This window comes from Pseudomonas sp. St386, assembly GCF_018325865.1.
GTDB lineage: Bacteria > Pseudomonadota > Gammaproteobacteria > Pseudomonadales > Pseudomonadaceae > Aquipseudomonas > Aquipseudomonas brassicacearum.
Window position 1 is genome coordinate 6146291 of sequence record NZ_AP021900.1, and the last position, 57671, is coordinate 6203961.

48 protein-coding genes, 6 tRNA genes and 3 rRNA genes (2 of these 57 running past the window's edge) are annotated in these 57671 nt (G+C 58.3%); 15 read left to right on the plus strand and 42 right to left on the minus strand.

The window, feature by feature from the left end; translation table 11 throughout:
• From rpoC to tyrS, 22 genes are all read right to left on the minus strand, one after another.
• On the minus strand, nt 1–1539 hold the beginning of the coding sequence (rpoC, locus tag KI235_RS27280; RefSeq protein ID WP_003206095.1) for a DNA-directed RNA polymerase subunit beta'. Its footprint begins 2661 nt before the window's first position; the window shows 1539 of its 4200 coding nt (coding positions 1–1539); it begins with the start codon at nt 1537–1539; the stop codon falls past the left edge of the window.
• A gap of 64 nt (nt 1540–1603) precedes the next feature.
• Complete coding sequence (rpoB, locus tag KI235_RS27285; RefSeq protein ID WP_013694338.1) at nt 1604–5677, minus strand: DNA-directed RNA polymerase subunit beta; 4074 nt, start codon at nt 5675–5677, stop codon at nt 1604–1606.
• Nucleotides 5678–5897: 220 nt separating this feature from the next.
• A complete protein-coding gene (rplL, locus tag KI235_RS27290; protein WP_003206098.1) occupies nt 5898–6263 on the minus strand; it encodes a 50S ribosomal protein L7/L12 in 366 nt (121 codons plus the stop codon).
• A gap of 78 nt (nt 6264–6341) precedes the next feature.
• Nucleotides 6342–6842, minus strand: coding sequence for a 50S ribosomal protein L10 (gene rplJ / locus KI235_RS27295; protein ID WP_003206099.1), 501 nt, complete (start codon nt 6840–6842; stop codon nt 6342–6344).
• A gap of 198 nt (nt 6843–7040) precedes the next feature.
• Nucleotides 7041–7736 (minus strand): 50S ribosomal protein L1, encoded by a 696-nt coding sequence (rplA, locus tag KI235_RS27300; RefSeq protein WP_003186095.1) that lies wholly within the window; start codon nt 7734–7736, stop codon nt 7041–7043.
• Nucleotides 7736–8167, minus strand: coding sequence for a 50S ribosomal protein L11 (rplK, locus tag KI235_RS27305; RefSeq protein WP_003176435.1), 432 nt, complete (start codon nt 8165–8167; stop codon nt 7736–7738). Before rplK ends, rplA begins: the two co-directional genes overlap by 1 nt.
• A gap of 117 nt (nt 8168–8284) precedes the next feature.
• A complete protein-coding gene (gene nusG / locus KI235_RS27310) occupies nt 8285–8818 on the minus strand; it encodes a transcription termination/antitermination protein NusG (protein WP_003186097.1) in 534 nt (177 codons plus the stop codon).
• A 9-nt stretch (nt 8819–8827) separates the two neighbouring features.
• Nucleotides 8828–9196, minus strand: a complete 369-nt coding sequence (gene secE, locus KI235_RS27315) for a preprotein translocase subunit SecE (RefSeq protein ID WP_003206102.1) — start codon at nt 9194–9196, stop codon at nt 8828–8830.
• A 45-nt stretch (nt 9197–9241) separates the two neighbouring features.
• Nucleotides 9242–9317 (minus strand) — tRNA-Trp (locus KI235_RS27320).
• Nucleotides 9318–9370: 53 nt separating this feature from the next.
• Nucleotides 9371–10564: an elongation factor Tu gene (gene tuf / locus KI235_RS27325; protein WP_003186103.1), complete on the minus strand. Its 1194-nt coding sequence runs from the start codon at nt 10562–10564 to the stop codon at nt 9371–9373.
• Between the two features lie 84 nt (nt 10565–10648).
• Nucleotides 10649–10724 (minus strand) — tRNA-Thr (locus tag KI235_RS27330).
• Nucleotides 10725–10750: 26 nt separating this feature from the next.
• Nucleotides 10751–10824, minus strand: a tRNA-Gly gene (locus KI235_RS27335).
• 24 nt (nt 10825–10848) lie between these two features.
• A tRNA-Tyr gene (locus KI235_RS27340) sits at nt 10849–10933 on the minus strand.
• A gap of 142 nt (nt 10934–11075) precedes the next feature.
• Complete coding sequence (locus KI235_RS27345) at nt 11076–11531, minus strand: hypothetical protein (RefSeq protein WP_027912244.1); 456 nt, start codon at nt 11529–11531, stop codon at nt 11076–11078.
• Nucleotides 11532–11538: 7 nt separating this feature from the next.
• On the minus strand, nt 11539–12288 hold the full coding sequence (locus KI235_RS27350; protein WP_003206105.1) for a pantothenate kinase: 750 nt from the start codon (nt 12286–12288) through the stop codon (nt 11539–11541).
• Complete coding sequence (gene birA / locus KI235_RS27355) at nt 12278–13234, minus strand: bifunctional biotin--[acetyl-CoA-carboxylase] ligase/biotin operon repressor BirA (protein WP_003206107.1); 957 nt, start codon at nt 13232–13234, stop codon at nt 12278–12280. The genes KI235_RS27350 and birA overlap by 11 nt, the downstream gene beginning before the upstream one ends.
• 133 nt (nt 13235–13367) lie before the next feature.
• Nucleotides 13368–13483 (minus strand): 5S ribosomal RNA (gene rrf, locus KI235_RS27360).
• A 168-nt stretch (nt 13484–13651) separates the two neighbouring features.
• Nucleotides 13652–16543, minus strand: a 23S ribosomal RNA gene (locus KI235_RS27365).
• Between the two features lie 241 nt (nt 16544–16784).
• Nucleotides 16785–16860: transfer RNA gene (locus KI235_RS27370), tRNA-Ala, on the minus strand.
• Nucleotides 16861–16870: 10 nt separating this feature from the next.
• Nucleotides 16871–16947: transfer RNA gene (locus KI235_RS27375), tRNA-Ile, on the minus strand.
• 123 nt (nt 16948–17070) lie between these two features.
• A 16S ribosomal RNA gene (locus KI235_RS27380) occupies nt 17071–18607 on the minus strand.
• Together the 16S, 23S and 5S rRNA genes with 2 tRNA genes alongside form the textbook arrangement of a ribosomal RNA operon.
• Before the next feature lie 550 nt (nt 18608–19157).
• Entirely contained in the window at nt 19158–20357 is a 1200-nt protein-coding gene (gene tyrS, locus KI235_RS27385) for a tyrosine--tRNA ligase (RefSeq protein ID WP_003206110.1), read from the minus strand.
• A 212-nt stretch (nt 20358–20569) separates the two neighbouring features.
• Between tyrS and KI235_RS27390 the strand changes: the two genes are divergently transcribed.
• On the plus strand, nt 20570–21988 hold the full coding sequence (locus KI235_RS27390) for a peptidoglycan DD-metalloendopeptidase family protein (protein WP_003206111.1): 1419 nt from the start codon (nt 20570–20572) through the stop codon (nt 21986–21988).
• Between the two features lie 2 nt (nt 21989–21990).
• A complete protein-coding gene (locus KI235_RS27395; RefSeq protein WP_013694343.1) occupies nt 21991–23082 on the plus strand; it encodes an anhydro-N-acetylmuramic acid kinase in 1092 nt (363 codons plus the stop codon).
• Between the two features lie 66 nt (nt 23083–23148).
• Here KI235_RS27395 and erpA read toward each other — a convergent pair whose 3' ends face one another.
• The gene (erpA, locus tag KI235_RS27400; protein ID WP_003206114.1) at nt 23149–23499 is read right to left on the minus strand and encodes an iron-sulfur cluster insertion protein ErpA; all 351 of its coding nucleotides are present in this window, start codon (nt 23497–23499) and stop codon (nt 23149–23151) included.
• A gap of 148 nt (nt 23500–23647) precedes the next feature.
• Nucleotides 23648–24682, minus strand: a complete 1035-nt coding sequence (gene argC / locus KI235_RS27405) for an N-acetyl-gamma-glutamyl-phosphate reductase (protein WP_003206116.1) — start codon at nt 24680–24682, stop codon at nt 23648–23650.
• A gap of 135 nt (nt 24683–24817) precedes the next feature.
• On the opposite strand from argC, the gene hemJ reads away from it, so the two are divergent.
• The 6 genes from hemJ (at nt 24818) to coq7 (ending at nt 29269) form a co-directional block, all read left to right on the plus strand.
• On the plus strand, nt 24818–25249 hold the full coding sequence (gene hemJ, locus KI235_RS27410) for a protoporphyrinogen oxidase HemJ (RefSeq protein ID WP_003206117.1): 432 nt from the start codon (nt 24818–24820) through the stop codon (nt 25247–25249).
• A 36-nt stretch (nt 25250–25285) separates the two neighbouring features.
• The gene (locus KI235_RS27415; RefSeq protein WP_003206119.1) at nt 25286–26254 is read left to right on the plus strand and encodes a nitronate monooxygenase family protein; all 969 of its coding nucleotides are present in this window, start codon (nt 25286–25288) and stop codon (nt 26252–26254) included.
• Between the two features lie 51 nt (nt 26255–26305).
• Nucleotides 26306–27274: a DUF805 domain-containing protein gene (locus KI235_RS27420; RefSeq protein ID WP_212795380.1), complete on the plus strand. Its 969-nt coding sequence runs from the start codon at nt 26306–26308 to the stop codon at nt 27272–27274.
• A gap of 62 nt (nt 27275–27336) precedes the next feature.
• Nucleotides 27337–28125, plus strand: coding sequence for an SDR family oxidoreductase (locus KI235_RS27425; RefSeq protein ID WP_003206122.1), 789 nt, complete (start codon nt 27337–27339; stop codon nt 28123–28125).
• A gap of 82 nt (nt 28126–28207) precedes the next feature.
• A complete protein-coding gene (locus KI235_RS27430) occupies nt 28208–28546 on the plus strand; it encodes a histidine triad nucleotide-binding protein (protein ID WP_003206124.1) in 339 nt (112 codons plus the stop codon).
• A 75-nt stretch (nt 28547–28621) separates the two neighbouring features.
• Nucleotides 28622–29269: a 2-polyprenyl-3-methyl-6-methoxy-1,4-benzoquinone monooxygenase gene (coq7, locus tag KI235_RS27435; RefSeq protein WP_003206125.1), complete on the plus strand. Its 648-nt coding sequence runs from the start codon at nt 28622–28624 to the stop codon at nt 29267–29269.
• 113 nt (nt 29270–29382) lie between these two features.
• On the opposite strand, the gene KI235_RS27440 is transcribed toward coq7, so the two are convergent.
• Complete coding sequence (locus tag KI235_RS27440; RefSeq protein ID WP_003206127.1) at nt 29383–29805, minus strand: OsmC family protein; 423 nt, start codon at nt 29803–29805, stop codon at nt 29383–29385.
• A gap of 240 nt (nt 29806–30045) precedes the next feature.
• Here KI235_RS27440 and crp point away from each other — a divergent pair, with 240 nt between their 5' ends.
• Nucleotides 30046–30690 carry a cAMP-activated global transcriptional regulator CRP gene (gene crp / locus KI235_RS27445; RefSeq protein ID WP_003206128.1) on the plus strand — a complete coding sequence of 215 codons (645 nt, stop codon included), beginning with the start codon at nt 30046–30048 and terminating at the stop codon, nt 30688–30690.
• Here the strand turns inward: crp and KI235_RS27450 are convergent.
• From KI235_RS27450 to KI235_RS27465, 4 genes are read right to left on the minus strand one after another with little or no spacing between them, the layout of a single operon-like run.
• Nucleotides 30687–31388 (minus strand): lipoate--protein ligase family protein, encoded by a 702-nt coding sequence (locus tag KI235_RS27450; protein ID WP_027912193.1) that lies wholly within the window; start codon nt 31386–31388, stop codon nt 30687–30689. The two genes, crp and KI235_RS27450, sit on opposite strands and share 4 nt — an antisense overlap.
• Nucleotides 31389–31391: 3 nt before the next feature.
• Nucleotides 31392–32228: an indole-3-glycerol phosphate synthase TrpC gene (gene trpC, locus KI235_RS27455; protein ID WP_212795381.1), complete on the minus strand. Its 837-nt coding sequence runs from the start codon at nt 32226–32228 to the stop codon at nt 31392–31394.
• Nucleotides 32225–33274: an anthranilate phosphoribosyltransferase gene (gene trpD, locus KI235_RS27460; protein WP_003206134.1), complete on the minus strand. Its 1050-nt coding sequence runs from the start codon at nt 33272–33274 to the stop codon at nt 32225–32227. Before trpD ends, trpC begins: the two co-directional genes overlap by 4 nt.
• 9 nt (nt 33275–33283) lie before the next feature.
• Nucleotides 33284–33877, minus strand: coding sequence for an aminodeoxychorismate/anthranilate synthase component II (locus tag KI235_RS27465; protein WP_003206137.1), 594 nt, complete (start codon nt 33875–33877; stop codon nt 33284–33286).
• A 411-nt stretch (nt 33878–34288) separates the two neighbouring features.
• Between KI235_RS27465 and estP the strand changes: the two genes are divergently transcribed.
• Entirely contained in the window at nt 34289–36196 is a 1908-nt protein-coding gene (estP, locus tag KI235_RS27470; RefSeq protein WP_027912192.1) for an esterase EstP, read from the plus strand.
• A 116-nt stretch (nt 36197–36312) separates the two neighbouring features.
• On the opposite strand, the gene trpE is transcribed toward estP, so the two are convergent.
• The 10 genes from trpE to KI235_RS27520 all read right to left on the minus strand — a co-directional run bounded on the left by trpE (nt 36313) and on the right by KI235_RS27520 (nt 48735).
• Entirely contained in the window at nt 36313–37794 is a 1482-nt protein-coding gene (gene trpE, locus KI235_RS27475; RefSeq protein ID WP_003206140.1) for an anthranilate synthase component I, read from the minus strand.
• A gap of 70 nt (nt 37795–37864) precedes the next feature.
• Nucleotides 37865–38683 carry a phosphoglycolate phosphatase gene (locus tag KI235_RS27480; RefSeq protein ID WP_003206141.1) on the minus strand — a complete coding sequence of 273 codons (819 nt, stop codon included), beginning with the start codon at nt 38681–38683 and terminating at the stop codon, nt 37865–37867.
• Nucleotides 38680–39354, minus strand: a complete 675-nt coding sequence (gene rpe / locus KI235_RS27485) for a ribulose-phosphate 3-epimerase (protein ID WP_003206143.1) — start codon at nt 39352–39354, stop codon at nt 38680–38682. Before rpe ends, KI235_RS27480 begins: the two co-directional genes overlap by 4 nt.
• A gap of 78 nt (nt 39355–39432) precedes the next feature.
• Nucleotides 39433–40581, minus strand: coding sequence for an iron-containing alcohol dehydrogenase (locus KI235_RS27490; protein ID WP_003206146.1), 1149 nt, complete (start codon nt 40579–40581; stop codon nt 39433–39435).
• 215 nt (nt 40582–40796) lie between these two features.
• A complete protein-coding gene (locus KI235_RS27495; protein ID WP_003206148.1) occupies nt 40797–41621 on the minus strand; it encodes an ABC transporter permease in 825 nt (274 codons plus the stop codon).
• Between the two features lie 13 nt (nt 41622–41634).
• Nucleotides 41635–42882: an ABC transporter permease gene (locus KI235_RS27500; RefSeq protein ID WP_003206151.1), complete on the minus strand. Its 1248-nt coding sequence runs from the start codon at nt 42880–42882 to the stop codon at nt 41635–41637.
• A 204-nt stretch (nt 42883–43086) separates the two neighbouring features.
• Nucleotides 43087–44130, minus strand: coding sequence for an ABC transporter substrate-binding protein (locus tag KI235_RS27505; RefSeq protein WP_003206153.1), 1044 nt, complete (start codon nt 44128–44130; stop codon nt 43087–43089).
• A 50-nt stretch (nt 44131–44180) separates the two neighbouring features.
• Nucleotides 44181–45305, minus strand: coding sequence for an ABC transporter ATP-binding protein (locus tag KI235_RS27510; RefSeq protein WP_212795382.1), 1125 nt, complete (start codon nt 45303–45305; stop codon nt 44181–44183).
• A gap of 281 nt (nt 45306–45586) precedes the next feature.
• Nucleotides 45587–46216 carry a response regulator transcription factor gene (locus KI235_RS27515; RefSeq protein ID WP_114731508.1) on the minus strand — a complete coding sequence of 210 codons (630 nt, stop codon included), beginning with the start codon at nt 46214–46216 and terminating at the stop codon, nt 45587–45589.
• 122 nt (nt 46217–46338) lie between these two features.
• A complete protein-coding gene (locus KI235_RS27520) occupies nt 46339–48735 on the minus strand; it encodes a sensor histidine kinase (RefSeq protein ID WP_212795383.1) in 2397 nt (798 codons plus the stop codon).
• Nucleotides 48736–48809: 74 nt separating this feature from the next.
• Between KI235_RS27520 and KI235_RS27525 the strand changes: the two genes are divergently transcribed.
• Nucleotides 48810–49802: an alpha/beta hydrolase family protein gene (locus tag KI235_RS27525; protein WP_003206158.1), complete on the plus strand. Its 993-nt coding sequence runs from the start codon at nt 48810–48812 to the stop codon at nt 49800–49802.
• Nucleotides 49803–49876: 74 nt separating this feature from the next.
• On the opposite strand, the gene KI235_RS27530 is transcribed toward KI235_RS27525, so the two are convergent.
• From KI235_RS27530 to KI235_RS27540, 3 genes are read right to left on the minus strand one after another with little or no spacing between them, the layout of a single operon-like run.
• A complete protein-coding gene (locus KI235_RS27530; RefSeq protein WP_003206161.1) occupies nt 49877–50644 on the minus strand; it encodes a TerB family tellurite resistance protein in 768 nt (255 codons plus the stop codon).
• A 1-nt stretch (nt 50645) separates the two neighbouring features.
• Nucleotides 50646–51317, minus strand: a complete 672-nt coding sequence (gene murU / locus KI235_RS27535) for an N-acetylmuramate alpha-1-phosphate uridylyltransferase MurU (RefSeq protein WP_038857685.1) — start codon at nt 51315–51317, stop codon at nt 50646–50648.
• On the minus strand, nt 51314–52339 hold the full coding sequence (locus KI235_RS27540; RefSeq protein WP_003206163.1) for a phosphotransferase: 1026 nt from the start codon (nt 52337–52339) through the stop codon (nt 51314–51316). Before KI235_RS27540 ends, murU begins: the two co-directional genes overlap by 4 nt.
• 130 nt (nt 52340–52469) lie before the next feature.
• Here KI235_RS27540 and KI235_RS27545 point away from each other — a divergent pair, with 130 nt between their 5' ends.
• The 4 genes in view from KI235_RS27545 to rsmA are tightly spaced (each overlapping or abutting the next) and all read left to right on the plus strand, a layout consistent with a single transcriptional unit that may run on beyond the window.
• A complete protein-coding gene (locus tag KI235_RS27545) occupies nt 52470–55268 on the plus strand; it encodes an LPS-assembly protein LptD (RefSeq protein WP_013694354.1) in 2799 nt (932 codons plus the stop codon).
• The gene (gene surA / locus KI235_RS27550; RefSeq protein ID WP_013694355.1) at nt 55249–56565 is read left to right on the plus strand and encodes a peptidylprolyl isomerase SurA; all 1317 of its coding nucleotides are present in this window, start codon (nt 55249–55251) and stop codon (nt 56563–56565) included. Before KI235_RS27545 ends, surA begins: the two co-directional genes overlap by 20 nt.
• Nucleotides 56562–57551 carry a 4-hydroxythreonine-4-phosphate dehydrogenase PdxA gene (gene pdxA / locus KI235_RS27555; RefSeq protein ID WP_003206168.1) on the plus strand — a complete coding sequence of 330 codons (990 nt, stop codon included), beginning with the start codon at nt 56562–56564 and terminating at the stop codon, nt 57549–57551. Before surA ends, pdxA begins: the two co-directional genes overlap by 4 nt.
• Nucleotides 57548–57671 carry the 5' portion of a 16S rRNA (adenine(1518)-N(6)/adenine(1519)-N(6))-dimethyltransferase RsmA gene (gene rsmA, locus KI235_RS27560; protein WP_013694356.1) on the plus strand. It continues 695 nt past the right edge of the window, so the window shows 124 of its 819 coding nt (coding positions 1–124); it begins with the start codon at nt 57548–57550; its stop codon lies beyond the right edge, outside the window. The genes pdxA and rsmA overlap by 4 nt, the downstream gene beginning before the upstream one ends.

Here is a 57671-nt window from a genome sequence, read left to right on the forward strand (position 1 = left end):
CATGTAGTACAGACCCAATACAACGTCCTGCGACGGAACGATGATTGGCTCACCGTTGGCTGGCGACAGGATGTTGTTGGTCGACATCATCAACGCACGCGCTTCCAACTGGGCTTCCAGTGTCAGCGGTACGTGCACGGCCATCTGGTCGCCGTCGAAGTCGGCGTTGTACGCAGCACAGACCAGCGGGTGCAGCTGGATAGCCTTACCTTCGATCAGTACCGGTTCAAACGCCTGGATGCCCAGACGGTGAAGGGTCGGTGCACGGTTGAGGAGAACCGGGTGTTCGCGAATCACTTCAGCGAGAACGTCCCAGACCTCTGGCAGCTCGCGCTCGACCATTTTCTTGGCCGCTTTGATGGTGGTCGCAAGACCACGCATTTCCAGCTTGCCAAAAATGAACGGCTTGAACAGCTCCAGGGCCATTTTCTTTGGCAGACCGCACTGGTGCAGACGCAGGGTCGGGCCTACGGTAATTACCGAACGACCGGAGTAGTCAACACGCTTACCGAGCAAGTTCTGACGGAAACGACCCTGCTTACCCTTGATCATGTCAGCCAGGGATTTCAGAGGACGCTTGTTGGAACCGGTGATAGCGCGGCCACGACGACCGTTGTCGAGCAGTGCGTCGACCGCTTCCTGCAACATACGCTTCTCGTTGCGCACGATGATGTCCGGAGCGGACAGATCGAGCAGACGCTTCAAGCGGTTGTTACGGTTGATCACTCGACGATACAGATCGTTGAGATCGGAAGTCGCGAAACGACCGCCATCGAGCGGAACCAGTGGACGCAGGTCTGGCGGCAGAACCGGCAGAACGGTCAGCACCATCCACTCTGGCAGGTTGCCGGAACCCTGGAAGGCTTCCATCAACTTCAGACGCTTGGACAGCTTCTTGATCTTGGTTTCGGAGTTGGTTTGCGGAATCTCTTCGCGCAGACGGCCAATCTCGTGTTCCAGGTCGATAGCGTGCAGCAGTTCGCGGACAGCTTCGGCACCCATGCGGGCATCGAAATCGTCGCCGAACTCTTCCAGCGCTTCGAAGTACTGCTCGTCGTTGAGCAGTTGACCCTTTTCAAGGGTGGTCATGCCTGGATCGATAACGACGTAGCTCTCGAAGTAGAGAACGCGTTCGATATCACGCAGGGTCATGTCCATCAGCAGGCCGATACGGGACGGCAGCGACTTCAGGAACCAGATGTGGGCAACTGGCGAGGCCAGTTCGATGTGCGCCATGCGCTCACGACGAACTTTTGCCAGCGCGACTTCAACGCCGCACTTCTCGCAGATCACACCACGGTGCTTCAAGCGCTTGTACTTACCGCACAGGCACTCGTAATCCTTGACCGGGCCAAAGATCTTGGCGCAGAACAGGCCGTCACGCTCAGGTTTGAACGTACGGTAGTTGATGGTTTCCGGCTTTTTAACTTCACCGAACGACCACGAACGGATCATCTCAGGCGATGCCAATCCAATACGGATGGCGTCGAACTCTTCGACTTGACCCTGGTTTTTCAGCAAATTCAGTAGGTCTTTCAAGGCCTTTCCTCCTGGCGGAGCAGAGAGCGGGCAAAACAGCCCCGCTCTCGATTCGCGTCACGTGTTATTCGGTTTCCAGATCGATATCGATGCCGAGGGAACGAATTTCCTTGATCAACACGTTGAAAGACTCGGGCATGCCCGGCTCCATACGGTGATCGCCGTCCACGATGTTTTTGTACATCTTGGTCCGGCCGTTCACATCGTCCGACTTCACTGTGAGCATTTCTTGCAGAGTGTATGCAGCACCGTACGCTTCCAGTGCCCAGACCTCCATCTCCCCGAAACGCTGACCACCGAACTGCGCCTTACCACCCAGCGGCTGCTGGGTAACCAGGCTGTAAGAACCGGTAGAACGAGCGTGCATCTTGTCGTCTACCAAGTGGTTCAGCTTCAGCATGTACATGTAGCCAACGGTAACCGGGCGCTCGAACTTGTTGCCGGTACGGCCGTCGAACAGCTGCATCTGGCCGCTTTCTGGCAGATCTGCCAGTTTCAGCATGGCCTTGATTTCGCTTTCCTTGGCACCGTCGAACACCGGAGTAGCCATTGGAACGCCGCCGCGCAGGTTCTTCGCCAGATCCAGGATTTCCTGGTCGGAGAAGGTGTCCAGCTCTTCGTTGCGACCGCCGATCTCGTTGTAGATCTCGTGCAGGAACTTACGCAGGTCAGCGACCTTGCGCTGCTCTTCGATCATACGGTTGATCTTCTCGCCCAAGCCCTTGGCCGCGAGGCCCAGGTGGGTTTCAAGGATCTGACCGACGTTCATACGCGAAGGTACGCCCAACGGGTTGAGGACCACATCGACCGGGGTGCCATTGGCATCGTGCGGCATGTCTTCAACCGGCATGATCACGGAGACCACACCTTTGTTACCGTGACGACCGGCCATCTTGTCGCCCGGTTGGATGCGACGACGGATTGCCAGGTAAACCTTGACGATTTTCAGCACGCCTGGAGCCAGGTCATCGCCCTGCTGCAGTTTGCGCTTCTTGTCTTCGAACTTGTCGTCCAGCAGACGGCGGCGATCAACGATATAGGCCTGGGCCTTCTCGAGCTGCTCGTTCAGAGCATCTTCAGCCATGCGCAGTTTGAACCACTGGCCATGCTCAAGACCGTCGAGAACTTCGTCGGTGATTTCCTGACCTTTCTTCAGGCCGGCGCCGCCTTCGGCTTTGTGGCCGACCAGAGCGGAGCGCAGACGCTCGAAAGTTGCGCCTTCGACGATACGGAACTCTTCGTTCAGGTCCTTGCGGATCTCGTCGAGTTGAGTCTTCTCGATCGACAGTGCACGAGCATCACGCTCAACGCCGTCGCGAGTGAAGACTTGTACGTCGATGACGGTACCCTTGGTGCCGGTAGGCACGCGCAGGGAGGTGTCTTTAACGTCGCTGGCTTTTTCACCGAAGATGGCACGCAGCAGTTTTTCTTCCGGAGTCAGCTGGGTCTCGCCTTTCGGAGTGACCTTGCCCACCAGGATGTCGCCTGCGCCTACTTCAGCACCTACGTAAACGATACCGGCTTCGTCCAGCTTGTTCAGTGCAGCTTCACCCACGTTCGGGATGTCCGCAGTGATTTCCTCTGGGCCAAGCTTGGTGTCACGGGCCACACAGGTCAGTTCCTGGATGTGGATCGTGGTGAAGCGGTCTTCCTGAACCACACGCTCGGACAGGCAGATGGAGTCTTCGAAGTTGAAGCCGTTCCATGCCATGAACGCGATGCGCATGTTCTGACCCAACGCCAGTTCACCCATATCGGTGGACGGACCGTCGGCCATGATGTCGCTGCGCTGAACCCGATCACCCTTGCTCACCAGCGGACGCTGGTTGATGCAGGTGTTCTGGTTGGAGCGGGTGTATTTGGTCAGGTTGTAGATGTCGACACCGGCTTCGCCAGTTTCAACTTCGTCATCGGCAACACGAACCACGATACGGCTGGCATCGACGGAGTCGATCACGCCACCACGACGAGCCACGACGCAAACGCCGGAGTCACGGGCAACGTTGCGCTCCATGCCGGTACCTACCAGCGGCTTGTCGGCACGCAGGGTGGGTACAGCTTGGCGCTGCATGTTCGAACCCATCAACGCACGGTTGGCGTCGTCGTGCTCGAGGAACGGGATCAGCGACGCTGCAACCGAAACTACCTGCTTCGGCGATACGTCCATCAAGGTGACGTCTTCCGGCGCCTTGACGGTGAACTCGTTCAAGTGACGAACAGCTACCAGCTCGTCGACCAGGACCTTCTTGTCGTTCATCGTGGCCGAAGCCTGGGCGATCACATGATCAGCTTCTTCGATGGCGGACAGGAACACGATCTCGTCGGTGACCAGAGCGTCTTTCACCACACGGTACGGGCTCTCGAGGAAGCCGTACTGGTTGGTGCGCGCATAGGCAGCCAGGGAGTTGATCAGACCGATGTTCGGACCTTCCGGCGTTTCGATCGGGCATACACGACCGTAGTGAGTCGGGTGTACGTCACGAACTTCGAAGCCCGCACGCTCACGGGTCAGACCGCCCGGGCCGAGTGCGGAGACACGACGCTTGTGGGTGATCTCGGACAGCGGGTTGTTCTGGTCCATGAACTGGGACAGCTGGCTCGAACCGAAGAACTCCTTCACCGCCGCAGCCACAGGCTTGGCGTTGATCAGGTCTTGCGGCATCAGGCCTTCGCTTTCAGCCATCGACAGACGTTCCTTGACCGCACGCTCTACGCGCACCAGGCCAACACGGAACTGGTTCTCGGCCATTTCGCCTACACAGCGAACACGACGGTTACCCAGGTGGTCGATGTCATCGACGATGCCCTTGCCGTTACGGATGTCGACCAAGGTCTTGAGGACGGCAACGATATCGTCCTTGTTCAATACACCCGAACCTTCGATTTCGGTACGACCGATACGACGGTTGAACTTCATCCGGCCGACCGCAGACAGGTCATAGCGCTCAGGGCTGAAGAACAGGTTGTTGAACAGCGTTTCGGCGGCATCCTTGGTTGGCGGCTCGCCAGGACGCATCATGCGATAGATCTCGACCAGGGCTTCCAGTTGGTTGCCGGTGGAGTCGATCTTCAGCGTGTCGGAGATGAACGGACCGCAGTCGATGTCGTTGGTGTACAGCGTCTCGATGCGAACGACCTGGGCCTTGGCGATTTTTGCCAGGATCTCGGTGTTCAGCTCGGTGTTGCACTCTGCCAGGATTTCGCCGGTGGCCGGATGCACGATGACCTTGGCCGTGGTGCGACCCAGGACGTAGTCCAGAGGCACCTGCAGCTCTTTGATCCCGGCTTTTTCCAGCTGGTTGATGTGGCGAGCGGTGATACGGCGACCCTGCTCGACAATAACCTTGCCTTTGTCATCCTGGATATCGAGGACAGCGATTTCACCGCGCAGGCGCTGAGGCACCAGTTCCAGGCTGAGGTTTTCACCCTGCACATGGAAAACGTTGGTGGTGTAGAACGCGTCCAGCACTTCTTCGGTGGTATAGCCGAGCGCGCGCAGCAGTACCGATGCAGGCAGCTTGCGACGACGGTCGATACGCACGAATACGCAGTCTTTCGGGTCGAACTCGAAGTCCAACCACGAACCGCGGTAAGGAATGATGCGCGCGGAGTAAAGCAGTTTGCCGGAGCTGTGCGTCTTGCCACGGTCGTGGTCGAAGAACACGCCCGGAGAACGGTGCAGCTGGGAAACGATTACACGCTCGGTACCGTTGATTACGAAGGTACCGTTCTCAGTCATCAGGGGGATTTCACCCATGTAGACTTCTTGCTCTTTGATGTCCTTGATCGCTTTGTTCGACGATTCTTTGTCGAAAATGATCAGGCGCACTTTTACCCGCAAAGGTACGGCGTAAGTAACACCGCGCAATACGCATTCTTTGACATCAAATGCCGGTTCGCCCAGGCGATAACCGACGTACTCCAGCGCAGCATTGCCGGAGTAGCTGATGATCGGGAAAACGGATTTGAAGGCCGCATGCAGGCCCACGTCGCGGAACTGATCTTTAGTCGCTCCCGCTTGCAAGAATTCACGATACGAATCCAGCTGGATGGCCAGGAGGTACGGCACATCCATGACGTCCGGCAACTTGCTAAAGTCCTTGCGGATACGTTTTTTCTCAGTATATGAGTAAGCCATCAGCGTTCCCCAGCTTGGTCACCTGCTTGTTTGGCCCCTCCCGACGGGAGCAGCCAGAAAATCGTGCAAACCCCATGGTTTGCGCCACCACATCGGGTGGTTACAGCTCGTGATCAGCACCGACCCAGTCGGCTGCCAATAACGGAAAAAGGCCGGTGGCAAGAGCCACCAGCCATCAGCCTGTCGCTTAACGCTCGGGCTGGAGACGCAAAGTCGATGCTTACTTCAGCTCGACTTTAGCGCCTGCTTCTTCCAGAACTGCTTTGGCTTTGTCAGCTGCGTCTTTGGCAACAGCTTCCAGAACCATGGCAGGAGCGCCGTCAACTACAGCCTTGGCTTCTTTCAGGCCCAGACCGGTCAGTTCACGTACTGCCTTGATCACGTTAACTTTCTTCTCGCCAGCTTCGGTCAGCATGACGTTGAATTCGGTTTGCTCTTCAGCAACGGCAGCAGCAACAGCTGGACCAGCGGAAGCAGCAGCAGCGGTAACACCGAATTTTTCTTCGAAAGCTTTGATCAGCTCAACAACTTCCATTACGGACATGTTGCCAACGGCTTCGAGGATATCGTTTTGAGAGATAGACATGACTCTAAATTCCTGGATTGGGGGACGGCCTACGCGACCATCGAAATAAACAAAAAACGCGAAAAGGAGTGTCGAGCCTTAGGCTGCGGCAGCTTCTTTCTGGTCGCGCAGTGCCGCCAGAGTACGAGCCAATTTGCTGGTTGCGCCTTGAATCACGCTCATCAGCTGGGAAATTGCTTCGTCACGGGTCGGCAGAGTTGCCAGTACGTCGATCTGGTTAGCTGCGAGGAACTTGCCCTCGAACGCAGCTGCCTTAATCTCGAACTTGTCCTGACCTTTGGCGAATTCCTTGAACAAACGGGCAGCAGCGCCAGGATGTTGGGTGGAGAACGCGATCAAGGTCGGGCCGGTGAACACGTCGTTGAGGACACTGTATTCAGTGTCAGCAACAGCGCGCTTGAGCAGAGTGTTACGTACAACACGTACGTAAACGCCAGCTTCACGAGCCTCTTTACGGAGTCCGGTCATAGCGCCTACTGTTACGCCACGGGCATCAGCCACGACAGCGGACAGAGCAGCTTTGGCAGCCTCGTTGACTTCAGCGACGATGGCCTTCTTGTCTTCGAGTTTAATTGCCACGGGTTTAACTCCTGCTTGTTACCGTTTCATCCGGTCGAAACCGAATGTCGTTTTGGTGTCTGATTCGGTAAGGAACCGGGAGCACCATCTGCGTAGGCTTGTGGTTTAAGACTTGCGTCGCCTACGGTCTTGGACAGCCCCCGCCAGGCAGGGACCCCAATTTTTCGATTGGCGCAATTACTTGCGCCAACCTGAGTCTTACGCGTCGAGCGAGCTCTGATCGATGACCAGACCTGGGCCCATAGTGGTGCTCAGGGTAACGCGCTTGACGTAGATACCTTTCGAAGAAGCTGGCTTGATACGCTTCAGATCAGCGATCAGGGCTTCAACGTTTTCCTTCAGCTTGACGGCGTCGAAGCCGATCTTGCCAACGGAAGTATGGATGATGCCGTTTTTGTCGGTGCGATAACGAACCTGACCAGCCTTGGCGTTTTTAACCGCGGTGGCTACGTCTGGCGTTACGGTGCCGACTTTAGGGTTAGGCATCAGACCACGTGGACCGAGGATCTGACCCAACTGACCTACAACGCGCATGGCATCCGGGGATGCGATCACTACGTCATAGTTCAGGTCGCCGCCCTTCATTTCAGCAGCCAGATCGTCCATGCCTACGCGATCAGCACCAGCAGCCAGAGCAGCTTCTGCTGCTGGGCCCTGGGTGAAGACAGCTACACGAACGGTCTTGCCAGTGCCGTGTGGCAGCACGGTAGCGCTACGAACGACCTGGTCGGATTTACGTGGGTCAACGCCCAGGTTTACAGCAACGTCGAACGACTCGCTGAACTTGACAGTCGACAGCTCAGCCAGCAGAGCGGCGGCATCTACAAAGTTGTAGGCCTTGCCTGCTTCGATTTTGCCGGCGATAGCCTTTTGACGCTTGGTCAGCTTAGCCATTACACACCCTCCACGTTAAGGCCCATGCTACGAGCAGAACCGGCGATAGTACGCACGGCTGCATCCATATCAGCTGCAGTCAGATCCGCGTTTTTGGTTTTCGCGATTTCTTCCAGCTGAGCACGGGTAACGGTGCCAACCTTAACGGTGTTTGGACGAGCGGAACCGCTGGTCAAACCTGCAGCCTTCTTCAGCAGAACCGAAGCTGGGGTGCTTTTTGTTTCGAAAGTGAAGCTACGGTCGCTGTAGACAGTGATGATCACTGGAGTCGGCAGACCTGGCTCAAGACCCTGAGTACGGGCGTTGAAAGCCTTGCAGAATTCCATGATGTTCACGCCGTGCTGACCCAGGGCAGGACCAACAGGTGGGCTTGGGTTAGCCTGAGCGGCCTTCACTTGCAGCTTGATGTAAGCGGTAATTTTCTTGGCCATGAGGCACTCCAATTACGGGTTCGAACGCCTCGAAAGGCTCCCCGGTTACTTGCGCGTTTATCCCAGTGACGACAAAACCCCACAGCCTTGGGCTGCGGGGTTGGGATGCCTGCTCAATCAGACCTTTTCGACCTGACTGAACTCTAGCTCTACCGGAGTAGAGCGACCGAAAATGAGCACTGCGACTTGGATCCGGCTCTTTTCGTAGTTAACTTCTTCAACCGTGCCGTTAAAATCAGCGAATGGACCGTCAGTGACGCGTACAACCTCACCTGGTTCAAACAGTGTCTTCGGCTTCGGCTTGTCGCTACCATCAGCGACGCGACGCAGAATCGCTTCTGCCTCTTTATCTGTGATCGGCGCAGGCTTGTCGGCGGTACCGCCAATGAAGCCCATCACCCGAGGGGTATCCTTGACCAAGTGCCAAGTCCCTTCGTTCATGTCCATCTGTACCAGCACGTAGCCCGGAAAGAACTTACGTTCACTTTTGCGCTTCTGGCCATTACGCATCTCAACCACTTCTTCAGTGGGGACCAGAATCTCGCCAAAGCCATCTTCCATGCCAGCCAGCTTTACGCGCTCTACCAGCGAGCGCATAACATGCTTCTCGTAACCCGAGTAAGCATGCACAACGTACCAACGCTTAGCCACGGGACACCCTTAGCCAACAATCAAGGAAACAAGCCAGCCGAGCAGGGAATCGAGCCCCCACAACAGCAACGCCATTACCAGAACAACAGCCACAACAATCAACGTGGTCTGCGTGGTTTCTTGGCGAGTCGGCCATACGACTTTACGAATCTCGGTGCGAGCTTCCTTAGCGAGTACAAAGAAAGACTTGCCCTTGGCTGTCTGCAGGCCTACAAAGGCAGCAACAGCAGCAATGGCAAGCAATGCAAGTACGCGGTACAGGATCGGCGAAGCAGAATAATACTGATTGCCAACAACGCCAATAACCACCAAAGCGACTACCACTAGCCACTTGAGCAGATCGAAGCGAGAGCCTTGAGCTTCAGCTTTAGGAGTCATCTATGAAGATCCTGTGAAAAGAAAGCCAGACACACTGAGTGAATCTGGCAGGTCAGGAGGGAATCGAACCCCCAACCTACGGTTTTGGAGACCGTCGCTCTGCCAATTGAGCTACTGACCTAAAACAAAATCAGGCCGACCATTATGCCGGCCCGAAAAAGACATTACAACTGTTTACTCGATGACTTTAGCTACGACGCCAGCGCCGACGGTACGACCGCCTTCACGGATAGCGAAACGCAGACCGTCTTCCATCGCGATGGTCTTGATCAAGGTAACAGTCATCTGAATGTTGTCACCTGGCATTACCATTTCAACGCCTTCTGGCAGCTCGCAGTTACCAGTCACGTCAGTTGTACGGAAGTAGAACTGTGGACGGTAGCCCTTGAAGAACGGAGTATGACGGCCGCCCTCTTCCTTGCTCAGAACGTAAACTTCTGCGGTGAACTTGGTGTGCGGCTTGACGGTACCTGGCTTGACCAGAACCTGGCCACGCTCAACATCGTCACGCTTGGTGCCGCGCAGCAGCACGCCGCAGTTCTCACCAGCACGACCTTCGTCGAGCAGCTTGCGGAACATTTCAACGCCGGTGCAGGTAGTTTTCTGAGTATCGCGCAGACCGACAATCTCAACTTCTTCCTGGATACGGACGATGCCACGCTCAACACGACCAGTCACAACAGTACCGCGACCGGAGATCGAGAACACGTCTTCGATCGGCATCAGGAACGGCTTATCGATAGCACGCTCTGGCTCTGGGATGTAGCTATCCAGAGTTTCCACCAGCTTCTTGACAGCAGTGGTGCCCATTTCGTTGTCGTCTTGGCCGTTCAGAGCCATCAGAGCCGAACCGATGATGATTGGAGTATCATCACCTGGGAAATCGTAAGTGCTCAGCAGATCGCGCACTTCCATCTCAACCAGTTCCAGCAGCTCAGCGTCGTCAACCATGTCAGCCTTGTTCAGGAAGACAACGATGTACGGAACGCCTACCTGACGGGACAGCAGGATGTGCTCACGGGTTTGCGGCATCGGACCATCAGCGGCCGAGCAAACCAGGATCGCGCCGTCCATCTGAGCAGCACCAGTGATCATGTTTTTTACGTAGTCGGCGTGACCTGGGCAGTCAACGTGTGCGTAGTGACGCACGGCCGAATCGTACTCAACGTGAGCGGTGTTGATGGTGATACCGCGAGCTTTCTCTTCCGGGGCGCTGTCGATCTTGTCGAAGTCAACCTTGGCCGAACCGAAAACTTCGGAGCAGACACGGGTCAGAGCAGCGGTCAGCGTGGTTTTACCGTGGTCAACGTGACCAATGGTACCAACGTTGACGTGCGGCTTATTACGTTCGAACTTTTCCTTAGCCATCGAAATCACCCCTAGGAGAAGAATTTAGCGAGTCACACAAGCCATTAAAACAAAGGCAGATATTTTCATATCTGCCTTGTTATATGGAGCTCTTGAGCGGATTTGAACCGCTGACCTCACCCTTACCAAGGGTGTGCTCTACCAACTGAGCTACAAGAGCGAAACACTTTGCACAACCTGCAAACTTGGAGCGGGTAGCGGGAATCGAACCCGCATCATCAGCTTGGAAGGCTGAGGTTCTACCACTAAACTATACCCGCGGAGCTTGCAGCTCACGCTAAAAATGGTGGAGGGGGAAGGATTCGAACCTTCGAAGTCGTAGACGTCAGATTTACAGTCTGATCCCTTTGGCCGCTCGGGAACCCCTCCTAAGCGAGCCGGCATTCTATATCATGCCAGCCTTCTGTCAAGCATTTTCTCATTAAAAACCTGAGGTTAGCTGCGTTGACGTCGCTTCGTATCGCTAACCTTTAAAGGTCTTCGCTGCGAAGCGGGCGCCATTCTATGCAAACTACCCAGCGGGTGCAACCCCTTCGCATGGCATTATTTTATGTTTTAACTCATTGAATTCTTTAGAAAGGTTTTGAAGCAACGTTTCATTCACCTTTCCCGCGCTTTCCTGGGAAACCTGAACCCAGAATCCCCCACCCTCAGGGAGATTTGGCGAGTTCGGCGCAGCAGAACGACCTACAACGCCCGAGGCAGCCAATCGCTGCTCCAGCTGCCTGGCCAGCTCCGGACGAACAAAACCACCCAAGTAAACACAGGTCTTTGGCGCTTCACCGGGTTTACCCAGGTCGCGCCTGACAAGTGCATCCGCCGTTTCGCTCAACAGGTGAATATCCTGCTGCGAACCGCGGTACAAACTGAGCGGAGTCACATCCTTGGCGCGAAGTGGGGCCTCCTGCTGATGCCAGATGTAGTAGAAGACATTCAAAACCAGCAACAACAGAAACAACCACCGCATAGAAACCTCAAGACAAAGGACAGGCCATCGCCAAACCGACAAATACCAGGTCGGGCACCACCCTGGCATCAGGAACAACCCCGGAAACCAGATTGGCGTCCCCACCCGTGAGAAACACCACGAAATCCTTTCCCCAATATTGCTGCGCCAATTCAAGCTGAGTCAGGACAAACCCTCTGAGCATCAGCATGCAACCGCGCTCGACCGCTTCGACAGTTGTCCGACCTGGAGCGAGACTCTCATGGGCTCGCTCAGCCGCCATATCGTCATATCGAATTCTTCGCGTGTGAGTACGCAATTGGTTACGCATCAAAGGCATGCCCGGACAAATGAATCCGCCGAGATGCTCACCGTCCGCCGCCACAAAATCAGCCGTAATGGCAGTACCAAAATCAAGGACCAGGCACGCGCCTGAAGCAAGATGGAACCCACCAAGCAGGGCCAGCCATCGATCAAGCCCCAACCGCTCGTAATCCTGATAGCCGTTTTTCACCCCCGCCATTTCTCGGGCAGGCATAGCACGGGTCACCGACACCCCATACGCATCAACCAGAGAGGCGACCAATGAATCTGTCTCCTCCGGAGTCCTCACACTAACAAGACGACATTTCTTGAGTTGGAACTTCTCGGCATTACTGAGGCTCACCAGCAAATCGCTGTCAGAGCTGACCACACCGCCGTCAACCGTCGTCACCCCGTCGGCACGAAGAACACGCCATTTGATAAAGCTATTGCCGCAGTCAAGCTCAAGAATCATCACGCAACCTCAGGCTGAGCTCACCACCGCTAAAGTTTTTTTCCACACCCTCTACCTTCAAACGCAGCGCACCCTGGTGATCAATGCCCAGCACAATACCGTCAATTTTATTAACACCAGCAATCAGGGAGACAGCCCTGCCCTGCCAAAGATGGTGTTGCTCCCACTCCGACTGTATTGCGGCAAACCCCGATGCACGATGAAGCTCCAGATAGTGCTGAAGCTTCGCCCCCAATCGTGCCACCAGCTCATTTCGATCAAAATTCCTTCCTGCCTCAAGGCACATGGATGTCCATTGCTGGTCGACCTCATCAGTCGATTGCATATTCACATTAATCCCCACGCCCAGGACAACATGGCAAACGTCCGCAGGATCTCCCACCAACTCAAGCAAAATGCCGGCGATCTTTTTCTCTCCCACCAAGACATCATTAGGCCATTTCAGACCCGCCTCGGCGATCCCCATATCACGCAGGGCATGCATGACAGCAAGCCCGACGACCAGGCTCAGCCCTTCGATCTGTCGCATGCCGCCGTCAATGCGTAGCACCAGGCTGTGGTAGAGATTTTCGGCAAACGGACTGACCCACTTACGGCCACGACGACCACGACCAGCGACCTGTCGCTCGGCCAAAACCATGAATGGCGCCGCCACCCCACGCTCGATCAAACGCAGCGCTTCGGCGTTGGTGGAGTCAATAGTGTCAAAGATATGGACAGGCCACTCATGAAGGCCTTTTGCGCAAATCTCTGCCGCATCCAAAAGCACCAGAGGTTTAGCCAACTGATACCCCCTACCTCGAACCTTATGAACAGACAGCCCTATTTCTGCTTCCAAGTGCTGTAATTGCTTCCATACAGCACTACGACTGATACCCAGCGCAGCACCCAGCGCCTGCCCTGAATGAAAGCGACCATCCTTCAGAAGTTTTAGCAACGTGAGCATGCGGACTGCGCCCTGATAATGAGGCCCGCATGATAGCCATGCGCAAGACAGTTGCATAGAAACACAAAATGACTTTCCCGCGGGCAAAACAAAACCCCTACCTGCATCAGCAGATAGGGGTTTCGGAATTTAATCTTGACGATGACCTACTCTCACATGGGGAAACCCCACACTACCATCGGCGATGCATCGTTTCACTGCTGAGTTCGGGATGGGATCAGGTGGTTCCAATGCTCTATGGTCGTCAAGAAATTCGGGTACTGAGTCGCGGCCAGTCGGCCTCGCTTCAGCAAATTGGGTATGTGATAGCTTTGGTGTTTTGTGAGATTCGAACTTTCGGTTCGTTTCGTCTTCACACACCGCAATCTGGTCTCGTTCGCTTTTCAGCTCGGAGGATACAAATTGCTTGGGTGTTATATGGTCAAGCCTCACGGGCAATTAGTACAGGTTAGCTCAACGCCTCACAGCGCTTACACACCCTGCCTATCAACGTCGTAGTCTTCGACGGCCCTTCAGGGGACTCAAGGTCCCAGTGAGATCTCATCTTGAGGCAAGTTTCCCGCTTAGATGCTTTCAGCGGTTATCTTTCCCGAACATAGCTACCCGGCAATGCCACTGGCGTGACAACCGGAACACCAGAGGTTCGTCCACTCCGGTCCTCTCGTACTAGGAGCAGCCCCTCTCAAATCTCAAACGTCCACGGCAGATAGGGACCGAACTGTCTCACGACGTTCTAAACCCAGCTCGCGTACCACTTTAAATGGCGAACAGCCATACCCTTGGGACCGGCTTCAGCCCCAGGATGTGATGAGCCGACATCGAGGTGCCAAACACCGCCGTCGATATGAACTCTTGGGCGGTATCAGCCTGTTATCCCCGGAGTACCTTTTATCCGTTGAGCGATGGCCCTTCCATACAGAACCACCGGATCACTAAGACCTACTTTCGTACCTGCTCGACGTGTCTGTCTCGCAGTCAAGCGCGCTTTTGCCTTTATACTCTACGACCGATTTCCGACCGGTCTGAGCGCACCTTCGTACTCCTCCGTTACTCTTTAGGAGGAGACCGCCCCAGTCAAACTACCCACCATACACTGTCCTCGATCCGGATAACGGACCTGAGTTAGAACCTCAAAGTTGCCAGGGTGGTATTTCAAGGATGGCTCCACGCGAACTGGCGTCCACGCTTCAAAGCCTCCCACCTATCCTACACAAGCAAATTCAAAGTCCAGTGCAAAGCTATAGTAAAGGTTCACGGGGTCTTTCCGTCTAGCCGCGGATACACTGCATCTTCACAGCGATTTCAATTTCACTGAGTCTCGGGTGGAGACAGCGCCGCCATCGTTACGCCATTCGTGCAGGTCGGAACTTACCCGACAAGGAATTTCGCTACCTTAGGACCGTTATAGTTACGGCCGCCGTTTACCGGGGCTTCGATCAAGAGCTTCGCGTTAGCTAACCCCATCAATTAACCTTCCGGCACCGGGCAGGCGTCACACCCTATACGTCCACTTTCGTGTTTGCAGAGTGCTGTGTTTTTAATAAACAGTCGCAGCGGCCTGGTATCTTCGACCGGCGTGGGCTTACGCAGCAAGTGCTTCACCCTCACCGGCGCACCTTCTCCCGAAGTTACGGTGCCATTTTGCCTAGTTCCTTCACCCGAGTTCTCTCAAGCGCCTTGGTATTCTCTACCCAACCACCTGTGTCGGTTTGGGGTACGGTTCCTGGTTACCTGAAGCTTAGAAGCTTTTCTTGGAAGCATGGCATCAACCACTTCGTCACCCAAAGGGTAACTCGTCATCAGCTCTCGGCCTTAGAATCCCGGATTTACCTAAGATTCCAGCCTACCACCTTAAACTTGGACAACCAACGCCAAGCTGGCCTAGCCTTCTCCGTCCCTCCATCGCAATAACCAGAAGTACAGGAATATTAACCTGTTTTCCATCGACTACGCTTTTCAGCCTCGCCTTAGGGACCGACTAACCCTGCGTCGATTAACGTTGCGCAGGAAACCTTGGTCTTTCGGCGTGGGTGTTTTTCACACCCATTGTCGTTACTCATGTCAGCATTCGCACTTCTGATACCTCCAGCAAGCTTCTCAACTCACCTTCACAGGCTTACAGAACGCTCCTCTACCGCATCACTTACGTGATACCCGTAGCTTCGGTGTATGGTTTGAGCCCCGTTACATCTTCCGCGCAGGCCGACTCGACTAGTGAGCTATTACGCTTTCTTTAAAGGGTGGCTGCTTCTAAGCCAACCTCCTAGCTGTCTAAGCCTTCCCACATCGTTTCCCACTTAACCATAACTTTGGGACCTTAGCTGACGGTCTGGGTTGTTTCCCTTTTCACGACGGACGTTAGCACCCGCCGTGTGTCTCCCATGCTCGGCACTTGTAGGTATTCGGAGTTTGCATCGGTTTGGTAAGTCGGGATGACCCCCTAGCCGAAACAGTGCTCTACCCCCTACAGTGATACATGAGGCGCTACCTAAATAGCTTTCGAGGAGAACCAGCTATCTCCGAGCTTGATTAGCCTTTCACTCCGATCCACAGGTCATCCGCTAACTTTTCAACGGTAGTCGGTTCGGTCCTCCAGTTAGTGTTACCCAACCTTCAACCTGCCCATGGATAGATCGCCCGGTTTCGGGTCTATTCCCAGCGACTAGACGCCCTATTAAGACTCGCTTTCGCTACGCCTCCCCTATTCGGTTAAGCTCGCCACTGAAAATAAGTCGCTGACCCATTATACAAAAGGTACGCAGTCACCCAACAAAGTGGGCTCCCACTGCTTGTACGCATACGGTTTCAGGATCTATTTCACTCCCCTCTCCGGGGTTCTTTTCGCCTTTCCCTCACGGTACTAGTTCACTATCGGTCAGTCAGTAGTATTTAGCCTTGGAGGATGGTCCCCCCATATTCAGACAAAGTTTCTCGTGCTCCGTCCTACTCGATTTCACTTCTAAGATCCTTTCGCGTACAGGGCTATCACCCACTATGGCCGCACTTTCCAGAGCGTTCCGCTAAAATCAAAGAAGCTTAAGGGCTAGTCCCCGTTCGCTCGCCACTACTAAGGGAATCTCGGTTGATTTCTTTTCCTCAGGGTACTTAGATGTTTCAGTTCCCCTGGTTCGCCTCTTGCACCTATGTATTCAGTACAAGATAACCATCTTATGATGGCTGGGTTCCCCCATTCAGACATCTCCGGATCAAAGTCTGTTTGCCGACTCCCCGAAGCTTTTCGCAGGCTACCACGTCTTTCATCGCCTCTGACTGCCAAGGCATCCACCGTATGCGCTTCTTCACTTGACCATATAACCCCAAGCAATCTGGTTATACTGTGAAGACGACATTCGCCGAAAATTCGATCTGGCTCTAAGAGCCACTCACAAATTTTACCTTAGCCTGATCCGTTACCAGTGAAAGTAACGTTCAGTCTATCTTTCTATCACATACCCAAATTTTTAAAGAACGATCTAATCAAAAGACTAGAAATCAACATTCACCATCACTTTGATGGAATGCTCATTTCTAAGCTTTCAGAAGCAGTTTATGGTGGAGCCAAGCGGGATCGAACCGCTGACCTCCTGCGTGCAAGGCAGGCGCTCTCCCAGCTGAGCTATGGCCCCATTACAAAATTGGTGGGTCTGGGCAGATTCGAACTGCCGACCTCACCCTTATCAGGGGTGCGCTCTAACCAACTGAGCTACAGACCCAATTTCGAGCTTGTAACTGTTAGCTATGAGCTATCAGCTTGGAGCTTAAAGCTGCTTCTATCGTCTTCTTCAATGAATCAAGCAATTCGTGTGGGAGCTCATGAAGCAGCTGCGGTCGTCGATTAAGGAGGTGATCCAGCCGCAGGTTCCCCTACGGCTACCTTGTTACGACTTCACCCCAGTCATGAATCACACCGTGGTAACCGTCCTCCCGAAGGTTAGACTAGCTACTTCTGGTGCAACCCACTCCCATGGTGTGACGGGCGGTGTGTACAAGGCCCGGGAACGTATTCACCGCGACATTCTGATTCGCGATTACTAGCGATTCCGACTTCACGCAGTCGAGTTGCAGACTGCGATCCGGACTACGATCGGTTTTGTGGGATTAGCTCCACCTCGCGGCTTGGCAACCCTCTGTACCGACCATTGTAGCACGTGTGTAGCCCAGGCCGTAAGGGCCATGATGACTTGACGTCATCCCCACCTTCCTCCGGTTTGTCACCGGCAGTCTCCTTAGAGTGCCCACCATTACGTGCTGGTAACTAAGGACAAGGGTTGCGCTCGTTACGGGACTTAACCCAACATCTCACGACACGAGCTGACGACAGCCATGCAGCACCTGTCTCAATGTTCCCGAAGGCACCAATCCATCTCTGGAAAGTTCATTGGATGTCAAGGCCTGGTAAGGTTCTTCGCGTTGCTTCGAATTAAACCACATGCTCCACCGCTTGTGCGGGCCCCCGTCAATTCATTTGAGTTTTAACCTTGCGGCCGTACTCCCCAGGCGGTCAACTTAATGCGTTAGCTGCGCCACTAAGAGCTCAAGGCTCCCAACGGCTAGTTGACATCGTTTACGGCGTGGACTACCAGGGTATCTAATCCTGTTTGCTCCCCACGCTTTCGCACCTCAGTGTCAGTATCAGTCCAGGTGGTCGCCTTCGCCACTGGTGTTCCTTCCTATATCTACGCATTTCACCGCTACACAGGAAATTCCACCACCCTCTACCATACTCTAGCTCGACAGTTTTGAATGCAGTTCCCAGGTTGAGCCCGGGGATTTCACATCCAACTTAACGAACCACCTACGCGCGCTTTACGCCCAGTAATTCCGATTAACGCTTGCACCCTCTGTATTACCGCGGCTGCTGGCACAGAGTTAGCCGGTGCTTATTCTGTCGGTAACGTCAAAACACTAACGTATTAGGTTAATGCCCTTCCTCCCAACTTAAAGTGCTTTACAATCCGAAGACCTTCTTCACACACGCGGCATGGCTGGATCAGGCTTTCGCCCATTGTCCAATATTCCCCACTGCTGCCTCCCGTAGGAGTCTGGACCGTGTCTCAGTTCCAGTGTGACTGATCATCCTCTCAGACCAGTTACGGATCGTCGCCTTGGTGAGCCATTACCCCACCAACTAGCTAATCCGACCTAGGCTCATCTGATAGCGCAAGGCCCGAAGGTCCCCTGCTTTCTCCCGTAGGACGTATGCGGTATTAGCGTCCGTTTCCGAGCGTTATCCCCCACTACCAGGCAGATTCCTAGGCATTACTCACCCGTCCGCCGCTCTCAAGAGGTGCAAGCACCTCTCTACCGCTCGACTTGCATGTGTTAGGCCTGCCGCCAGCGTTCAATCTGAGCCATGATCAAACTCTTCAGTTCAAACATCTTTGGGTTTTGAGAAAACCCTAAACTTGGCTCAGCAATCGTTGGTTACATCTTTGATTTCTCGCGGAGTAACTTGTGATGCTGATAATCTGTTGACTAGCAGTCTGACTCCACAAGCACCCACACGAATTGCTTGATTCAGTTGTTAAAGAGCGGTTGGCTGAGTCTTTCGTCTCAACCGAGGCGCGCATTCTACAGCGCCCCGTGTATCTGTCAAGCGGTTATTTTCAGAAGTTTTCAAAGTTTCCTTTGCAACTTCAACCACTTGCGCTTCCGATCTCTCGTTAGCGGGAGGCGAATTCTACAGCGTTACTCGCTGCTGTCAACACCTCTTTTTCACCGCTTTCGACCGAGAAGATCGAACCGCTGATAGAGCCAAACAACACCGCTCTATCTGCTCCTTCCGGGCTTCGATGAACTGAAGCCCAACACCTTCGAAACCTACTTAACTCATTGAATCTCAAGGAGTTTTCCGTTTCGACTGCACCGGAAGTGGGGCGAATTATAGACTTCCAGAATCTGCCGTCAACACCTATTTTCAGCTTTATTCGGATTTCAGCGTAATACGCGCGAAAGCCTTCTTGCCGGCCTGGCATACATGAGTAGAGCCCAGCTCATATATATAGGTGCGATCCACAACCTCACCATCTATACGCACACCACCCGAACCCAGGAGGTCTCGCGCCACCGCAGCATTCTTGACCAGGCCTGCTTTATTAAGGACTGCCGCAATCGGCATATCCTCGGCAGCAGTCAGCTCGATCTCCGGCAGATCGTCCGGCAGTTCGCCATCCTTCATACGATTACCCGCCGCACGATGAGCACTGGCCGCAGCCTCCTCACCATGGAAACGAGCAACAATTTCTTCGGCCAGCTTGATCTTGATGTCGCGCGGATTGGCCCCTGCCTCGACATCGGCACGGAACGCATTGATTTCATCCATGGACCGGAAGCTCAACAGCTCGAAGTAGCGCCACATCAGCACATCAGGAATGGAGACCAGCTTGCTGTACATGACGCCTGGCGCTTCCTGGATACCGACGTAGTTGCCCAGCGATTTGGACATCTTCTTCACGCCATCCAGACCTTCGAGCAATGGCATGGTCAGAATGCACTGCGCCTCCTGGCCATAACCACGCTGCAACTCACGCCCCATCAACAGGTTGAACTTCTGGTCAGTACCGCCGAGTTCAACGTCCGCGCGCAACGCGACCGAGTCATAGCCCTGTACAAGCGGGTAGAGGAACTCATGAATGGCAATTGGCTGATTGGACTTATAGCGCTTGTCGAAATCATCGCGCTCGAGCATACGAGCCACGGTGTATTGAGACGTCAGGCGAATGAAATCCGCCGGCCCCATCTGGTCCATCCAAGTGGAGTTGAAAGCCACTTCGGTCTTGGCCGGATCAAGAATCTTGAAAACCTGAGTCTTGTAGGTCTCGGCGTTATCGAGAACCTGCTCACGAGTCAGCGGTGGGCGCGTAGCACTCTTGCCGCTTGGATCACCAATCATCCCGGTGAAGTCACCTATAAGGAAGATGACCTGGTGCCCCAGATCCTGGAACTGGCGCAGCTTATTAATAAGCACGGTATGACCCAGGTGCAGATCGGGCGCCGTCGGATCGAAACCAGCCTTGATACGCAGCGGTTGCCCGCGCTTGAGCTTTTCGATCAGCTCGGACTCGACCAACAGTTCTTCCGCACCACGTTTGATCAGCGCTAGCTGCTCTTCGACCGACTTCATAACAGACCCGTAAGGCTCAGATTTAAAGGGCCCCAACCATACAAGATCGCGCACCAAATACAAGGTTTGCCCGGCGCACGGACACCAATCCACAGAACAGAGCGTCCGCGGGCTTGCTTCGCAGGGGTTTTGGTTATATTTTATACAGTTATTTCATCTTCATCATGTCATTCATCTTTTCCAATTCATCTTTTCAAAAGTCAAAATTACCTATGACCACAGAACCGTCTAAAGCGCCACCGCTTTACCCAAAGACCCACCTGCTTGCCGCAAGTGGCATCGCAGCCCTCCTTAGCCTGGCGCTCCTGGTGTTTCCCTCCAGCGATGTTGAAGCCAAAAAGACGACTCTGAGTCTTGAACTGGAAAGTCCTGCTGAACAACTGACACAAGAACAAGACGCCGCCGAAGCCGTTCAAGCCACAAACGAACCGGCCGCCTCTCCTTTTGCGCAGATTGAAAACAGCCCGCAAGACACCACAGAGACCGCAGCTCAGGCAGAAGCGCCTGTTGCAGAAGAAAAGAAAGGACCAGACCATCGCGAAGTGATTGTGGCCAAGGGCGACACACTTTCCACTCTCTTCGAAAAGGTTGGCCTGCCCTCGACTTCGGTCCATGAAATCCTGGCCAGCGACAAGCAAGCCAAGCAGTTCACTCAACTGCAGCGCGGCCAGAAACTCGAATTCGAACTCAATCCAGACGGACAGCTGACCAACCTGCACACCAAGCTGAGCGACCTGGAAAGCATCACCCTGACCAAAAACGACAAGGGTTATGTATTTAACCGCGTCACCGCCAAGCCTACCGTTCGCTCGGCTTACGTTCATGGCGTCATCAACAGCTCATTGTCCCAGTCGGCTGCTCGTGCCGGCCTTTCCCATAGCCTGACCATGGACATGGCCAGTGTATTTGGCTACGACATCGACTTCGCTCAGGACATTCGCCAGGGCGACGAATTCGACATCATCTATGAGCAGAAAGTGGTCAATGGTAAGAGCGTCGGCAACGGTCCGATTCTTTCCGCGCGCTTCACCAACCGCGGCAAGACGTACACCGCAGTGCGCTACACCAACAAGCAAGGCAACAGCAGCTACTACACCGCCGATGGCAACAGCATGCGCAAGGCCTTCATCCGTACACCGGTTGATTTCGCCCGTATCAGCTCGAAGTTCTCCGCCGGTCGCAAGCATCCAATCCTGAACAAGATCCGCGCCCATAAAGGTGTCGACTACGCCGCCCCCCGTGGTACGCCAATCAAGGCCGCCGGCGACGGCAAGGTATTGCTGGCCGGACGTCGTGGCGGTTATGGCAACACCGTGATCATCCAGCACGGCAATACCTATCGCACGCTGTACGGCCACATGCAGGGCTTCGCCAAAGGCGTGAAGACGGGTGGTACCGTCAAGCAAGGCCAGGTTATTGGATACATCGGCACTACCGGCCTGTCCACTGGCCCGCACTTGCATTATGAATTCCAGGTCAATGGCGTCCACGTCGACCCGCTAGGCCAGAAACTGCCGATGGCCGATCCGATCGCCAAGGCCGAGCGCGCGCGCTTCCTGGCTCAAAGCCAACCCTTGATGGCTCGCATGGATCAAGAGAAAGCCACCATGCTGGCCTCGAGCAAGCGCTAAGCATGGCGCTCTATATCGGTGTGATGTCCGGGACCAGCCTGGATGGCTTGGATATCGCACTGATCGAACTGACCCCGGCGATCAAACTGATCGCCACGCACTACATTCCTATGCCCGCCGCCCTGCGCACCGAATTGCTCGGATTGTGCAGCAGCGGGCCCGATGAGATCGCCCGCTCCGCCATTGCCCAGCAAAGCTGGGTGAAGCTGGCTGCACAGGGTATCCATACCCTGCTCAACGAACAGAAACTCAAGCCTGAAGACATCACGGCGGTCGGCAGCCACGGCCAGACCATCCGCCATGAACCAGCCCGCGGGTTTACCGTACAGATTGGCAACCCGGCCTTGTTGAGCGAGTTGACCGGTATCGCCGTCGTCAGCGATTTCCGCAGCCGCGACGTCGCCGCCGGTGGACAAGGTGCCCCGCTGGTTCCGGCGTTTCACGAAGCATTGTTCGAAGAGCGAGTCGGCAATCGTGCCGTGCTGAATGTCGGCGGTTTCAGCAATCTCAGCCTGATAGAGCCCGCAAAACCAGTAGCCGGTTTCGACTGTGGCCCGGGCAACGTATTGCTCGATGCCTGGATACACCAACAACGAGGCGACCATTTCGATCGCGACGGTCAATGGGCTGCCAGCGGGAAAGTCGAGCCTGTCTTGCTCAAGGCACTGCTCAGCGATCCCTTCTTTGTCACCAAGGGTCCAAAAAGTACCGGGCGCGAAGTATTCAACCTGCCTTGGCTGACACAGCATTTGTCGCAGTTGCCAGCCTTCGCCTCGGAAGACGTGCAGGCAACGTTGCTCGAACTGACAGCCCTGACCATCGTCGAATCCCTCCAACATGCCCAGTCCAATACTCAAGAGTTGCTGGTCTGTGGCGGCGGCGCGCACAACCAGGCGCTCATGCAGCGCCTGGCTGACTTGCTGCCGAATGCCAAAGTCAGCAGTACGGCGGTGTACGGCGTAGACCCGGATTGGGTTGAAGCCATGGCTTTCGCCTGGCTTGCCCATTGTTGTCTTGAAGGTATTCCAGGCAACCGCCCAAGTGTCACCGGCGCACGCGGGCTGCGCATACTCGGCGCCATCTACCCGGCCTGAATCCAATAATTACGGACAAAAAAAGCCGCAGGGCCCTAAGGCACTGCGGCTTTTTTATTGAAGCACTCAGATCGAGAACGAAGAACCGCACCCACAGGTCGTGGTCGCGTTTGGGTTCTTGATCACGAACCGCGAGCCTTCCAGGCCTTCCTGGTAATCCACCTCGGCACCTGCCAGGTACTGGAAGCTCATCGGATCGACCACCAGGCTGACCCCTTCGCGCTCGACGATGGTGTCATCGTCAGCCACTTCTTCATCAAAAGTGAAACCGTACTGGAAACCGGAACAACCGCCGCCCGTTACAAACACGCGCAGCTTCAAACGATCATTGCCCTCTTCATCGACCAGGCTCTTCACCTTGTGCGCGGCACCGTGGGTGAATTGCAAAGCCGTGGGGGTGAAGGTTTCGACGCTCATGCTGAATATCTCCCGGCGCTTACGCCGCCATAATGCGTGATGGCGGGCATTATCCGCTTCTCCTAGAAAATCGGTCAACTATTTAGAAGAGCAGCGGCGACTACAAGCCTCAAGCTTGTAGCTGCCAACTTGAAACGAGTGACTGCCGTTACGGTAACATCCCTGCATGGGACAGCCCCAGGCGCTCATCCAGCCCGAACAGGATGTTCAGGTTCTGCACTGCCTGGCCGGACGCGCCCTTGACCAGGTTATCGATGACCGACAACACCACCACCAGATCACCGTCCTGTGGACGATGCACGGCGATCCGGCAAACGTTCGCACCGCGCACGCTGCGGGTTTCCGGATGGCTGCCGGCCGGCATTACGTCGACGAACGGTTCGTTGGCGTAGCGCTTTTCAAACAAAGCCTGCAGGTCCACCGAACGATCGACGACGGTTGCATACAGAGTGGAGTGGATGCCACGAATCATCGGCGTCAGGTGCGGCACGAAGGTCAGGCCGACCTCCTTGCCCGCGGCCCGGCGCAATCCCTGGCGAATTTCCGGCAGATGACGATGCCCCTTGACCGCGTACGCCTTCATGCTTTCCGACGTCTCGGAGTAAAGCGAACCGACACTGGCGCCACGCCCGGCACCACTGACACCGGACTTGCAGTCGGCAATCAGACGCGAAGCGTCGGCAAGACCGGCCTCGAGCAGCGGCAGGAACCCCAGCTGAGTTGCCGTCGGATAGCAACCCGGTACCGCGATCAGTCGCGCCTGCTTGATTTTCTCGCGATTGACTTCCGGCAAGCCGTAGACCGCCTCGTCGAGCAGATCCGGCGCGCCGTGGGGCTGACCGTACCACTTGGCCCATTCATCGGCGTCCTGCAGGCGGAAGTCCGCCGACAGGTCGATGACCTTGGTCCCGGCGGCCAGCAGTTCACCCGCCAGGGCGTGGGCAACACCGTGGGGCGTGGCGAAGAACACCACATCGCAGGCGCCGAGGGTCTTGATGTCCGGAACGCTGAACGCCAGGCCGTCGTAATGGCCGCGCAGGTTCGGGTACATGTCGGCGACGGCCAGGCCGGCCTCGGATCGGGAAGTGATGACCACCACCTCAGCTTGCGGATGCTGTGCCAATAGACGCAGCAGTTCGACACCGGTGTACCCCGTGCCGCCGACGATACCGACCTTGACCATAAACCTGCCCTCAACGAACCCACTGGAAAGCCGTCGATGATAGGGGCCGCAGGGCCCGGCGACAACCGCCAAGGTGACGTGCGGACGCTCTAACCTCTACTATCGGGCTACCGTGAATCCTGGGAATAACTAAAAATGCTCTATCTGTGGCTCAAAGCACTTCACATCGTCAGCATGGTCTGCTGGTTCGCCGGCCTGTTCTACCTGCCTCGCCTGTTTGTCTATCACGCCCAAAGCGAGGACAGCGTCAGCAAAGAACGTTTCAGCGTCATGGAGCGCAAGTTGTACCGCGGCATCATGGGCCCGGCGATGATTGCCACCCTGGTGTTCGGCATCTGGCTGCTCAGCCTCAACGCCGGCGCCTATTTCACTCAAGGTGGCTGGATGCACGCCAAGCTGACCCTGGTCGTGCTGCTGATCGGCTACCACCATATGTGCGGCGCCCAAGTGAAGCGCTTCGCCCGTGGCGAAAACACCCGCAGCCATGTCTTTTATCGCTGGTTCAATGAAGTGCCGGTTCTGATATTGCTGGCTATCGTAATTCTGGTCGTCGTCCGACCGTTCTAATTTCCAATGCAGCATCCATTATCCGGGGTACTTGCGATGTCGTTGCCCGCTCTGCTTGAACAACGCTTGCGCCTGCCCGTCGTGGCAGCGCCAATGTTCCTGATTTCCAGTCCGCAACTGGTGCTGGCCTGCTGCCGCAACGGCATCGTTGGCAGTTTTCCGGCGTTGAACCAGCGCGAGAGCAGTGGCTTCAAGGCCTGGCTCGAGGAAATCGAAGCAGGCCTGGCGACCCTGGAGAATCCGGCACCCTACGCTGTGAACCTGATCGTCCATCACAGCAACCCGCGGCTTCAGGCCGACTTGGCCATCTGCATCGAACACAAGGTGCCGATCGTCATCACCAGCCTGGGCGCGGTGAAGGAGTTGGTGGATGCCGTCCATGCTTATGGCGGACTGGTGTTCCATGACGTGACGACCCGGCGTCATGCCGAGAAAGCCGCCGAAGCCGGTGTCGATGGCTTGATCGCCGTTGCCGCCGGAGCAGGCGGGCACGCCGGAACGTGGAGCCCGTTTTCACTAGTCGCCGAGATCCGGCAGTTTTTCGACAAAACCGTGCTGCTTGCAGGATGCCTGAACCACGGTCATCAGATTCTGGCCGCACAATTGCTCGGCGCCGATCTGGCCTACTTCGGTACGCGCTTTATCGCTACGAGCGAAAGCCACGCCCCTGACGCTTATAAAGAGATGTTGCTCACATCCAGAGCCGCAGACATCGTGCATACTCCCGCTGTATCCGGAGTGCCGGCCAGCTTTATGCGTCAGAGCCTGGAGAATGCCGGTTTCGATCTGACCGCCCTGCAGAACAAGGGCGAGGTGGATTTTGGCTCGAAACTCAAACCGCTGAACGATGAAGCCAAGGCCTGGAAAACCGTATGGTCCGCTGGCCAGGGCGTGGGTGAAATCGATGATTTGCCCAGCGTCGATCAGTTGGTGGCACGCCTGGATGAAGAATACCGTCAGGCACATGCCCGGGCGGCGCAGCTTGGCGGGCAATGGCCCCGTTGAAGCGACCCTAAAAAAACAGTTACTTAACTTTCAGAGACAAGGATGCCGGGCATGAGCGAAACCCGTTTCAACATCGTATTCGACGGAGGCCTGATGCCGGGCGTCGATACCACCACCGCCAAACTCAACCTCGCCGAACTGTTCAAAAGCGACATCAGCGCCATTGAACGACTGTTCACCGGTCGCAAGGTTGCCCTTAAGAGCAACCTGTCCCAGAGCGAAGCCCAGCAGTACCTGGAAGCGCTCAACAAGAGCGGCATCGACGCCCGGATCGAAGCAGAACCCGCCGCCCTCCAACTGAGCCTTGGCGAAGTACAGGAGTCGCCGCAACAGTCGGGTGGACGCCATCCAGAGCCGATCGTCGACCCCGTCTCGCCGTACGCGCCTCCCCGCGCCGAAGTGGGTGAAGCGCTCGCCGAGTACAGCACGCTAAAACCCTTCAGCTTCGACGGACGTATCGGGCGTTTGCGCTACCTGGCCTGGACCATGGTGTTGACCCTGGCCATGCTGCCCTTGGTCGGCCTGGGCTTCTGGTTGGCCACGGCCTGGCTGCTGGCTTCCGACTCGATAGCTGCGCTGGTCGTCGGCGGCCTGCTCGGCGCAGCCGTTGTACTTGCCTTTGCCTTCGTGAGCATCCAGTTCAACGTCCAGCGCCTGCATGACCTCGGCTGGTCGGGGTGGTTGTGGCTGGTCAACCTCGTTCCATTCGTGGGCAGCATTTTCCCGTTCATCCTGATCATCGCCCCAGGCAATACCGGTGCAAACCAGTATGGTCCGCCGCCACCGCGCAATACCACCGCGGTCAAATTGCTGGCGTCGCTTTGGCTTGTGATGATCGTCCTGATTTTCCTGGCTACCTTTGCCGGCATCTTCGGAGCCCTCCAAGAGGACTACGACAGCAGCAGCCTGAGCAGCTATGAAAGCAGCGAGTCCAGCAACGAAACCACCGAAGAACCAGCTGTCGAGGCAGCCGAGCCCGCCTCGCCTTCTGTAGACTATGAGGAAGAAGAGGAACAATAAGCGCGCTTCATGCCGGTGACAGCCCAGTCAACTGGCGGCGGGCTGTTGCGATGGAGAACTGCATGACCCGTTACGCACTGATCACTGGCGCTTCCAGCGGCATTGGCCTGGCCATGGCCGAAGCGCTGGCCCGGCGCGGCCGCAACCTGATACTGGTGGCTCGACAGCGTGATCGGCTGGAAAGTATTGCAATCGAACTAACTCAGCGGTTTGGCGTAGAGGTGTTGTTCCGGGCCTGCGACCTGGGAGAACCGCTGAGGCTTTCAGGCTTTCTCCTGGAACTGGAGGAAGGTGAGCGGCAGATCGACCTGTTGGTCAATTGCGCAGGCATCGGCACCAGCGGGCCGTTCCTGGGCCAGGACTGGATGACCGAGCAGGACCTGATCGAAGTCAACATCCTCGCCCTGACACGGCTTTGTCATGCCATCGGCAACAGCATGGCACTGCTTGGCGGCGGCCAGATCCTCAACGTCGCCTCGATTGCCGCGTTCCAGCCCGGCCCCTGGATGAGTACCTATTACGCCAGCAAGGCCTATGTGCTGCACTTCTCCGAAGCCCTGCGGGTTGAGCTGAAGAAATGCGCGATCAAGGTCTCGGTGCTTTGCCCTGGCCCAACCCGGACCGGCTTCTTTTCCAGAGCGCAGATGGACGAACAGAAGCTCATCGACAGCAAGTTGCTGATGAGCCCGGAAGAGGTGGCCCTGTACGCCGTGCGCGCGCTGGACCGCAACCGCGCCATCATCATTCCCGGACGCCGCAACCGCTGGCTGGCCGCGCTGCCGCGACTGGGGTCGCGATGGCTGGTCCGAACCATCGCCGGCATGATCAACAAGGCCTATTGCCCGCGCTGATCCCTTCAAGTTGAACAACCAGGCACCTCAACCGGAGCCTTCAAGACACCCGACCTCGACGAACCCAACGGAGAAAACAGCTGTGGATACTCTGTTCACCAAGATCATCAACCGGGAAATCCCGGCGAAGATCATTTACGAGGATGACCAGGTATTGGCCTTCCACGACATCGCCCCACAGGCGCCTGTACATTTTTTGGTCATACCGAAAAAACCGATCCGCACCCTCAATGACCTGGCCGAAGAAGACAAAGGCCTGGCTGGACACATTTTGTTCACTGCTCAGCGCCTGGCGCTTGAATTGGGCTGTGAAGAAGGTTTTCGCGTGGTGATGAATTGCAATGAACTGGGTGGGCAAACGGTCTATCACATTCATATGCATGTGCTGGGGCAGCGCCAGATGAACTGGCCGCCGGGCTGATACCCCTGACCCAACGCAAATCTTCGGCGGTCGATTGGGTTAAACTGGCCGCTGTGATTTTTCCCGGAGGTAAGCATGACTACCCAACGTCACTACTCGCCGATTGACCGTCTGTTGCTGCAAGCTGATACCGCGATGCGCACGCTGCTGCCCTTCAGTGGCCAGCCGTACCGCCCATCACCGGCTATCGTGCAACCAGACGCGCAACTGAGTGACGAGCAAACCCGCCACGTCGCCGGACTGATGCGTATCAACCACACCGGCGAAGTCTGTGCCCAGGCGCTGTATCAGGGCCAGGCGCTGACAGCGAAGCTACCGCAAGTGCGTGAAGCAATGGAGCATGCCGCCGAGGAAGAAATCGACCATCTGGTCTGGTGTGAACAACGGATTCGCCAGCTGGGCAGCCATACCAGCGTCCTGAACCCGCTGTTCTATGGGATGTCATTCGGAATAGGCGCCGTTGCCGGGCTGATCAGCGACAAAGTCAGCCTCGGTTTCGTTGCGGCGACCGAACATCAAGTGTGCAAGCATTTGAATGAACATCTCGACCAGCTGCCAGCCGAAGATGAAAAATCCCGGGCAATCCTTGAGCAGATGCGCGTGGATGAGGAACACCATGCCGAGAGTGCGCTTGAGGCCGGTGGCTTCCGTTTTCCGGCCCCGGTCAAGTTCGGCATGAGCCTGCTGGCCAAGGTCATGACCAAGAGCACTTATCGGATTTGACGGCAATTGGGGACTTACTAGCTCATTCCCACGGAAATTAAAAAGGCGACTCCCCCAAGGGAAGTCGCCTTTTTTCTGTCCGAAAACTTCAATACGGCCAGCCAGCTATCGACTCAACCCAACTCGATGATTTCATAATCGTGGGTGATTTCGACCCCGGCGGCGCCAAGCATGATCGAAGCCGAGCAGTATTTCTCGGCGGACAGCTCAATGGCGCGCTTGACCTGAGCTTCCTTCAGGGCTCGCCCCTTCACCACGAAGTGCATGTGGATCTTGGTAAACACTTTGGGATCTTCAGTGGCGCGTTCTGCCTCCAGGAAAGCTTCGCAGCTTTCGACGGCCTGGCGGGACTTTTTAAGAATGCTGACCACGTCAAAGTTGCTGCAACCGCCCACGCCCAGCAGGAGCATTTCCATCGGCCGAACACCGAGGTTCCGCCCACCGGCCTCTGGCGGGCCGTCCATGACGACCACATGACCACTGCCTGACTCACCGAGGAACATGGCTTCGCCAGCCCATTGGATGCGTGCCTTCATCGCCAAGACTCCACTGTTAAAAAAGGGTCGCCAGCTTAGCACAGCGCTCCGGCATGACTGCTCTGCGTCTTAGGAGACCTGACCTGCCAGCATGTAGGTAAATTCTCAAATCAATTGAGGACGCCTCTGTTAAGCTGGCCATACGCCAACTCGCTGGCGCATGGCCAGCTTTTAGCGATAGCCATTCGCGTCTATAAAAAAATCAAACCATCACACTGCGCAGTCTTTCGGGATACAACCATGGTTGCCATTACTCCCACGTTCAAGATCAAGAATCTCGACAAACTCTTGATGCATTGCCAGCGCCGCCGCTATCCAGCCAAACACAACATCATTTGTGCGGGAGATCGTTCCGAGACGCTGTTTTTCATCATCAAGGGCTCGGTCACTATCCTGATAGAGGATGACGACGGCCGGGAAATGATCATCGCCTACCTCAATTCCGGAGATTTTTTTGGTGAGCTGGGGTTGTTCGAGCAGGCGGGCAAGGAGCAGGAGCGCAGTGCCTGGGTACGGACCAAGATTGAATGTGAAGTTGCGGAAATCAGCTACGCCAAATTCCGAGAACTGTCCTTGCAAGACCCGGACATTCTTTACGTCCTGAGCGGACAAATCGCACAACGCCTGCGCAATACCACCCGCAAGGTCGGCGATCTCGCATTTTTCGACGTCACCGGACGTGTCGCACGTTGCCTGCTGGAACTGTGCAAGCAGCCCGATGCCATGACCCACCCGGACGGCATGCAGATCAAGGTGACCCGCCAAGAGATTGGGCGGATTGTCGGTTGTTCGCGTGAAATGGTCGGTCGCGTTCTCAAGGATCTGGAAGAGCGCAACCTGGTCAACGTCAAAGGCAAGACCATGGTGGTGTTCGGAACGCGTTAAGGGCCCAGCAGATTGGTCAGCAGCTTCCGGTACAAAACGTCGAGCCGCTCCAGCGCGTGAGGCGCCGGGAATTTTTCATGCAGGGCAATATGGCTCTCGGCCCGCACTCGCTGCTCCAGGCCACAGGCCTCATTGAAGCGATTGACTGCCGCGACCATGGACTCGCGCTCGTTCTCCAGCAAAAGCGCGCCATGAACCAGCCCCACCGGACGTTGACCACCCTTGCTCTGGCGCCAGCGCTGAGCGGTGCCCACCATTTTCCGGCCGTCGAGATTGACGTTGAAGCGCCCGTCACAAAAAGCCCCTTCCACCTCTCCCAGCGAAGCCACCCCGCCCAACTCGTCCAACAGCTGACAAATGGGATCGCACAACCGGCGATACCCGGTTTCGATACGTCCGTGGTCACCTTCGCTGCGTGGTGGTGCGTAGACCAGGGCGATATTGACGGTAGCGGCCGACTGCGGCACCGGTTCGCCACCCGTTTCACGCAACAAGACAGGCCAGCCATGAGCAGCCGATACTTCACAGGCGTGTTCAAACCCCTGCAGGCGACTCAAGCGACGCGGCATCACCAGCGCACGATCGTTGGGCTGCCAGAACAGCAGGCCGAACTCGGCGTCGCCCGCGCAGATGCTGGCCAACAGATCCTGTTCGGCTTGCAGGCCAGCTTCGACGGTGAGGGAAATCACAGGCGACATGGATCAGTCCAGCGTCGAGCCGCTCACCGGCAGGCCTCGTTCAGGAAAGAACAGTCGCTGCAATTCCGTACCCGGGTTCTCGGCGCGCATGAACGCTTCGCCCACCAGGAATGAGTACACATCGCTGACTTCCATCAGCTCGACATCGGCCCGGTTGAGGATGCCGCTTTCGGTGATGACCAGGCGATCGCGCGGAATGCGCGGCAACAGGTCCAGGGTGGTTTCCAGGCTCACGTCGAAAGTGTGCAGGTTGCGATTGTTCACGCCGACCAGTTTGGTATCGAGGGTTTTCAGGGCTCGCTCCAACTCGTCACCGTCGTGGACTTCCACCAGGACATCCAGCCCGACGCTTTTGGCAACGGCCGCCAGTTCGGCCATTTTCACGTCGTCCAAGGCGGAAACGATCAACAGTACGCAGTCGGCGCCCAGCGCACGCGCTTCGATGATCTGGTACGGGTCGATCATGAAATCCTTGCGGATCACCGGCAACCTGCATGCCGCCCGCGCCTGCTTCAGGTAGTCGTCGGCCCCTTGAAAAAAGTCGACGTCGGTCAGCACCGAGAGGCAGGTCGCACCACCCTTCTCGTAGCTTCGCGCGATCTCGGCCGGGACGAAGTGCTCACGAATCACGCCCTTGCTGGGGGACGCCTTCTTTATTTCGGCAATCACCGCCGGCTGTTTTTTCTTGGCCTGATCGATCAGAGCCTGGGCAAAGCCGCGCGGCGCATCCGCTGAACGCGCCAGGTTTTCCAGCTCGGCCAGACTGACCCGAGCGCTGCGCTCAGCCACTTCCTGGGCCTTGCGAGCCAGAATTTTTTCCAGAACCGTTGGCACGCTCATCCTTCGTTCTCCACTTTGAATACGGCGGTAAATGCACCCAACTCTTCGAGCTTTTCCCTGGCCAGGCCAGTGTGCAGCGCATCATGGGCCAGTTCCACGCCTTGCTTTAGGCTGCTGGCGTGGTCAGCGGCGTACAACGCGGCACCGGCATTGAGCACGATCATCTCAGCAGCCTTCTGGCCATTCTCGGTCTTGCGACGACCCAGGGCATCACGAATCAGCTCCAGCGATTGGGCCGGGCTGTCGACTGCCAGCCCGTGCAGGCTCTGGCTTTTCATGCCGAGGTCTTCAGGTTCGACCCAATACTCGCTGATCTGATCATTTTTTAGTTCGGCCACGAATGTAGGCGCCGCCAGGCTGAACTCATCCAGCCCATCCTTCGAATGGACCACCAGTACGTGCTTGCTGCCCAGGCGTTGCAAGACTTCAGCCAATGGCCGGCACAATGCCTGGCTGAACACACCGACTACCTGATGCTTCACGCCGGCCGGATTCGTAAGCGGGCCGAGCATGTTGAACAGCGTACGCAGCCCCAGCTCGCGGCGCGGCGCGGCAGCGTGTTTCATGGCGCTATGGTGGGTCTGGGCAAACATGAAACCGATGCCGACGTTATCGATGCAGCGTGCCACCTGGATCGGCGTCAGGTTCAGGTAAATGCCGGCCGCCTCCAGCAGATCGGCACTGCCGCTCTTGCCGGAAACTGCCCGATTGCCGTGTTTGGCAACGGTGCAACCGGCCGCCGCGACGACAAACGACGAGGCCGTGGAAACGTTAAAGATATTGGCGCCGTCACCGCCGGTACCGACCACATCCACCACACCGTCCAGCGTCTTGAGTTCGACCTTGTCCGCCAGCTCACGCATCGCCGAAACCGCACCCACGATTTCATCGATGCTCTCACTCTTCATGCGCATGGCCATCATGAACGCGCCGATCTGCGCATCCGAGCATTGGCCGGTCATGATTTCGCGCATCACGTCGCGCATCTCGTCGGTGCTCAGGTCGAGATGGCCGACGATACGGCTCAGGGCTGTCTTGATATCCATGAAAAGTCCTTAGCGCGTGCCGCCGGTTTGTTTGAGAAAGTTGGCGAACAGTTCGTGGCCCTGTTCGGTGAGAATAGACTCGGGATGAAATTGCACACCCTCGATATTCAGCGTCTTGTGGCGCAGCCCCATGATTTCATCGACCGAGCCATCCTCAAGCTGGGTCCAGGCCGTCAACTCCAGGCAGTCGGGCAGAGTTTCGCGCTTGACCACCAGGGAATGGTAGCGGGTTACGGTGAGCGGATGATTCAGCCCCTCGAACACGCCCTTGTCCTCGTGGAATACCGGGCTAGTCTTACCGTGCATGACCTGTCGGGCGCGCACCACGTCACCGCCGAACGCTTGGCCAATCGACTGATGCCCCAGGCAGACACCGAGGATCGGCAGCTTGCCGGCGAAATATTTGATGGCTTCGATGGAGATGCCTGCTTCGGTCGGCGTGCAAGGGCCGGGCGAAACCACGATGCGCTCAGGCTTGAGGGCTTCGATTTCGGCGATGGTCAATTCGTCGTTGCGCACGACCTTGACTTCGGAGCCCAGCTCGCCGAGGTACTGCACAACGTTGTAGGTAAAAGAGTCGTAGTTATCGATCATCAGCAACATGGCGTAAGCAACCTATTGAATTCACTGACTTTAAATACAGCCTTCAGAGAGTGACCCGCACGCTGCTGCGCTTGGCGAGGCAAGTGATGCCCCTGCGAAGCGGCTCTACAAGCGGGTAAAGAAGGCAAATCGGTACAGGTCCGGCAAGGCCGGCGGAGAATGTTCAGGCGCGCCAACGCCAGCGGGCGTGAGCCTTGATCATTTGATCCAGAAGTTTGCTGACAATCGACACAGGGAAAGTCTCGTTCATACGTCCCGGCACAGTAGCTTAGCTGGGCGGAGCACGCAATATGACCGATCCCGAAGGGCTTTGAAACAATCGCGACGTTCCGGATAGATGGCAAAACGCCGGAAGTTTTTGGTACTGTCGTTTCGTTTTCTAACAACAATAAGATAAAAACGGACTTTCCCATGACAAAGAAGACGTTGTTCGTACCGATTGCTGGTTGCCTGCTTGCGCTCGCCTGCGCCCAAGCGAACGCCGGCCCCAACCCTTATTCCAAGTTCATCGTGTTCGGTGACAGCCTCAACGACGCTGGCCAGTTCGCCGACCCGAATGGTCCGCCCGGCTCGACCGAGCGCTATACCAACCGAACCGGTCCGATCTACACCGACGGCAGCGGCGAAGCCTACTCCGCCAACTCAACCCAACTGCTCGGTGGGCGCCTGGGTTATTCCGCTGACGAGACCGCCGCTTCCACTTCGGCGGTCCGCGCCAGCGAGGGGCTGGCAGACGGCAACAACTGGGCGGTGGGCGGTTATCGTACCGACCAGATCCTCGAGTCGATTACCGGCGTGTCCGACACCGGCGAGCGCAGCCGTCCCGGCTATCTGCAGTCCAATGGCCTGCGCGCCGATCCAAATGCGCTGTATTACCTTTCCGGTGGTGGTAACGACTTCCTACAAGGTCGGGTGCTGACCCCCGAGCAAGCGAACGCCGCCGCAGACCGCCTGGCCGACAGCGTCCAGGTGCTGCAAACGGCCGGTGCCCGCTATGTGATGGTCTGGTTGTTGCCCGACCTGGGCTTGACCCCGGCCCTCAACGGCGGTCCTTTGCAAGACGCCTTTTCGCAACTGGGCAACCAGTTCAACCAACAGTTGATCACGCGACTGCAAGGCATCGACGCTGAAATCATTCCATTGAACATTCCGCTTTTGCTGAAGGAAAGCTTCGCCGACCCGGCAAGATTCGGCCTCGCCACCGGGGAGAACCTCACCGCGACCTGCTTCAGCGGCAACGGCTGCACGGAAAACGCCACCTACGGCATCAACAGCGCCACGCCTGATCCCACCAAGCTGATCTACAACGACGCGGTCCATCCGACCGAAACCGGACAAAAACTGATCGCCGACTACGCCTATTCCCTGCTCGCGGCACCATGGGAGCTGACGTTGCTACCGGAAATGGCCCACTCGACCCTACGCGCCCACCAGGACGAGTTGCGCAGCCAGTGGCAATCGGACTGGGAGAACTGGCAGGCCGTCGGCCAATGGCGAGCCATCGTCGCAGGCGGCGGCCAGCATCTGGACCTGGACAGCCAGGACAGCGGCGCCAGCGCCGACGGCAGCGGCTACAGCCTGAACATTGGCGGCAGCTATCGCCTCAACGACGCGTGGCGCGTGGGTGTCGCCGCCGGTTTCTACCGCCAGGACATGGAAGCAGGCCATAACGATTCGGACTACAAGCTCAACAGCTACCTGGCGACCGCTTTCGCCCAGTTCCAGCAAAATCGCTGGTGGGCCGATGCGGCACTGACCGGCGGCAAGCTCGACTACGACAACCTGGAGCGCAAGTTCGACCTGGGCGTCAACGAAGCGCAGGAGAAAGGCGACACGGACGGTCATCTATGGGCATTCAGCACGCGGCTGGGCTACGACATCGCCCAGCCGGGCAGCGAGTGGCACCTCTCGCCGTTTATCAGCGCTGACTATGCGAAGGTGGAAGTCGATGGTTATTCGGAAAAGAGCAGCCGTTCCACAGCACTGACCTTCGATGACCAGACTCGTGATTCGAAACGCCTGGGCATTGGCTTGCAAGGCAAATACAACATCACCCGCCAGACCCAGGTGTTTGGCGAATATGCCCACGAACGCGAGTACGAAGACGACACGCAAAAGGTCAACATCGCCCTCAACAGCCTGCCGGCCAACGACTTCACACTGGAAGGCTACACGCCACAGAGCCACCTCAATCGCCTGAGCCTTGGGGTCAGCCACAAGTTGACCAACGACTTGGCGCTACGGGGTGGTTATACACTGCGCAAGGATGATGACATGACCCAGCAAGGGGTAAGCCTGGGCGTTAGCCTGGATTTCTGATCGAGAAAAAACTGTGGGAGCGAGCTTGCTCGCGATTACGGACTGTCAGTCAACCTATTGGTTGAATATGACGGCCTCATCGCGAGCAAGCTCGCTCCCACCCTGATCGAGTTACTTCAGTTGCTGGAGGTCTGCTCGGCCAGCGCCACCGCGCGGAACATGGCCCGGCGCTTGTTCAGGGTCTCTTCCCATTCCAGTGCCGGCACCGAGTCGGCGACGATACCGCCGCCGGCCTGCACGTGCAGTTCACCGTTCTTGATGACGGCGGTGCGAATGGCAATGGCGGTGTCCATGTTGCCGTTCCAGGCGAAGTAACCCACGGCCCCGCCGTACACGCCCCGCTTGACCGGCTCCAGTTCGTCGATGATTTCCATCGCGCGGATTTTCGGCGCGCCAGACAAGGTGCCCGCCGGCAGGATCGCCCGCAAGGCGTCCATCGCCGTCAGCCCGGCCTTCAATTGGCCGGTGACGTTGGAGACGATGTGCATCACGTTGGAATAGCGCTCGATGACCATCTTCTCGGTGAGCTTCACCGAGCCGATCTCCGAGACCCGCCCAGTGTCGTTGCGCCCCAGGTCAATCAGCATCAGGTGCTCGGCGATTTCCTTGTCGTCCGACAGCAGGTCCTCTTCCAAGGCCCGGTCAGCTTCTTCCGTGGCGCCACGGGGGCGAGTGCCGGCGATCGGCCGCACGGTGATCAGGTTGTCTTCGACCCGCACCAGCACTTCCGGCGAGCTGCCCACGACATGGAAGTCGCCGAAGTTGAAGAAGTACATGTACGGCGTCGGGTTGAAACAGCGCAGCGCCCGATAGAGATCGATGGGCGCTGCCTTGAAGTCGATGGACATCCGTTGCGACGGAACGACTTGCATGCAGTCACCGGCGAGGATGTATTCCTTGATGGTATCGACGGCCCTTTCGTAATCGTCCTGGGTAAAACTGGAGCGGAATACCGGGTCGGTCGCCGACTGCTTGCTGAAGTCCAGGCCGGGACGCGGAGCGATCGGCTGACGTAACTTTTCCAGCAATGCTTGCAGGCTTTGTTGACCTTGCTCGTAGGCATCTTCCTGGGATGGATCGGCCAGGACGATGGCGTGCATCTTGCCGGCGAGGTTGTCAAAGACAACGACCGCGTCGGACACCATCAGCAAAATATCCGGCACACCCAGCGGATCAGGGTTCGGGCAGGTGCCCAGGCGTTTTTCCACGTAGCGCACGCAGTCGTAGCCGAAATAACCCACCAGGCCACCGTTGAAGCGCGGCAGGCCAGGAATGGTCGGCACGTTATAGCGGGCCTTGAAGGTTTCGACGAACGCCAGCGGGTCTTCGACTTCGAGGCTTTCGATTTCGACACCGTCGTGGGTCACGCTGATGCGATGGTCATGGACCCGCAGCACCGTGCGGCACGGCAGGCCGATGATGGAATAACGGCCCCATTTCTCGCCCCCCTGCACCGATTCGAGCAAGTAGGAGTTGGGCTGGTCGGCCAACTTGAGGTAGATCGACAGCGGCGTGTCGAAGTCAGCCAGGGTTTCACAGGCAAGGGGGATGCGGTTGTAGCCGGCAGCGGCTAGACGCAGGAATTCTTCGCGGATCATGGGGTGCCTCGTGGCAAGAGGAGCTGACAGTCAGGTATGCAAACGCGCCGGATAACCGGCCAGGATCACGTCAGGTGCGCCAACGCCAGCGGGCCAGGGCCTTCATGACTTTCATCCAGAGTTTGCGAGTGACCACCACGATGGCGTTTCCAGAAGAGGATTGAACAGCGTCGGGCAACGTTATCTCAGCGGCCGGGTCCAGGCAACCGGGAATTAACAGGCGCAAATCGTCGATCACCAGCGTCGGAAACTCTTCGGCGATTGGTCGGCCGTGGTTGTAGCCGTAACTCAGCGCCACGCATTTGACCCCTGCCGCTTTCGCCGCCAGCACATCGCTGCGCGAGTCGCCAACGAACAAGGATTGGGAAGCCGGGATGTTGGCCATTTTCATCACGAAAAACAGCGCGGCCGGGTCAGGCTTTTTCTGCGGTAAGGTATCGCCACCGATGATCCAGCGGAAATAGCGACCGATCTTCATCTGGTCCAGCAACGGCGCAACGAAGCGCTCCGGCTTGTTGGTAATCAGCGCCATTTCCACGCCCTGCTTCTGCAGCCACTTGAGGGTGGAGCGCACGCCGGGGTAGACCACCGTCAGTTGGTGATTGTCTTCGTAGGCTTCATTGAACAACTCCAGCGCCCGCTCGACCTCGGCATCATCGACACCTCGGGCATCGATGTCATTGGCCAGGGCCCGGCGCACCAGCATCGGCGCGCCATTGCCGACCCAGTGGCGTACCGAATCGAGGCCGGCGGGCGGGCGTCCAAGCTTGAGCAGCATCGTGTCCACCGCCGCCGCGAGGTCCGGGACCGAATCGACCAATGTGCCATCGAGGTCGAACATCACCAGACGCGGCAAGCTGCCGGGGAACAGCTGCTCGAAGCCGCTCATGGGCGCGCCAGGGCCAGTTCGGCGCGCATTTGTGCAATCACCTCTTCGTAGTTCGGTGCATTGAAGATCGCCGAACCCGCGACGAACGTGTCGGCGCCGGCGGCGGCGATTTCACGAATATTCTTCACGTTCACGCCACCGTCGATTTCCAGGCGGATATCACGGCCCGAGGCATCGATCAACGCACGGGCTTCGCGCAGCTTGTCGAGCGTACCCGGGATGAACTTCTGCCCACCGAAGCCAGGGTTGACGCTCATCAACAGGATCATGTCGACCTTGTCCATCACGTACTTGAGCACGTCCAGCGGCGTGGCCGGGTTGAACACCAGGCCGGCCTTGCAACCGCCTTCGCGGATCAACTGCAGGGAGCGGTCGATGTGCTGCGTGGCTTCAGGGTGGAAAGTGATGTAGGTAGCACCGGCTTCGATGAAGTCACCGACAATACGGTCCACCGGGCTGACCATCAGGTGCGCGTCGATCGGCGCGGTGATGCCGTACTTGCGCAGCGCCGCGCAGACCATCGGGCCGATGGTCAGGTTGGGCACGTAGTGGTTGTCCATGACATCGAAGTGCACGATGTCGGCGCCGGCGGCCAGAACGTTGTCCACTTCTTCGCCCAGGCGGGCGAAGTCGGCGGAGAGAATCGACGGAGCAATAGCGAAGGGCTGCATGACGCACCTGTTTTGAGCGAAATCACGATGGCGCGCATTGTATACCTCAAGATTTGGCGCGCCCACCGTGGCAATCGATCAATACGCCGCGCGGTAGATCTTCTCGATATCGGCGGCGCTCAGTTTGCGCGGATTATTGCGCATCAGCCGTTCTATTCCCGCCGCTTCCACCGCCATGGATGGAATCACCTCCTCGGTCACGCCCAGGCTGCTGAGGCCGTTGGGTATTTCCACGGCGGCGCACAACGCAACCATGGCCTCCACGGCTTCGTCGGCCGCTTCAAGATCACTCAGGTGCGCGGTCTTGAGGCCCATGGCTTCGGCGATGTCACGCATGCGCTCGACACAGGCCATCTTGTTCCAGGCCATGACGTACGGCAGCAACAAAGCGTTGGCGACGCCATGGGACACGTGAAAGCGCCCGCCCAACGGATAGGCCAGCGCATGCACCGCCCCGACCCCGGCATTGCCGAACGCCATGCCGGCCATCAGGCTGGCCGTGGCCATGTCTTCGCGGGCTTGCAGGTGAGCCGGGTTGGCATAGGCCTTGGGCAGCGCGCGGGTGATCAGCTTGATTGCGCCGATGGCCAGGGCATCGGTGATTGGCGAAGCATTGAGCGACAGGTAGGCCTCGATGGCGTGTACCAGCGCATCAACGCCACTGGCAGCCGTGACGCTGCGCGGGCATGTGAGGGTCATCTGCGGACTGACCAACGCCACGTCCGGCAACAGATAATCGCTGACGATGCCTTTTTTCAGCTGCGCAGCCTTGTCGGAGAGGATCGCCACGTTGGTGACTTCCGAACCGGTACCGGCCGTAGTGGGGATGGCAATCATGGGCGGGCCTTTGCGCGGCACCTGATCGACACCGAACATATCCTGCAGCTCGCCGTGGTAACCGGCATAGACCCCCACGCACTTGGCGATGTCGATGGCACTGCCACCCCCGAGACCGATCAGGCCGTCATGACCACCGTCGCGATAGGCTTGCATGCAGTCTTCGACAATGGCGATTTCCGGGTCCGGCATGACCCGGTCGAAAATCTCGTAGTCCCGTCCGCCCAGATGTTGCAGGGCCAGTTCCACGGTGCCGGATTTAACCAACGCCGCATCGGTCACGATCAGCGGGTTGTCGACGTCCAGGCGCGTCAACTCCGCGGCCAGTTGCTCGATGGCAGCGGCACCGGTGATCAGTTTATGGGCGATCTTGAATGAGGAAAGACTCATGTGCGCGGCCTCTTATTCGAGTATGGGCTGGCACAAGGATAGCTCGGTATTGAGGGTTGTCTGCCATTCAGCGTATGAATGCGATAAGGAACCTGTGGATGAGGCCCCTGTGGGAGCGAGCTTGCTCGCGATAGCGGATCAACATTCAACTTCTGTTTTGAATGTATCACCGCTATCGCGAGCAAGCTCGCTCCCACACTGTTTTTGCTTGGGCGTCAGGCTTGGGTAGTACGCAGCTTCTCGCTACGCCCACGCAACCACTCCAGGGTCAGCAACAGGATCACCGAGAAGGCAATCAGCAGCGTTGCCGCAGCGGCGATGGTAGGGCTGAGGTTTTCGCGGATGCCGCTGAACATCTGCCGTGGCAGGGTTGCCTGCTCGGGGCCGGCCAGGAACAGGGTCACCACTACTTCATCGAACGACGTCGCGAAGGCGAACAGTGCGCCGGAGATCACGCCCGGGGCGATCAACGGCAGGGTCACCCGACGAAACGCCGTCAGTGGCGAAGCCCCAAGGCTGGCGGCGGCCCGAACCAGGTTGTGGTTGAACCCCTGCAGGGTCGCCGACACCGTGATGATCACGAACGGTACACCCAGCACGGCATGGACCACGATCAGCGAGAAGAAGCTGTTGCCCAGCCCCAGCGGTGCGAAAAACAGGTAGCTGGCTACGCCAATGATCACCACCGGCACCACCATTGGCGAAATCACCAGGGCCATCACCAACGCCTTGCCTGGGAAGTCACCACGGGTCAGGCCGATGGCCGCGAGCGTGCCGAAGACCATCGCCAGCAACGTCGCCGCCGGGGCCACGATGATGCTGTTTTTCAGCGCCCGCATCCATTCGGCCGAGGCGAAGAAATCGTGGTACCACTGCAGCGAAAAGCCCTGCAGCGGGTACACCAGGAAACTGCCGGAGTTGAACGACAGTGGAATGATCACCAGCACCGGCAGGATCAGGAACAACAGAATCAGCCCGCAGAGTGTGCGCAAGCAGTAGAACCACACCCGCTCGACGGGGGACATGTAAGGACTCACCATTTTCGATCTCCCCTTAGCTCAGGCGCAGGCGGCTGGCGCCCACCAGCCAGCTGTAAATCAGATAAAGCACGATGGTCGCCAGCAACAGCAGCCCGCCGAGCGCCGTGGCCATGCCCCAGTTGATGCTGGTGTTGGTGTAGAACGCGACGAAGTAGCTGACCATCTGATCGTTCGGGCTGCCCAGCAGCGCCGGCGTGATGTAGTAGCCGATGGCAAGGATGAACACCAACAGGCAACCGGCACCGACCCCGGCATAGGTCTGCGGGAAGTACACCCGCCAGAAACTGGCGAACGGGTGGCAGCCCAGGGAAATCGCCGCACGCATATAGGTTGGCGAGATGCCCTTCATCACGCTGTAGATCGGCAGGATCATGAACGGCAGCAGGATGTGGACCATGGAGATGTACACACCGGTGCGGTTGAACACCAGTTCCAGGGGCTTATCGATGACGCCCATGGCCATCAGCGCACTGTTGATCAGGCCACCGGACTGCAGCAACACGATCCATGCGGCGACACGTACCAGGATCGAGGTCCAGAACGGCAGCAGCACCAGGATCATCAGCAGGTTGCTCTGGCGCGAAGGCAGGTTCGCCAGCAGGTAGGCCAACGGATAGGCCAGCACCAGGCAGATAGCGGTGATCACCAGGCCCATCCAGAAGGTCCGGGTAAAGATGTCGAGGTAGATCGCCTGGTCCGGGGTGGCCGTGGCCAGTTCGCCGAGGTCATCGATGCGGTGATCGACGGCCGCCAGCAGGTAATACGGGGTGACGTTGCTGGTGTTGCGGCGGATCACCTGCCAGTACGCCGGGTCGCCCCAACGCTCATCGAGGTTTTCCAAGGCTTCTTTATAGGAAGCCGGCTCGGTGGCAAACGGCAACGCCCGAGCAGTCTTGGTCAGCAGGCTGCGATAGCCGGCCAATTCCATGTTCAGGCGCTTGGACAAGTCGCCCAGGGTCTGATTCTTGCGGGCTTCGGCCAGGTCTTCACTGGCAGCCTTGTACACCGGCTCGCCCGGCAAACCACGTCCGTCCCAGGCAGCGACGGCGGTGACCGTACGCGGCATGGCGCCCACCACTTCCGGGTTGCTGACGCTTTTGAACAGCAGCGCCACGATCGGCACCAGGAACACCAGCAACAGAAACAGCACCAGCGGCGCAATCAAGGCCTGGGCCTTCCAGCGGTTGATCCGCTCGGCGTGCTTGAGCCGTTGCTTGAGGGTGGGGCTGGTGCCCGCGTTCAGTGGAACGGCGATGGCCATGGCGAACTCCGCAAATCTTTTTGATCGTTACAGGGGCGGCGGGCCGCCTCTGTTCTTTTGAAACACCCGGGTCGATGGAAGAACCTGTGGGAGCGAGCTTGCTCGCGATGGCTGCGGCACATTCAAGTATTGATGTGCCTGACAGACCGCTATCGCGAGCAAGCTCGCTCCCACATGGATCTCATCCGGTTTCAGACCGTCGGGTTACTTCGCAGCCCAGGAGTTGAAGCGCTGCTCCAGTTGCTCACCGTTGTCAGCCCAGAAGCTGACGTCGATCTGCACCTGGTTGGCGATGTTTTCCGGGGTGGTTGGCATGTCTTTCAGGACATCCTTGGCCAGCAACGGTACAGCCTGGGTATTGGCCGGACCGTAGGCGATGTTTTCCGAGTAGGTCTTCTGCTGCTGCGGCGCCACCGAGAAGGCGATGAATTTCTTCGCCGCTTCGGCGCGGGTCTTGTCCAGGCCGCGTGGGATGGCCCAAGCGTCGAAGTCATAGATGCCGCCGTTCCACACCACTTTCAGGTTGCTTTCTTTCTGTACCGCGGCGATCCGGCCGTTGTAGGCCGAGCTCATGACCACGTCACCGGAAGCCAGGTACTGCGGTGGCTGGGCGCCAGCTTCCCACCACTGGATGTTCGGCTTGAGCTCATCGAGCTTCTTGAACGCACGGTCCTGGCCGTCTTTGCCAGCCAGCACTTTGTAGACGTCTTTCGGCGCTACGCCATCGGCCATCAGGGCGAATTCCAGGGTGTACTTGGCGCCTTTGCGCAGGCCGCGCTTGCCTGGGAATTGCTTGGTGTCCCAGAAGTCAGCCCAACTGGTCGGCGCGGTCTTGAGTTTGTCGGCGTTGTAGGCCAGCACGGTCGACCACACGAAGAAGCCCACGCCGCAAGGCTGGATAGCACCCTTGACGTAGTCTTCGGCCTTGCCGAACAGGGCCGGATCGAGTTGTTCGAACATGTCTTCGTCACAACCACGGGACAATTCCGGGGACTCGACTTCTACCAAATCCCAGGAAACGCTCTTGGTATCGACCATGGCCTTGACCTTGGCCATTTCACCGTTGTACTCGCCAGCCACGATCTTGCCATTGCCGGCCGCTTCCCACGGTGCGTAGAAGGCTTTGACCTGAGCCGCCTTGTTCGCCCCGCCGAAAGACACCACGGTCAGGTCCGGGCCCGCCGCCATCGCGCTTGCCGCACCCATCATGCCCAGTGTCAGGGCTGTGAACTTCAGGGATCTCAACATTTATTGTTCTCTCCACGTGCAGGGTTGGTGTTGGTACAGCAGGGGGGCGATCAATTCGCCTCTAGAAGGGGATCGAGCGCACGCACATGCTCGACTTGCCAGCCAAGCGGAACCACGTCCCCGACGGCGAGCCCGGGATCGAGCTCGGCAATCGGTTGTTTCACAAAGAAGTCGTTCTTGCCGCAGACTTCCAGGCGAACCCGGACGTGGTCGCCCAGATAGATGAATTCCGCCACCCTCCCTGAGAAGCGGTTGACACATTGTTCGCTTGCGCCGTTGAGGCTCACTCGTTCAGGGCGGATCGACAGAGTCACCGGCTCGCCTGGCTTGCCGACATTCACCGCCAGTGCCTCGACCTTCTCACCACGTCCCAGCTCCACCAGGCAGCGCTCGCCGGTTTGGCTGTGCAGGCGGCCGTTAAGGCGGTTGTTCTCACCGATGAAGTTGGCGACAAAGGTGTTTTTCGGCTCTTCATAAAGGGTGCGCGGCGGGGCGATCTGCTGGATCTCGCCCTGGTGGAACACCGCCACACGGTCGGACATGGTCAGGGCTTCGCCCTGGTCGTGGGTCACATAGACCACGGTCACGCCCAGGCGCTGGTGCAGGTGTTTGATTTCCATCTGCATGTGCTCGCGCAATTGCTTGTCCAGCGCACCCAGGGGTTCGTCCATCAGCACCAGCTGCGGCTCGAATACCAGCGCCCGGGCCAGGGCCACCCGTTGTTGCTGGCCGCCGGACAATTGCGCCGGGTAGCGTTGGGCGAAGCTGTCCAGCTGGACCATGCTCAAGACGCGCTTGACCCGATCACTCACGTCGCTCTTGTTCAGGCCCCGCACCGTCAGCGGGAACGCCAGGTTCTCGGCGACGGTCATGTGAGGAAACAAGGCGTAGTTCTGGAACACCATGCCGATGTCGCGCTTGTGCGGTGGCACATTGTTGATCGAGCGCCCGGCCAGCAGGATCTCGCCGGCGGTTGGGGTTTCAAACCCGGCCAGCATCATCAGGCTGGTGGTCTTGCCGGAGCCGGAAGGCCCGAGCAGGGTCAGGAATTCGCCTTTGCGAATATCCAGGTTGAGGTCTTTGACGATCAGGTTCTCGCCGTCGTAGCTCTTTTGCACACCACGAAAGCTGACCAGCACATCACTGGCCCCCGTGCTTGAATCGACCTGGCTCATACCCGCACCTTTTGTATTGATGACTGCTTGTGAGTCAAGCCTAGTGGAGCCTGGGGCCCGCGCAAATCGGGACGCAGGAGAGAATCACCTCAGCGGGATGGAAGAGTCGGGGTAGGGATTGCCCTACAGGGATGGCGGGATTGGATAAGGACGGTGGGCAGTTGGCAGCGGCACGCCGCAAGTAGGGGCAAAAGCGCTATTGGGGCGTGTCGCAAATGGATATGCCGACACATTTCCCCTGTGGGAGCAAGCTCGCTCCCACAGGGGGGAAATTGCGAGTCTTAGAGCAGCTTGTGCTCCATCGCATATTTCACCAGCTCTGCCAATGAGGTGATGTTGAGCTTCTGCATCAGCCGTGCCTTGTGGGTGCTGATGGTCTTGCTGCTCAGGGCCAGTTGCTGGGCTATGTCGTTGACGTTGGCGCCCTGGGCCAGGCGTTCGAAGACTGAGAATTCACGCTCGGACAGCAGCGAGTGCAGCGGTCGCGTGTCGGTCAGGCCGACCTCAAAGACCATGCGGTCGGCCAGGTCCGGGTCGATATAGCGTCCGCCGGCCGCGACCTTGCGAATCGCCATGAGCAGCAGGGCCGGGTCGCTGTCCTTGGTCGCGTAGCCGGCGGCGCCGATCTTCAGGGCGCGGGCGGCCATTTGCGCTTCGTCATGCATCGACAGCACCAGGATGGCCGGCGGATTGTTCAGCGCCCGGATCCGTGGGATCGCCTCCAGGCCGTTGACGCCTGGCATGGAAATGTCCAGCAGCACCACTTCGCAGGGCACGTGGCGCAAGGTCTCGAGCAACTGTTCGCCATTGCTCGCCTCCCCCACCACCACCAGATCCTTGGCCAGGCCGATCAACTGCTTGATGCCTTCACGGACGATGGTGTGGTCTTCGGCTACCAGTACACGGATCACGTTGTTCTCCAGATTCAGGATCTCATCGCGAGCAAGCTCGCTCCCACAGGGTGTATGTGTACATATCAATCAATGTGGGAGCGAGCTTGCTCGCGATTGGGCCCACCCAGGCAACCCACCCATCAGGCCCCATGCAACGGCACCCGCACCGACAGGGTCGTCCCCTCCCCCGGCTCACTCTCCAGGGACAATTGCCCGCCCATGATCAACACCCGTTCACGCATGCCGACCAGGCCAAAGGAGGTTGGCCGACTCGTATCGGCAATAAATCCTACACCGTCGTCGCTGACGGTCAGGCACAATTCGTCGCCCTCCTGAACCAGCGTCAGCTCTACAGTATGCGCTTGGGCATGGCGCATCACGTTGGTCAGCGCTTCCTGGAGAATCCGGAACAGGCCAATGGCCTTGGCGTCACTCAGGGCCGGCAGATTGTCCGGCACCTGCACCAGGCATGGAATCTGCGTTCGCGCCTCGAAACGCCGAGCCTGCCATTCGATGGCCGAGGCAATGCCTGCATCCAGAATCGGCGGGCGCAACGCCGTCGCCACGTCCCGCACCAGTTGGAACAACTGGGCAATCAGGCGCTTCATGCTGTTAAGTCGCTCATGCAGGCCTGGGTCGAGTTGTGCGTAGGCCAATTCACACATGGATGTTTCTAGCTTCAACACCGTCAACATTTGGCCCAGCTCGTCGTGGACTTCCCGGGCAATACGCGCCTTTTCCTCTTCCCGCACGCTTTCCAAGTGCGCCGACAATTCGCGCAACTGTTCCCGGGAGCTGGCCAACTCCAGCTCGATGCGCTTGCTTTCAGTGATGTCCCAGACAATTCCGTCCCAGACATAAGCGCCATCTTCGAGACGGCGGGTGATCGCCTTGATCTCGGCCCAGCGCTCCTGGCCTTCGCGGGTCAGGATGCGGCCCTGCCATGACCAGTCACTGTCGGTGTCCAGCGCCTGGTCCTGAGTGCGGTGGTAATCGGCCTTGTCCTGCGGGTGCACCAGGCTGCGCAGCCCGGTATCGCTGCGGGCCAGGGTTGCAGGGGAATAACCCACCAGGCTTTCGCTGCCTTCGCTGATGTAGGCAAAGTCGATCTGGCCGGTCACCGGCGCCCGCTCCAGGCGAAAGACCAGGCCCGGCACGTTGGCGGCGATGCCTTGCAAGCGCGCTTCACTTTCGCGTAACGCCGCCAGGGCACGTCGGCGCTCGGTCACGTCGTTGAGGTAGACCACCAGGTATTCGGCGTCGCGAAAACGCAGGAAGCTCAGGGAAACGTCAGCCGGCAAGATGCTGCCATCGGCTCGCACGCATTCGGTTTCGAAACTCTGCGGCCCCTCTTCACTGGCCCGGGCGCGCTTCCACAGATTCAGCCAGCGATCCATGTGCAAGCCCGGCTCGAAGTCGATCAAAGGGCGGTCGATGATGGCGCCCGAGGCGTAGCCAAGCATGGTTTCAGCCGCTCGGTTGGCATAACGCACGTGGCTGTCCCAATTGACCCAGAGGATGCCGACCGTACTTTGATCGATGGAAAACTGCGTCAGGCGCAAGGCTTCCTCGCTGGCAGTACGCTGGGCGATGTCCTCCCTCGCGGCACGCAAACGGCGCTCCAGTGCGCGTTGCTGGCGGCGCTGCCAGAAGACGATGGCGACGCTGCTGAGCAGCAGGGCCAGAATCAATAGGGTCAAGTTCTGCCAGAAGCCCGGGGTCTCGGTCAGGCGTGGATATTTTGGCTTGAGCCAACGGCTGTGCAGTTGCTCCAGCTCCTTGGCCGGGATCGCCTGCAATCCGCTGTCGATGATCTCGGCCAGTTCCGGCCAGTCCCGGCGCGTGGCAACCCGCAGCAACTGCGGCAGGCCGATGTCGCCCACCACCGCCAGCTCGGCGAATTCGGGCTCGACCATCAGCCGCCCGAGCTGTGCCTCGTCGACCACCGCGTATCGAGCCTGCTGGGTCAGCAATAATTGCAGGGCCTCGCGCTCCATCGGTACACCTTGCAGATTCAGCGCCGGGTAGTTGCTGCGCAGGTAATCGGCCGTCGCGCTGGGCATGCGCACCGCGACCCGGGCCTGGGTGTCGATTTTTTCCAACTCCACCCCTTCGGCGCCCTTCTGCGCGCCGACGATCAATTGCGGCACGCGCATGTAGGGGTCGGAAAACTGCCAGAGCTTGAGTCCGCCCGGGGATTGGGTCAGGCCCGGAGCAACGTCCACCTCGCCGGCACGCACCGCTGCTTCCAGTTGTGCCAGGTCCTGGAAGTTGCGCCAGGTGAGTTCGACGTTCAACGCCTTGCCCAACCATTGCATCAACTCGACGTTAGTGCCAGACAAACGCTGCAGGCGCCGGTCGTATTGGGCATAGGGCGCCTGTAATACCAGGCCGACCCGCCATTGCGGATGTTGCACCAACCACTGGCGCTGCCCTGCATTCAATTGCACCCCGTGCGCCGACGGCGCGGGCGCGGCCCACGCCATCAAGGGAAGCCATAAACAGCCGATAACCCACAGGCAGCAAAAACGCATCATCGAAGTCTCATGCACTGACAAATACTGACCAACCCATTAGGCTGCCGGAAATACTTCTGGTCATGGAATATCCGATGCCCTCTGTTTATCGCCTGGCGTTGCCAGCATTGTGCCTGTCGCTGATCCTGCCAAGTGCATTTTCTGTACAGGCCAGCGAAACGGCGCCCGCCGCGCAGCAACCTGCCGAGGAAAAACCCGTCGAGCGCCAACCCTTGCTCGAACGTAGCCTGGAAGAAGCGACCGCACTTGAGCGAAAAGTCCCGGCCCAGGAACAACAACAGTTACAGACCGGCAGCGATGCCTTCCTGGCACTGTGGAAACCGGCCAATACCAGCGACCCCAGGGGCGCAGTCATCATAATCCCCGGTGCTGGCGAAACAGCTGACTGGCCTCAAGCTATCGGCCCGTTACGTAAAAAATTGCCCGATGTTGAGTGGAGCAGCCTGAGTATCACCCTGCCGGACTTGCAAAGCGACGTCATTGCACCACGCGTGGTGGAAGCACCGCCCGAGACCAAGCCGACCGATACCGCTGCCGCAGCACCGGACGCCACCACGGCGGCGCCGATCGAACAGGTCGCAGGCGGCGAAGCCGATGCGGCAGATCCTGTCGTCGCCCAAACCGATGAAGAACATGCCAAGGCCGACGCCGAGCGCATCTTCGCCCGTATCGATGCAGCACTGGCCTACGCCGAACAGCAAAGCGCACGCCGCATCGTGCTGCTGGGCCATGGCACTGGCGCCTATTGGGCGGCGCGTTACTTGAGTGAAAAGCAGCCCTCACAAGTCGAACGCTTCGTGATGGTGGCCGCCCAGACCCCGACCACCGCCAAGCCGGCCCTGGCCGAATTGACCTCGACCTTGAAACTGGCGACCGCCGACATTTTCTACATGGACAAGCCGCTGGATCGCAACGCGGCGCTGGAGCGCTTGCAGGCGAGCAAACGCTTGAAGGGCTCGACCTTCAGCCAGGTGTCCCTCAAGGCCCTGCCGAACCCGGCGGCGGAGCAGGAGCAGCTGTTTCGTCGGGTTCGGGGTTGGTTGAATCCGCAGAAAGCGGGGGAGTAAGGCTGACTCATACCCAAGTGAAGCACTGTTGTGGCTAGGGATTTATCCCCCCGCCACAATTGCTCCCCGTGTGGCTAGCGAAAATCCCGTCGTTCCCTAATCAGTCGATAGGCGTTATGCAGTTCCCGGGTTTTGTCGGTGGCTTCACGCACCTGCAAGGGCGTTGCCCCGCTGCCGGCAATCTTGTCCGGATGATGACGACTGAGCAGGCGTCGGTAAGCGCGCTTGATCTGTGACGGTTCGCTGGTGGCCGAAACCCCCAGCAAGCGCAAGGCTTCCTGATAGGTCACCCCGCTGTTGGGCCGCGACAGTTTCTGCGGCTCGTAATCAGCCGCCAGCGCCTGAACCTGTTGCGGCGTCCAGCCCAACCAGCGCCCCCACTGGGCCACCAGTTCTCGCTCGCTGACTCCGGCACGGCCATCGGCCCAGACCATCCGCCAACACGCGCGCAATACCCCTTCAGCCGCATGCGGCTGGACAGCCAGGCGGCGCATGTAACCGCGCAAACGATCATTCCCGGATTTACCCCGGTTGAATGCTGCGATCGCCCGGCGTTGCGCCGACTCGCTCAAGTCCAGTGCACGCATTTCCTGGCGAGCCTGCTGGATGTGGCCATCGACCACGCGGCCATCGCTTTTCGCCAGCCGCCCCAGCAATACAAACAACAACTCATCGTTGCGCAACGCCGGGCGTCCACCCAGGCGCTCACGTACCTGCGCCCAGCCCTGCAGATTCAGGCGTCGATCCAGCGCCTGTCCCAACAATGCCCCAAGCATGGCCCCCGGAATGCTGGCTATGGCAAAGCCCGCCCCGGCTCCAATCAGAGTCCCTGGCCACCACATATCAACCGCTCGCTTCTATCAAGGTTTCGACCTGCGCCAAACGTTCATGGGTGCCGACATCGACCCAATGCCCTTTGAGGTGCTCGCCACTGACGCGCCCCTCGGCCATGGCCGCGCGCAACAGCGGTGCGAGCTTGAACGCACCGTCCGAGCAACCGTCGAACAACCGCGGGTGCAGGACGGCGATGCCGCTATAGGTCAGGTTGTCGGCAGGCGCTTGCCTATCGTGAACCTTTCCGTCGACCAGGACGAAATCGCCGTCTGGGTGATGCTCGGGATTATCGACGAGCACCAGGTGCGCCAACCCTTCGAGCGGCCGGCGCAAAGCGCTGAAGTCGTAGTCGGTCCAGACATCGCCGTTCACCACCACAAACGCTTCGTCGCCCAGCAGCGGCAAGGCCCGGAAGATTCCACCACCGGTTTCCAGCGGCTCGCCCTCAGGGGAAAACCGAATACTCACGCCAAACCGTGAACCATCCCCCAGGTGATCTTCGATCTGCTGACCGAGCCAGGCGTGATTGATCACGATCTCGGTGAACCCGGCCCTGGCCAGCGCCCGCAGGTGGTATTCGATCAAGGGAACACCACCGACGCGAATCAACGGCTTTGGCGTGGTAAGGGTCAAGGGCCGCATGCGCTCGCCCTTGCCCGCCGCCAGAATCATCGCCTTCATGCCGTTGCTCCGGCCGATTGCCGCAGGCTGCCCAGCAGTTCATCGAGCGGTGCCAGTTCCGGACGACGGGCAATGACCGCTTCTATATAAGCAAAGAATCGCGGCACATCACCGAGGTAGCGTGGCTTGCCATCACGATGACAAATGCGCGCGAATATCCCGATGACCTTGAGATGGCGCTGCACGCCCATCAAGTCGCTGGCCCGCAGGAAGTCCTCGAAGTCCGGCTGGACGGGAATGCCGAGGGCGCCGGCCTGCTGCCAGTAACTCTCCAGCCAGCCGCGCACACGTGCCTCGGGCCAACTGAGGAAGGCGTCCTTGAACAGGCAGGTCACGTCGTAGGTGACGGGGCCATAGACCGCATCCTGAAAATCCAGCACGCCGGGGTTCGGCACGCTGAGCATCAGGTTGCGCGGCATGTAGTCGCGGTGCACCAGCACTTTGGGCTGGGCCAGGGCGCTGTCGATCAGCAGCTCGCTGGCCTGCTGCCAGAGTTGCTGCTGAGCCGAATCCAATTCGATACCCAGCTCGCGCTTGACGTACCACTCGGGGAACAATTCCAGCTCCCGACGCAGCAACGCGACATCGTAGCTCGGCAACGGCGCAACCATCGGCAATTGCTGGAAAGCCAGCAAGGCTTGCAGGGCATCGCGGAACAAATCGTCGGCATTTTCGCCGTTGATCACGTCCAGATAGGTCTGGTTGCCCAAGTCATTGAGCAAAAGAAAGCCGCGTTCGAGGTCTTCGGCATAAATTTTTGGCACGTTAATGCCGGATTTCGCCAGCAGAAAAGCAATATCCACGAAGGGTTTGCAGTTTTCCTGGGGCGGTGGCGCATCCATTACGATCAAACTGCGACCCTCGCCTTCCCAGCGGAAATAACGCCGGAAACTCGCGTCGCTGCTGGCGGCGGTCAACGTGGCCGGGGGTACGGCGCCCCAGTCCTGTTGAGTGAAAAGGATCGGCAGTTGTTCATCGAGCCAAACTTTCAGGTGTTGCAAGCGTACATCTTGGTCGGGCATTGCAAGGGTCTCCGACGGCGCTAGCCGTCAAGCGGGTCATGCTTTATTATCCAGCATCTTTTTCAGACCATCGAGAGGCGTGCGGCCCACACCGCGGGCAGATGGCACGCAGGAAGCCCGGACTAATAAGATGGCATTGAAATCCCCCGCGTTTCGTAAAAAATTTCCGTTGCTGGTTACCGGCAGTCTGCTGGCCCTGCAACCCCTGGCCTCTTCATTCGTCGTCGCGGCGCAGCAGTATGACTGCTCCGTCTCCGCTTCGGGTGCCTGGGACTGTGCGCCCAAGACACCGGCCGCCGCGTTGCCGCCGCGTCCCGTGCATGACGGCAGTGCGGTTTCCGACAGCGGCGCGGCTCCGGCCGACAGCAGCTCGGGCGAGGAAGCCGGCGAAAAGCCGATGCTCGTTACCGAAGCCAAGGGCCGTGGCCTGAAGTCGCGCAGTGCAGACTACAGTCACCTGGATTGGGTTCCACGAGAGAACCTCACCCCTGCGCAATTGGCTGAAACCGGGCCTTACTGCTCGGGTGCCTATATCGAGCCGACCCGTCCTGGCATGAACGACAAGACGGCCAAGAGCGACGCCCCCACCTTCCTCGGCGCCAAGGCTTCACGCTATCAGCAGGAAGAACAGGTGGCGACCCTGGCCGGTGACGTGGTCATGCGCCAGGGCAGCATGCAGGTCGAGGCCGACGAGGCCAGCCTGTACCAGGCCGAAAATCGTGGCGAGCTGAGCGGCAACGTGCGGGTTCGCGACAACGGAGCACTGATCGTCGGCGACCACGCCGATGTACAGCTGGACACCGGCGAAGCCAAGGTCGACAACGCCGAATACGTGATGCACAAGTCGCGCATCCGCGGTAACGCGCTGTACGCCAAGCGCGCCGAGAACGCGATCATCCGTCTCAAGGACGGTACGTACACCACGTGCGAACCGAACAGCAACGCCTGGACGCTCAAGGGCAACAACATCACCCTGAACCCGGCCACCGGCTTCGGTACCGCGACCAACGTGACGCTGCGGGTCAAGGACATTCCAGTCCTGTACACGCCTTATATTTATTTCCCGATCGACGACCGTCGCCAGTCCGGCTTCCTGCCGCCGACCATCGGCAGCGGCAGCGACACCGGTTTCCTGCTGGTCACCCCGTACTACTTCAACCTGGCGCCAAACTACGATGCCACGTTGTACCCGCGCTACATGAGCAAGCGTGGCATGCTGATGGAAGGCGAGTTCCGCTACCTGACCAAGTCCAGCGAAGGTCAGTTCGGCGCGGCGTACCTCAACGACGAAGAAGACGAACGCGCCAAGCAGTCCGATTACAGCAAGACCCGCTACATGTACAACTGGCAGCACAAAGGCGGTCTCGACTCGCGCGTGCTGACGGAAGTCGACTACACCAAGATCAGCGATCCTTACTACTTCCAGGATTTGCAGACCGACCAGATCGGTGTCGAATCCAGGGATTATGTGAACCAGCAAGGGGCCATCAGCTATCGGGGGGACAACTACGTTGCCCGCTTGAATGCCCAGGCTTACCAAATGGCGACGATTTCCAAGGTCACGCCCTATGATCGTTTGCCGCAGATCACTTTCAACGGTGCGTTGCCACAGCATCCATATGGCCTGGATTTCGCTTACCAAACAGAACTGGTCCGATTTGATCGCAACTTGAGAAATGGCCTGTACAGCAACGACGAAGGCGTTACATCGCCGTGGCTGGACAACAACATCCGCGGCCTTGCGCGAGCGAACGGCAATCGCCTGAATTTGGCTCCGGTCATGAGCTTGCCGATGGAGGCGAGCTACGGCTACATCAAGCCATCCTTGAAATACCAGTACACCCAATATGACCTGGATCTGGATGGCAGAGGCAAATCGCAAATTGCGGCACAGAGCGCCGAGGCCGATCGCCTGCAGGGCACTTATAGCAGCAACCAGAGTCGCGGCATTCCGATCGCCAGCATCGACAGCGGCTTGTATTTTGATCGGAATACCCAATGGTTCGGCACCAACTATCGCCAGACCCTGGAACCACGCCTGTTCTACCTCTACGTACCGGAAAAGGATCAGAGCGATATCCCGGTTTTCGATACCAGCGAATCGACCTTCAGCTACTCCTCGCTGTTTCGGGACAACCGCTTTACCGGCTCTGACCGCGTCGGCGACGAGAACAAGCTGTCCCTGGGCGTAACCAGCCGCTGGATCGAAGAAAACGGTTTCGAGCGCCAGCGCATCAGCGTCGGCCAGGCCCTGTACTTCAAGGATCGCGAAGTCCAGCTGCCAAGCATCGACTTCAAGACACGTGAAGACGCCAAGTCGAACGTTTCCCCGTACGCACTGGAATACGAGTACCGCTGGAACCGCGATTGGCGCACCACCGCCAACTACAACTGGGATCCGGATACCCATAGCCCCCGTTCGGGCAGCGCGATGTTTCACTACCAGCCCGAAGACAACCCGAACAAGGTCATCAACGCTGGCTATCGCTATCGCAACGACCTGGTCCGCTACGATGAAACCACTGGCCAATGGCAAGTGGGCGGTGGCGACTACGGCACGCCAGGCACACCTGGCTACGTGAAGGATTACTACAAGATCAAGCAGCACGACTTCTCGGTCATCTGGCCGATCGTGCCGCAGTGGAACGTAATCAGCCGCTGGCAGTATGACTACAACCGCAACCGCACCCTGGAAGCCTTCGGTGGTTTCGAATATGACAACTGCTGCTGGAAACTGCGCCTGATCAACCGTTACTGGGTCGACTATGAAGAGTTCAGTCAGGCCGCCCCGGAAAACGAAAAAGGCGACCACGGCGTCTTCCTCCAAATTGTTCTGAAGGGACTCGGCGGCCTCACCGGCGCCAAGGTAGAGAGCTTCCTCGACAAAGGCATCCAAGGTTATCGTGAACGTGAAGACCAAGCTTTCTGATTGTCTGCGCCCGCTGATGCTGGGCGCGCTGTTCCTGGGTACCGCGGCCAACGCCGCGGTACAGTCCATCGATAAAGTGGTGGCCATCGTCGACAACGACGTGGTCATGCAGAGCCAGTTGGACCAGCGCGTCCATGAAGTGCAGCAAACCATTGCCAAGCGCGGCGGTGGCCAGCCGCCACCAGGCGTACTGGACCAGCAAGTGCTCGAACGCCTGATCGTCGAAAACCTGCAGTTGCAGATCGGCGAACGTTCCGGCATTCGCATCACCGATGAAGAACTGAACCAGGCCGTCGGCACCATTGCCCAGCGCAATAACATGAGTATCGACCAATTCCGCGCCGCCCTGGCCCGCGACGGCCTCTCCTACGAGGACGCCCGCGATCAGATCCGCCGTGAAATGGTCATCAGCCGTGTGCGCCAGCGCCGTGTGGCCGAACGCATCCAGGTGTCGGAACAGGAAGTGAAGAACTTCCTCGCCTCGGACCTGGGCAAGATGCAGCTTTCCGAAGAACTGCACCTGGCGAACATCCTGATTCCGACCCCGGAAAGCGCCAACTCCGAAGCGATCCAGAGCGCTTATCGCCAGGCGATGGATGTCTACCAGCAGCTCAAGCAAGGCGCTGATTTCGGTCAGATGGCCATTGCCAAGTCGGGCAGCGACAACGCCCTGGAAGGCGGTGACATGGGCTGGCGCAAGCCCGCTCAACTGCCGCCTCCGTTCGACCGCGAACTGAGCGCCATGGCCGTGGGCGATATCACCCAGCCAGCTCGTACGCCAGGCGGCTTCATCATCCTGAAAGTGCTGGAGAAGCGCGGTGGTGGAACCCAGGTCCGTGACGAAGTGCATGTTCGCCACATCCTGATCAAGCCAAGCGAGATTCGCAGCGAAGCCGAGACCAAGCGCCTGGCGGAGAAACTCTACGACCGCATCGAAGCGGGCGAAGACTTCGCTGAACTGGCGAAGAGCTTCTCGGAAGACCCGGGCTCGGCTCTCAACGGTGGCGACCTGAACTGGGTTGACCCGAATGCACTGGTTCCCGAGTTCCGCCAGGTCATGGCCGACACGCCGCAAGGCCAACTGTCCAAACCGTTCAAGAGCCCTTATGGCTGGCACGTGCTGGAAGTCCTTGGCCGTCGCGCCACTGACAGCACCACCCAGGCTCGCGAACAGCAAGCAATGACTGTCTTGCGCAACCGCAAATACGACGAAGAGCTGCAAACCTGGCTGCGTCAGATTCGCGACGAAGCCTACGTTGAAATCAAACTTCCTGGTGCAGACCAGGCAGCGCAGTGAAACCCAAGCGTTTCGCGCTGACCCCCGGCGAACCAGCCGGCATCGGTCCCGACCTGTGCCTGCTGCTCGCCTCGCAAGCCCAGCCACATCCCCTGATTGCCATCACCAGTCGCGACCTGCTCCTTGAGCGGGCCGCGCAACTGGGGCTGGTCGTCAACCTGTTGCCCGTGACGCCGCAGGCCTGGCCGGACGTCCCGGCGCCCGCCAACAGCCTGTATGTCTGGGATACGCCCCTGGGCGCTCCGGTCGTCACAGGGCAGTTGGACAAGGCCAACGCCGCGTTCGTCCTCGAGACCCTGACCCGCGCCGGCCAAGGCTGCCTGGACGGGGCGTTCGCCGGCATGATCACCGCCCCCGTGCACAAAGGCGTGATCAACGAATCCGGGATTGCCTTTTCCGGGCACACCGAATTCCTGGCTGAACTGACCCACACCGCGCAAGTGGTGATGATGCTCGCCACCCGCGGCTTGCGAGTGGCCCTGGTGACCACTCACCTGCCCTTGCGGGACATCGCCGACGCTATCACCGCGCAACGCCTGGAGCGGGTCACGCGCATCCTGCACGCCGACCTGCAGGAAAAATTCGGCATCGCCCAGCCACGCATCCTCGTCTGTGGGCTCAATCCCCATGCCGGTGAAGGCGGACACCTGGGCCGTGAAGAAATCGACATCATCGAACCCACCTTGGAGCGCTTGCGCAGCGAGGGCATGGACCTGCGTGGCCCGTTGCCTGCCGACACTCTGTTTACCCCAAAATATCTGGAGCACTGCGACGCGGTGCTGGCGATGTACCACGACCAAGGCCTGCCCGTACTGAAGTACAAAGGCTTTGGCGCGGCGGTCAACGTGACATTGGGCCTGCCGATCATCCGCACCTCCGTGGACCATGGCACCGCCCTGGACCTGGCCGGCAGCGGCAAGATCGATACCGGCAGCCTGCAAGTCGCGCTGGAAACCGCCTACCAGATGGCCGAGACCCATTTATGACCGAGCAATACCAACACCGCGCGCGCAAGCGTTTCGGCCAGAACTTCCTGCATGACGCCGGCGTGATCGATCGCATCCTGCGCTCGATCCGGGCCAAGCCCGACGACCGCCTGCTGGAAA

What these genes read in the sequence shown, in the direction of transcription:
- rpoB (WP_013694338.1), bottom strand. Translation starts at nt 5,677, where the DNA reads ATGGCTTACTCATATACTGAGAAAAAACGTATCCGCAAGGACTTTAGC.
- rplL (WP_003206098.1), bottom strand. Translation starts at nt 6,263, where the DNA reads ATGTCTATCTCTCAAAACGATATCCTCGAAGCCGTTGGCAACATGTCC.
- rplA (WP_003186095.1), bottom strand. Translation starts at nt 7,736, where the DNA reads ATGGCTAAGCTGACCAAGCGTCAAAAGGCTATCGCCGGCAAAATCGAA.
- rplK (WP_003176435.1), bottom strand. Translation starts at nt 8,167, where the DNA reads ATGGCCAAGAAAATTACCGCTTACATCAAGCTGCAAGTGAAGGCCGCT.
- secE (WP_003206102.1), bottom strand. Translation starts at nt 9,196, where the DNA reads ATGACTCCTAAAGCTGAAGCTCAAGGCTCTCGCTTCGATCTGCTCAAG.
- tuf (WP_003186103.1), bottom strand. Translation starts at nt 10,564, where the DNA reads ATGGCTAAGGAAAAGTTCGAACGTAATAAGCCGCACGTCAACGTTGGT.
- KI235_RS27345 (WP_027912244.1), bottom strand. Translation starts at nt 11,531, where the DNA reads ATGCGGTGGTTGTTTCTGTTGTTGCTGGTTTTGAATGTCTTCTACTAC.
- KI235_RS27350 (WP_003206105.1), bottom strand. Translation starts at nt 12,288, where the DNA reads ATGATTCTTGAGCTTGACTGCGGCAATAGCTTTATCAAATGGCGTGTT.
- birA (WP_003206107.1), bottom strand. Translation starts at nt 13,234, where the DNA reads ATGCTCACGTTGCTAAAACTTCTGAAGGATGGTCGCTTTCATTCAGGG.
- tyrS (WP_003206110.1), bottom strand. Translation starts at nt 20,357, where the DNA reads ATGAAGTCGGTCGAAGAGCAGCTAGCGCTGATCAAACGTGGTGCGGAA.
- KI235_RS27390 (WP_003206111.1), top strand. Translation starts at nt 20,570, where the DNA reads ATGACCACAGAACCGTCTAAAGCGCCACCGCTTTACCCAAAGACCCAC.
- KI235_RS27395 (WP_013694343.1), top strand. Translation starts at nt 21,991, where the DNA reads ATGGCGCTCTATATCGGTGTGATGTCCGGGACCAGCCTGGATGGCTTG.
- erpA (WP_003206114.1), bottom strand. Translation starts at nt 23,499, where the DNA reads ATGAGCGTCGAAACCTTCACCCCCACGGCTTTGCAATTCACCCACGGT.
- argC (WP_003206116.1), bottom strand. Translation starts at nt 24,682, where the DNA reads ATGGTCAAGGTCGGTATCGTCGGCGGCACGGGGTACACCGGTGTCGAA.
- hemJ (WP_003206117.1), top strand. Translation starts at nt 24,818, where the DNA reads ATGCTCTATCTGTGGCTCAAAGCACTTCACATCGTCAGCATGGTCTGC.
- KI235_RS27415 (WP_003206119.1), top strand. Translation starts at nt 25,286, where the DNA reads ATGTCGTTGCCCGCTCTGCTTGAACAACGCTTGCGCCTGCCCGTCGTG.
- KI235_RS27420 (WP_212795380.1), top strand. Translation starts at nt 26,306, where the DNA reads ATGAGCGAAACCCGTTTCAACATCGTATTCGACGGAGGCCTGATGCCG.
- KI235_RS27425 (WP_003206122.1), top strand. Translation starts at nt 27,337, where the DNA reads ATGACCCGTTACGCACTGATCACTGGCGCTTCCAGCGGCATTGGCCTG.
- coq7 (WP_003206125.1), top strand. Translation starts at nt 28,622, where the DNA reads ATGACTACCCAACGTCACTACTCGCCGATTGACCGTCTGTTGCTGCAA.
- KI235_RS27440 (WP_003206127.1), bottom strand. Translation starts at nt 29,805, where the DNA reads ATGAAGGCACGCATCCAATGGGCTGGCGAAGCCATGTTCCTCGGTGAG.
- crp (WP_003206128.1), top strand. Translation starts at nt 30,046, where the DNA reads ATGGTTGCCATTACTCCCACGTTCAAGATCAAGAATCTCGACAAACTC.
- KI235_RS27450 (WP_027912193.1), bottom strand. Translation starts at nt 31,388, where the DNA reads ATGTCGCCTGTGATTTCCCTCACCGTCGAAGCTGGCCTGCAAGCCGAA.
- trpC (WP_212795381.1), bottom strand. Translation starts at nt 32,228, where the DNA reads ATGAGCGTGCCAACGGTTCTGGAAAAAATTCTGGCTCGCAAGGCCCAG.
- trpD (WP_003206134.1), bottom strand. Translation starts at nt 33,274, where the DNA reads ATGGATATCAAGACAGCCCTGAGCCGTATCGTCGGCCATCTCGACCTG.
- KI235_RS27465 (WP_003206137.1), bottom strand. Translation starts at nt 33,877, where the DNA reads ATGTTGCTGATGATCGATAACTACGACTCTTTTACCTACAACGTTGTG.
- estP (WP_027912192.1), top strand. Translation starts at nt 34,289, where the DNA reads ATGACAAAGAAGACGTTGTTCGTACCGATTGCTGGTTGCCTGCTTGCG.
- trpE (WP_003206140.1), bottom strand. Translation starts at nt 37,794, where the DNA reads ATGATCCGCGAAGAATTCCTGCGTCTAGCCGCTGCCGGCTACAACCGC.
- KI235_RS27480 (WP_003206141.1), bottom strand. Translation starts at nt 38,683, where the DNA reads ATGAGCGGCTTCGAGCAGCTGTTCCCCGGCAGCTTGCCGCGTCTGGTG.
- rpe (WP_003206143.1), bottom strand. Translation starts at nt 39,354, where the DNA reads ATGCAGCCCTTCGCTATTGCTCCGTCGATTCTCTCCGCCGACTTCGCC.
- KI235_RS27490 (WP_003206146.1), bottom strand. Translation starts at nt 40,581, where the DNA reads ATGAGTCTTTCCTCATTCAAGATCGCCCATAAACTGATCACCGGTGCC.
- KI235_RS27495 (WP_003206148.1), bottom strand. Translation starts at nt 41,621, where the DNA reads ATGGTGAGTCCTTACATGTCCCCCGTCGAGCGGGTGTGGTTCTACTGC.
- KI235_RS27500 (WP_003206151.1), bottom strand. Translation starts at nt 42,882, where the DNA reads ATGGCCATCGCCGTTCCACTGAACGCGGGCACCAGCCCCACCCTCAAG.
- KI235_RS27505 (WP_003206153.1), bottom strand. Translation starts at nt 44,130, where the DNA reads ATGTTGAGATCCCTGAAGTTCACAGCCCTGACACTGGGCATGATGGGT.
- KI235_RS27510 (WP_212795382.1), bottom strand. Translation starts at nt 45,305, where the DNA reads ATGAGCCAGGTCGATTCAAGCACGGGGGCCAGTGATGTGCTGGTCAGC.
- KI235_RS27520 (WP_212795383.1), bottom strand. Translation starts at nt 48,735, where the DNA reads ATGATGCGTTTTTGCTGCCTGTGGGTTATCGGCTGTTTATGGCTTCCC.
- KI235_RS27525 (WP_003206158.1), top strand. Translation starts at nt 48,810, where the DNA reads ATGCCCTCTGTTTATCGCCTGGCGTTGCCAGCATTGTGCCTGTCGCTG.
- KI235_RS27530 (WP_003206161.1), bottom strand. Translation starts at nt 50,644, where the DNA reads ATGTGGTGGCCAGGGACTCTGATTGGAGCCGGGGCGGGCTTTGCCATA.
- murU (WP_038857685.1), bottom strand. Translation starts at nt 51,317, where the DNA reads ATGAAGGCGATGATTCTGGCGGCGGGCAAGGGCGAGCGCATGCGGCCC.
- KI235_RS27540 (WP_003206163.1), bottom strand. Translation starts at nt 52,339, where the DNA reads ATGCCCGACCAAGATGTACGCTTGCAACACCTGAAAGTTTGGCTCGAT.
- KI235_RS27545 (WP_013694354.1), top strand. Translation starts at nt 52,470, where the DNA reads ATGGCATTGAAATCCCCCGCGTTTCGTAAAAAATTTCCGTTGCTGGTT.